The 57186-nt window shown below is 64.1% G+C and carries 53 protein-coding genes, 1 tRNA gene and 3 pseudogenes (2 of these 57 only partly in view); 29 read left to right on the forward strand and 28 right to left on the reverse strand.

Annotated features, from left to right (window positions below):
• The 3 genes in view from IPL75_02545 to IPL75_02555 are tightly spaced (each overlapping or abutting the next) and all read left to right on the forward strand, a layout consistent with a single transcriptional unit that may run on beyond the window.
• Positions 1-703 carry the final stretch of a hypothetical protein gene (locus IPL75_02545; GenBank protein ID MBK9239148.1) on the forward strand. It extends 719 nt beyond the left edge of the window, so only the last 703 of its 1422 coding nucleotides appear in the window; its start codon lies beyond the left edge, outside the window; its stop codon occupies positions 701-703.
• Positions 700-1383 (forward strand): acylneuraminate cytidylyltransferase family protein, encoded by a 684-nt coding sequence (locus tag IPL75_02550; protein ID MBK9239149.1) that lies wholly within the window; start codon positions 700-702, stop codon positions 1381-1383. Before IPL75_02545 ends, IPL75_02550 begins: the two co-directional genes overlap by 4 nt.
• Complete coding sequence (locus tag IPL75_02555) at positions 1380-2324, forward strand: hypothetical protein (protein MBK9239150.1); 945 nt, start codon at positions 1380-1382, stop codon at positions 2322-2324. Before IPL75_02550 ends, IPL75_02555 begins: the two co-directional genes overlap by 4 nt.
• Here the strand turns inward: IPL75_02555 and IPL75_02560 are convergent.
• A complete protein-coding gene (locus tag IPL75_02560) occupies positions 2312-3220 on the reverse strand; it encodes a hypothetical protein (GenBank protein MBK9239151.1) in 909 nt (302 codons plus the stop codon). The two genes, IPL75_02555 and IPL75_02560, sit on opposite strands and share 13 nt — an antisense overlap.
• 182 nt (positions 3221-3402) lie before the next feature.
• On the opposite strand from IPL75_02560, the gene IPL75_02565 reads away from it, so the two are divergent.
• Genes IPL75_02565 through IPL75_02580 form a run of 4 tightly spaced genes read left to right on the forward strand, consistent with a single transcriptional unit; the run spans position 3403 to position 7257 of the window.
• Positions 3403-4308, forward strand: coding sequence for a hypothetical protein (locus tag IPL75_02565; protein ID MBK9239152.1), 906 nt, complete (start codon positions 3403-3405; stop codon positions 4306-4308).
• Positions 4309-4314: 6 nt separating this feature from the next.
• Positions 4315-5142, forward strand: a complete 828-nt coding sequence (locus tag IPL75_02570) for an SDR family oxidoreductase (GenBank protein MBK9239153.1) — start codon at positions 4315-4317, stop codon at positions 5140-5142.
• Positions 5127-6389 (forward strand): acylneuraminate cytidylyltransferase, encoded by a 1263-nt coding sequence (locus IPL75_02575; GenBank protein MBK9239154.1) that lies wholly within the window; start codon positions 5127-5129, stop codon positions 6387-6389. The genes IPL75_02570 and IPL75_02575 overlap by 16 nt, the downstream gene beginning before the upstream one ends.
• The gene (locus IPL75_02580; GenBank protein MBK9239155.1) at positions 6379-7257 is read left to right on the forward strand and encodes an N-acetylneuraminate synthase family protein; all 879 of its coding nucleotides are present in this window, start codon (positions 6379-6381) and stop codon (positions 7255-7257) included. Before IPL75_02575 ends, IPL75_02580 begins: the two co-directional genes overlap by 11 nt.
• Positions 7258-7261: 4 nt before the next feature.
• Here the strand turns inward: IPL75_02580 and IPL75_02585 are convergent, their stop codons facing one another.
• Positions 7262-8302, reverse strand: a complete 1041-nt coding sequence (locus IPL75_02585; protein MBK9239156.1) for a Gfo/Idh/MocA family oxidoreductase — start codon at positions 8300-8302, stop codon at positions 7262-7264.
• On the reverse strand, positions 8299-9282 hold the full coding sequence (locus IPL75_02590; GenBank protein ID MBK9239157.1) for an NAD-dependent epimerase/dehydratase family protein: 984 nt from the start codon (positions 9280-9282) through the stop codon (positions 8299-8301). Before IPL75_02590 ends, IPL75_02585 begins: the two co-directional genes overlap by 4 nt.
• Before the next feature lie 46 nt (positions 9283-9328).
• On the opposite strand from IPL75_02590, the gene IPL75_02595 reads away from it, so the two are divergent.
• On the forward strand, positions 9329-10024 hold the full coding sequence (locus IPL75_02595; protein ID MBK9239158.1) for a hypothetical protein: 696 nt from the start codon (positions 9329-9331) through the stop codon (positions 10022-10024).
• Here the strand turns inward: IPL75_02595 and IPL75_02600 are convergent.
• The 7 genes from IPL75_02600 to IPL75_02630 form a co-directional block, all read right to left on the reverse strand.
• Positions 9987-11183: a glycosyltransferase family 9 protein gene (locus tag IPL75_02600; protein ID MBK9239159.1), complete on the reverse strand. Its 1197-nt coding sequence runs from the start codon at positions 11181-11183 to the stop codon at positions 9987-9989. The genes IPL75_02595 and IPL75_02600 overlap by 38 nt on opposite strands.
• 36 nt (positions 11184-11219) lie before the next feature.
• The gene (locus IPL75_02605) at positions 11220-12905 is read right to left on the reverse strand and encodes a hypothetical protein (protein ID MBK9239160.1); all 1686 of its coding nucleotides are present in this window, start codon (positions 12903-12905) and stop codon (positions 11220-11222) included.
• Between the two features lie 109 nt (positions 12906-13014).
• Positions 13015-14028 (reverse strand): glycosyltransferase family 2 protein, encoded by a 1014-nt coding sequence (locus IPL75_02610; protein ID MBK9239161.1) that lies wholly within the window; start codon positions 14026-14028, stop codon positions 13015-13017.
• Positions 14028-15710: a hypothetical protein gene (locus IPL75_02615; protein ID MBK9239162.1), complete on the reverse strand. Its 1683-nt coding sequence runs from the start codon at positions 15708-15710 to the stop codon at positions 14028-14030. The genes IPL75_02610 and IPL75_02615 overlap by 1 nt, the downstream gene beginning before the upstream one ends.
• 7 nt (positions 15711-15717) lie before the next feature.
• Complete coding sequence (locus tag IPL75_02620) at positions 15718-17544, reverse strand: ABC transporter ATP-binding protein (GenBank protein ID MBK9239163.1); 1827 nt, start codon at positions 17542-17544, stop codon at positions 15718-15720.
• Between the two features lie 175 nt (positions 17545-17719).
• Complete coding sequence (locus IPL75_02625; GenBank protein MBK9239164.1) at positions 17720-18664, reverse strand: hypothetical protein; 945 nt, start codon at positions 18662-18664, stop codon at positions 17720-17722.
• Positions 18652-19398 (reverse strand): hypothetical protein, encoded by a 747-nt coding sequence (locus IPL75_02630; protein MBK9239165.1) that lies wholly within the window; start codon positions 19396-19398, stop codon positions 18652-18654. The genes IPL75_02625 and IPL75_02630 overlap by 13 nt, the downstream gene beginning before the upstream one ends.
• Before the next feature lie 157 nt (positions 19399-19555).
• Here IPL75_02630 and IPL75_02635 point away from each other — a divergent pair, with 157 nt between their 5' ends.
• On the forward strand, positions 19556-20671 hold the full coding sequence (locus tag IPL75_02635) for an SGNH/GDSL hydrolase family protein (GenBank protein ID MBK9239166.1): 1116 nt from the start codon (positions 19556-19558) through the stop codon (positions 20669-20671).
• 12 nt (positions 20672-20683) lie between these two features.
• On the opposite strand, the gene IPL75_02640 is transcribed toward IPL75_02635, so the two are convergent.
• The 5 genes from IPL75_02640 to IPL75_02660 are packed head-to-tail and all read right to left on the reverse strand — an operon-like array spanning position 20684 to position 25324.
• A complete protein-coding gene (locus IPL75_02640; GenBank protein MBK9239167.1) occupies positions 20684-21703 on the reverse strand; it encodes a hypothetical protein in 1020 nt (339 codons plus the stop codon).
• Complete coding sequence (locus IPL75_02645) at positions 21694-22302, reverse strand: class I SAM-dependent methyltransferase (GenBank protein ID MBK9239168.1); 609 nt, start codon at positions 22300-22302, stop codon at positions 21694-21696. Before IPL75_02645 ends, IPL75_02640 begins: the two co-directional genes overlap by 10 nt.
• A complete protein-coding gene (locus tag IPL75_02650) occupies positions 22299-23204 on the reverse strand; it encodes a glycosyltransferase family 2 protein (protein MBK9239169.1) in 906 nt (301 codons plus the stop codon). The genes IPL75_02645 and IPL75_02650 overlap by 4 nt, the downstream gene beginning before the upstream one ends.
• On the reverse strand, positions 23204-24373 hold the full coding sequence (locus tag IPL75_02655; GenBank protein MBK9239170.1) for a DegT/DnrJ/EryC1/StrS family aminotransferase: 1170 nt from the start codon (positions 24371-24373) through the stop codon (positions 23204-23206). Before IPL75_02655 ends, IPL75_02650 begins: the two co-directional genes overlap by 1 nt.
• 15 nt (positions 24374-24388) lie before the next feature.
• A complete protein-coding gene (locus tag IPL75_02660; GenBank protein ID MBK9239171.1) occupies positions 24389-25324 on the reverse strand; it encodes an SDR family NAD(P)-dependent oxidoreductase in 936 nt (311 codons plus the stop codon).
• Positions 25325-25350: 26 nt separating this feature from the next.
• Here IPL75_02660 and IPL75_02665 point away from each other — a divergent pair, with 26 nt between their 5' ends.
• Genes IPL75_02665 through IPL75_02675 form a run of 3 tightly spaced genes read left to right on the forward strand, consistent with a single transcriptional unit; the run spans position 25351 to position 29416 of the window.
• On the forward strand, positions 25351-26790 hold the full coding sequence (locus IPL75_02665; protein MBK9239172.1) for a hypothetical protein: 1440 nt from the start codon (positions 25351-25353) through the stop codon (positions 26788-26790).
• A 5-nt stretch (positions 26791-26795) separates the two neighbouring features.
• A complete protein-coding gene (locus IPL75_02670) occupies positions 26796-28343 on the forward strand; it encodes a hypothetical protein (protein MBK9239173.1) in 1548 nt (515 codons plus the stop codon).
• The gene (locus IPL75_02675; protein ID MBK9239174.1) at positions 28340-29416 is read left to right on the forward strand and encodes an acyltransferase; all 1077 of its coding nucleotides are present in this window, start codon (positions 28340-28342) and stop codon (positions 29414-29416) included. Before IPL75_02670 ends, IPL75_02675 begins: the two co-directional genes overlap by 4 nt.
• On the opposite strand, the gene IPL75_02680 is transcribed toward IPL75_02675, so the two are convergent.
• From IPL75_02680 to IPL75_02705, 6 genes are all read right to left on the reverse strand, one after another.
• Positions 29381-29539: a hypothetical protein gene (locus IPL75_02680; GenBank protein MBK9239175.1), complete on the reverse strand. Its 159-nt coding sequence runs from the start codon at positions 29537-29539 to the stop codon at positions 29381-29383. The genes IPL75_02675 and IPL75_02680 overlap by 36 nt on opposite strands.
• An 11-nt stretch (positions 29540-29550) precedes the next feature.
• The gene (locus tag IPL75_02685) at positions 29551-29967 is read right to left on the reverse strand and encodes a hypothetical protein (protein MBK9239176.1); all 417 of its coding nucleotides are present in this window, start codon (positions 29965-29967) and stop codon (positions 29551-29553) included.
• 169 nt (positions 29968-30136) lie between these two features.
• Positions 30137-31954, reverse strand: coding sequence for a carbamoyltransferase (locus tag IPL75_02690; GenBank protein ID MBK9239177.1), 1818 nt, complete (start codon positions 31952-31954; stop codon positions 30137-30139).
• Positions 31955-32025: 71 nt separating this feature from the next.
• On the reverse strand, positions 32026-32772 hold the full coding sequence (locus IPL75_02695) for a succinate dehydrogenase/fumarate reductase iron-sulfur subunit (GenBank protein MBK9239178.1): 747 nt from the start codon (positions 32770-32772) through the stop codon (positions 32026-32028).
• A complete protein-coding gene (locus tag IPL75_02700; protein MBK9239179.1) occupies positions 32769-34682 on the reverse strand; it encodes a fumarate reductase/succinate dehydrogenase flavoprotein subunit in 1914 nt (637 codons plus the stop codon). Before IPL75_02700 ends, IPL75_02695 begins: the two co-directional genes overlap by 4 nt.
• The gene (locus tag IPL75_02705; protein ID MBK9239180.1) at positions 34679-34873 is read right to left on the reverse strand and encodes a hypothetical protein; all 195 of its coding nucleotides are present in this window, start codon (positions 34871-34873) and stop codon (positions 34679-34681) included. Before IPL75_02705 ends, IPL75_02700 begins: the two co-directional genes overlap by 4 nt.
• 260 nt (positions 34874-35133) lie before the next feature.
• Here IPL75_02705 and IPL75_02710 point away from each other — a divergent pair, with 260 nt between their 5' ends.
• From IPL75_02710 to IPL75_02775, 14 genes and pseudogenes are all read left to right on the forward strand, one after another.
• A complete protein-coding gene (locus IPL75_02710; GenBank protein MBK9239181.1) occupies positions 35134-35322 on the forward strand; it encodes a hypothetical protein in 189 nt (62 codons plus the stop codon).
• 77 nt (positions 35323-35399) lie between these two features.
• Positions 35400-36567, forward strand: a pseudogene (sucC, locus tag IPL75_02715) (ADP-forming succinate--CoA ligase subunit beta).
• Positions 36568-36672: 105 nt separating this feature from the next.
• A pseudogene (gene sucD, locus IPL75_02720) lies at positions 36673-37541 on the forward strand (succinate--CoA ligase subunit alpha).
• A 185-nt stretch (positions 37542-37726) separates the two neighbouring features.
• Positions 37727-39565 carry a 2-oxoacid:acceptor oxidoreductase subunit alpha gene (locus IPL75_02725; GenBank protein MBK9239182.1) on the forward strand — a complete coding sequence of 613 codons (1839 nt, stop codon included), beginning with the start codon at positions 37727-37729 and terminating at the stop codon, positions 39563-39565.
• Positions 39565-40623 carry a 2-oxoacid:ferredoxin oxidoreductase subunit beta gene (locus tag IPL75_02730; GenBank protein ID MBK9239183.1) on the forward strand — a complete coding sequence of 353 codons (1059 nt, stop codon included), beginning with the start codon at positions 39565-39567 and terminating at the stop codon, positions 40621-40623. Before IPL75_02725 ends, IPL75_02730 begins: the two co-directional genes overlap by 1 nt.
• The gene (gene ndk / locus IPL75_02735; protein MBK9239184.1) at positions 40623-41036 is read left to right on the forward strand and encodes a nucleoside-diphosphate kinase; all 414 of its coding nucleotides are present in this window, start codon (positions 40623-40625) and stop codon (positions 41034-41036) included. Before IPL75_02730 ends, ndk begins: the two co-directional genes overlap by 1 nt.
• Position 41037: 1 nt before the next feature.
• Complete coding sequence (locus IPL75_02740) at positions 41038-41664, forward strand: dCTP deaminase (GenBank protein MBK9239185.1); 627 nt, start codon at positions 41038-41040, stop codon at positions 41662-41664.
• A gap of 103 nt (positions 41665-41767) precedes the next feature.
• Complete coding sequence (locus IPL75_02745; GenBank protein MBK9239186.1) at positions 41768-41989, forward strand: DUF3185 domain-containing protein; 222 nt, start codon at positions 41768-41770, stop codon at positions 41987-41989.
• A 160-nt stretch (positions 41990-42149) separates the two neighbouring features.
• Positions 42150-44222, forward strand: coding sequence for a C39 family peptidase (locus IPL75_02750; GenBank protein ID MBK9239187.1), 2073 nt, complete (start codon positions 42150-42152; stop codon positions 44220-44222).
• A 112-nt stretch (positions 44223-44334) separates the two neighbouring features.
• Positions 44335-44715, forward strand: coding sequence for a hypothetical protein (locus tag IPL75_02755; protein ID MBK9239188.1), 381 nt, complete (start codon positions 44335-44337; stop codon positions 44713-44715).
• Between the two features lie 69 nt (positions 44716-44784).
• Positions 44785-44861, forward strand: a tRNA-Met gene (locus IPL75_02760).
• A 105-nt stretch (positions 44862-44966) separates the two neighbouring features.
• A complete protein-coding gene (locus IPL75_02765; protein MBK9239189.1) occupies positions 44967-45197 on the forward strand; it encodes a hypothetical protein in 231 nt (76 codons plus the stop codon).
• Positions 45155-45967: a hypothetical protein gene (locus IPL75_02770; GenBank protein MBK9239190.1), complete on the forward strand. Its 813-nt coding sequence runs from the start codon at positions 45155-45157 to the stop codon at positions 45965-45967. The genes IPL75_02765 and IPL75_02770 overlap by 43 nt, the downstream gene beginning before the upstream one ends.
• Before the next feature lie 27 nt (positions 45968-45994).
• Complete coding sequence (locus IPL75_02775) at positions 45995-46738, forward strand: hypothetical protein (GenBank protein MBK9239191.1); 744 nt, start codon at positions 45995-45997, stop codon at positions 46736-46738.
• 133 nt (positions 46739-46871) lie between these two features.
• Here IPL75_02775 and IPL75_02780 read toward each other — a convergent pair whose 3' ends face one another.
• The 3 genes from IPL75_02780 to IPL75_02790 all read right to left on the reverse strand — a co-directional run bounded on the left by IPL75_02780 (position 46872) and on the right by IPL75_02790 (position 50213).
• Positions 46872-48692: a hypothetical protein gene (locus tag IPL75_02780; protein ID MBK9239192.1), complete on the reverse strand. Its 1821-nt coding sequence runs from the start codon at positions 48690-48692 to the stop codon at positions 46872-46874.
• A gap of 261 nt (positions 48693-48953) precedes the next feature.
• A complete protein-coding gene (locus IPL75_02785) occupies positions 48954-49820 on the reverse strand; it encodes a glycosyltransferase family 2 protein (protein ID MBK9239193.1) in 867 nt (288 codons plus the stop codon).
• A gap of 6 nt (positions 49821-49826) precedes the next feature.
• Positions 49827-50213: a septum formation initiator family protein gene (locus tag IPL75_02790; GenBank protein MBK9239194.1), complete on the reverse strand. Its 387-nt coding sequence runs from the start codon at positions 50211-50213 to the stop codon at positions 49827-49829.
• 56 nt (positions 50214-50269) lie between these two features.
• On the opposite strand from IPL75_02790, the gene IPL75_02795 reads away from it, so the two are divergent.
• Positions 50270-50584 carry a divalent-cation tolerance protein CutA gene (locus IPL75_02795; protein ID MBK9239195.1) on the forward strand — a complete coding sequence of 105 codons (315 nt, stop codon included), beginning with the start codon at positions 50270-50272 and terminating at the stop codon, positions 50582-50584.
• A gap of 109 nt (positions 50585-50693) precedes the next feature.
• On the opposite strand, the pseudogene IPL75_02800 reads toward IPL75_02795, so the two are convergent.
• Positions 50694-51852 (reverse strand): annotated as a pseudogene (locus IPL75_02800) (PLP-dependent transferase).
• Between the two features lie 44 nt (positions 51853-51896).
• On the opposite strand from IPL75_02800, the gene IPL75_02805 reads away from it, so the two are divergent.
• Positions 51897-53984, forward strand: a complete 2088-nt coding sequence (locus tag IPL75_02805) for a SpoIIE family protein phosphatase (protein MBK9239196.1) — start codon at positions 51897-51899, stop codon at positions 53982-53984.
• 245 nt (positions 53985-54229) lie between these two features.
• Complete coding sequence (rnc, locus tag IPL75_02810) at positions 54230-54955, forward strand: ribonuclease III (protein MBK9239197.1); 726 nt, start codon at positions 54230-54232, stop codon at positions 54953-54955.
• A 129-nt stretch (positions 54956-55084) separates the two neighbouring features.
• On the opposite strand, the gene IPL75_02815 is transcribed toward rnc, so the two are convergent.
• The 3 genes from IPL75_02815 to hutU all read right to left on the reverse strand — a co-directional run.
• Complete coding sequence (locus IPL75_02815) at positions 55085-55738, reverse strand: hypothetical protein (protein ID MBK9239198.1); 654 nt, start codon at positions 55736-55738, stop codon at positions 55085-55087.
• The gene (locus IPL75_02820; protein ID MBK9239199.1) at positions 55710-56072 is read right to left on the reverse strand and encodes a hypothetical protein; all 363 of its coding nucleotides are present in this window, start codon (positions 56070-56072) and stop codon (positions 55710-55712) included. The genes IPL75_02815 and IPL75_02820 overlap by 29 nt, the downstream gene beginning before the upstream one ends.
• Positions 56073-56195: 123 nt before the next feature.
• Positions 56196-57186, reverse strand: partial view of a urocanate hydratase gene (hutU, locus tag IPL75_02825; protein MBK9239200.1) — the 3' portion only. It continues 689 nt past the right edge of the window; only the last 991 of its 1680 coding nucleotides appear in the window; the start codon falls outside the window, past its right edge; it ends in the stop codon at positions 56196-56198.

Consider the following 57186-nt stretch of genomic DNA (forward strand, 5'->3'; position numbering starts at 1 on the left):
CGATCGGTTCGTCCACACGATGGCAGGCCTGGGTCTTGACCCCGACAAGCCCTATCTGTTCTTCGGGATGACCACCCCGAATTTTTCAGCGCGTGAGATTGAGATCGTCGAGTGGCTCGCCGGTCGAGTGCGTTCCGGGGCGTTCGGCGCGGACATGCAGTTGGTCGTCCGGCAGCATCCCCAGAATGCGCACCCCAATGCCGACCCGAACCCGCGCCTGCGACGGCTGCAGGGCAACCGCGTCGGTGTGCACTTTCCCGGGCTGGAGGAAAGCCGCCTGCGATGGAATCTGCTCGAGGCAGACCTGCAGCAACTCGCCAGCCTGATTGCCGGTTGCACGGTCAGCTTCAACTCTGGTTCGACCCTGACCATCGACGCCATCGTTCGCGACAAGCCCGTGGTGGTGACGGCGTTTGACGTCGGCGAACAGCCACCCTGGTGGGCATCGGCTGGACGGGTGCTGGGCGAGTTGCACTTCAAAAAGCTGACCGCCCTCGGCGGGGTGCGCGTCGCACACTCCCTTGAGGAACTTGAGGCGACCACACGGGCCTATCTCGCCGACCCGGCACTTGACGCCCGGGGCAGGGCGGCGACGCGCCAGGCAGAGTGTGGCGCATGCGACGGTCAGGCCTCTGAGCGCATCGCCAACGCCCTGGCCGAGATTTGCCGGATGACGTCGGCGGGCGCTGGGGTGCAGGCGTGAAGATCCTTGGCATCATCCCTGCTCGTGGCGGCTCCAAGGCTCTGCCGGGCAAGAACATCAGGCCGTTTGCGGGGAAGCCTCTGATTCAGTACGCGTGCGAGGCTGCCGATGCGTCGGGTGTGGTGGACCGGCTCGTGCTGTCTACCGACAGCGAGACGATCGCGACGCTGGCGGCTCGCCTCGGGCTCGATGTCCCGTGCCTGCGGCCGGCCGAATTCGCTCGCGATGAATCACCCATGATCGATGCGGCCCTGCACATGGTGGCCCATCTCGCCCAGGACGGATACCATGCCGACGCCGTCATGATTCTGCAACCGACGTCGCCCCTGCGCACGGCCGATCATCTGCGCCGCGCCGTGGGACTCCTTCAGGAAAATGACTCCGTCTGTTCAGTGGTGGCCGTATCGAAGGAGGCCAATCCGTTCAGCATGATGAAGGTCAGGACGGACGGCTTTCTGGACTTCATCGTGCCCGAAGCCGCCGCAATTACGCGGCGACAGGACTTGCCAACGGCCTACCGCCGGGACGGTACGGTGTTCCTGACTCGCACATCGGTTCTGGTGAATGAGAAGACGTTTTACGGACAGCGCTGCGTGCCCATGCCGCTCGAGTCCTGGGAGGCCTCCAATATCGATACGCTTGAAGACTGGACTCGAGCCGAGGCTCTGCTGAATCGATGAAGGTGCTGATCGCGGAATCCGGGCGTTTTTGCGCCGAGGCGTTGGCGGTCATCAGTGGACTTGGCGAAGTCGATGCTGCGGACGTGGACAGGGCTGGACTCCTCGCGCGAGTAGGAGACTGCGAGGTGCTGTGGGTGCGTTTACGGCACCGGGTAGATCGCGACCTGCTGAATGCTGCCGGCGCCCTGCGGGTCATCGTCACACCGACCACAGGGCTCGACCACATTGACGAGGCCGAAGTGGCACGGCGGGGGATGACGATCCTCTCCCTGAAGGGCGAGACAGAGTTTCTGAGGGGGATTCACGCGACCGCGGAGCACACGCTCGCCCTCACCCTGGCTCTGCTCCGGCAGGTGGTACCCGCGGCCGCGCACGTCGATGGCGGCGGGTGGAATCGCGACCTGTTCCGAGGCCGCGAAATTCAGGGTAAAACTGTTGGAATCGTCGGCTACGGGCGGCTGGGCCGAATCGTGGCCGGCTATTTTGTCGCCCTTGGCGCCTCAGTGCTGGCCACAGACCCCAACGTGTCACAGGACGCGATGGAAGACCACGTCGCCTGGGTTCCGTTTCGGACCCTGTTGCAGCAATCAGACATTGTCAGCCTTCATGTGAGTCTGGATGAGGCGTCAGACGGGATGTTCGATGAGACGGCGTTTGATGCCATGAAGCCCGGCGCCATTCTTGTCAACACCGCCAGGGGAGCGGTGCTCGATGAGCAGGCCCTGCTGGCGCATCTTGAATCGGGTCGGCTCGGTGGGGCTGCGCTTGACGTGCTGTGTCACGAAGACTCGACGGGCATGCAGGCGCATCCGTTGGTCGCATACGCCCGGGCTCACCGCAACCTTCTGGTCACGCCCCACATCGGCGGCTGCACTGACGAATCCATGGCCAGCACCGAGTTGTTTATGGCGAAGAAGCTGGCGTCGTTCTACGGCCGCTGACTCAGCGCCGCACTCAAGCGTTTTTGATCCAGCCTGCCGTGGTTGTCGGCACGCAGCCACGTGCGCAGCGGTTTGTGATTCGTGGGCACCCCCTGGAACGACTCGTACACGACGACACCCCGCGACAGAAGGGCCGCGACGTAACTGAACGTGCTCTTGGACATTAGCAGCACATCCGCTCGCACCATGTTGTGGAATGTCAGGAACGGAGACTCCCCAAGGTGAAACGTGATGTCCATGTCACGGAGCTCACCAAACTCGGTTTCGTCTCCCTCGGAGTAAAGGTGTACCGACGGCGTCAGGCCAAGGCTTCTGGCCGCTGACCGTGCTTCCTCCACGACAGATGCGACGTGCGCGTTCGGCGTGTATCGGTTGACGTGTTTGTTGTCGGCGCGCACATCTCCGCGCCTGACATGCACAGCGACGTTCAGTCGCGACGGGTCGTAGTACTCCGTCAGCGAGTCTTTTCCGGACGAGTAGTACTTGAGCGAGAAGCGATCCACCAGCCGCAGATACTGGTCCGGAAACGCATTCGCGTACTCGTGTGCCGACCTGACGGCGTACAGCATGTTGGGCCGGCCGAAGGGGAGTTCGGTGAGGCTCAATAGTCGCCGGCGCTCCAGATGCGGCGCCACCTGACTGGCCATAAGCTCACCCTCGCCCAGGTTGAAGAACTTCTCCCAGCTCTCCGCCAACTCTGGCCCACCGCTGACGGGCTCCTGCGACGACGGTTCGGGAGATTGGGCGATGAACTGGAACGGGGTGTGCACATACTGCAGCCCTACCCGCTCTGCGAAGAGCATTGTTGACAGGATGGAGAGCGCCTGGGCGCCGGCGCGATCCTGTTTACCGGAACAGGTGATGAACGAATTGTCCCCGGCCTGGGCCGTGTGCATGCCTCGCTTCGGATGCAGGCGTGCCAGAAAAAGAGCGCGCCTCGCGCGCTCTCGCGGTCGAAGTTTCGCGCCCAAACCAGCCAATCGCATCGGGGCTTTTATTGTTATCTCCTGCACCATGGCGGCTTCACGAAGGTACGCACCAGGGTTTATGCTTACCTCTGGCCGAATCAGATAGCACGATGTCCCAGACCTTTCCACACAACACGGAGATGTTCACCCTGGCCACCAGCGGATATGTGCCGTTTGTGCTGAATCTCCATGAGTCACTCAAGCGGGTCGGCCTGGGCGATCATCTCGTCGCGTACACGCTCGACGACGAGTCCGATCGGGCATTGACTGTGGCCGGTCTGACCTGCCGCAGATTTGCCGGCGGGGTGGAGCGCGCGTGGAGCAACTGGCGGACCACCGGCTTCCAGAAGATCATGGAAGCGAAGTACTCGGTGGCGCTGAACCTGTTGCGGGCCGGCCGCCATGTCCTGCACGTGGATAGCGACATTGTGTTCCTCAAGAATCCGATGTCGTATCTGCAGGACGTCATGGCACGGTCGTCGGCACATCTTGTGCTGCAAAGTGAGTCACCTCAGAACTCGTACAATGCGGGGTTCTGGTTCGCGAGCCCGGCACCTCAGGTCATCGAGGTGTTCTCTGACATCCAGTCCACGCTGCGGCGCGAGGAGCACTGGACGTGTGACCAGAGGCTCCTCAACGAGCGGGTGCGTCAGAGTAACGTCCTGAAAACACATGCTCTGGACCCGGCGCTGTTCGCGTGCGGCAACCAGTTCCTGGAAGAAAAGCGCAAGCGGCATTTCGATCCCGCCGGCCCGCCGTTTGATACGGAGGCCGCCTACCTGCTGCATTTCAATTTCATCATCGGCATGGAAACAAAGGTTCTGGCCATGAAGAAACATGGCGCCTTGATGTTTCCCGGCCTAGAGCAGTACGGGCCAAGTTTTCGACGCACCTGCATTCGCCGCGCCGAGGCGGTGCGAACGGCCCTGTCAGGACAGCCCGTCACCGCCTGGCCCCGATTGCTCTCAAGACTTGTTGGCGATCAGGCTGGCAAGCGCCCGGCCAGGATTGGCTGAGTGCCGATGTCGATTCTTGAATCCTTCAAATTAACGGACCGCGTAGCGGTCGTGACGGGTGGGGCGGGGTTGCTTGGCGCCGAGTTCGCCAGGACGCTGGCTGAGGCCGGTGCGGCTGTGGTCATTGTTGATCTGAACGCCAGCGCTGCCACCGCGGGAGCGGCCGCAATCCTGGAACTCGGCGGCAAAGCGACGGCGATCGCGACCGATATCACGAGCCCCGAGTCTGTGGCGGCCATGGTTCACGTCGTCCTGTCGACGTTTGGCCGGCTCGATATCCTTGTCAACAGTGCGGCCCTGGATCCGAAGTTTGATCCAGCTGCAATCGCGGGTGGGATTGCGCCGGGCGGGTTCGAAGACTATCCGCTCGATTTGTGGAACGCCGCGATGAAGGTCAACCTGACCGGCACCTTTCTGGTCACACAGGCATGTGTCAAACCGATGGTCGCGCGCGGTCAGAAGGGCAGTATCGTCAATATCTGCTCCACGTATGGGCTCGATGGCCCTGACCAGCGCATCTATGTGACCAACGGTGATCGGGTCGCATTCAAGCCGGTGGACTATCCCGTGACCAAGGCTGGCGTGATGGGTTTTACGCGGTATCTCGCCGCGTACTACGCAGGGACGCAGATTCGCGTCAATGCACTCACACCTGGCGGCGTGTTTCACGGGCATGAGGAAGCGTTCGTGAAGAATTACTCGGCAAAGACGATGCTCGGACGTATGGCCCGCAGGCACGAGATGAACGGGGCGCTGCTCTTCCTGGCCTCGGATGCGTCGTCTTACATGACCGGTAGCAACGTCGTCGTCGATGGTGGATGGACGGCGTGGTAGAGCGTCCCAGGCCACACGCGCTGGCTCTCATTCCCGCACGCGGAGGTTCCAAGGGTATTCCCGGCAAGAACATCCGCGAGTTCGCCGGGTATCAGCTGATTGCCTGGAGTATCGCGGCGGCCAGGGAGTCGACGCTGGTGACTCGAGTTGTGGTCTCGACCGATGATCCTGAGATCGCCGCAGTGGCGCGCACCTTTGGGGCCGAGGTGCCTTTCTTGCGCCCATCGGAACTGGCGCAGGACCACACCACGGACTTTCCCGTCGTTGAACATGCCCTGCAAGCGCTGGCAGAGCTCGACGGCTATCGGCCCGACGTCGTCGTGCAGTTGCGGCCCACGTCACCCATTCGTCCGTGCGGCCTGGTGGACGATGCGCTTCGCATCCTGCGTGAACATGAGGACGCGGATTGCGTTCGTGGCGTCGTGCCCGCGGCTCAGAATCCGTTCAAGATGTGGCGTTGTGATGGGGAACACCAACCCTTGCGGCCCCTGTTGGCAGTCGAAGGCATTCCTGAGCCGTACAATGCGCCTCGTCAGATCCTGCCGCCGGTCTACTGGCAAACCGGGCAGATCGATGTGATCCGCGCGACAACCATCACCCGGAAGCGCTCATTGACGGGAGACGTGGTCTATCCGATTGTGATCGCAGCCGGGTATGCGGCGGACATCGATACGCCGGCCGACTGGAAGAGGTGCGAGGCGCTCGTGTATAGCGGGCTTCGGATGACGTCCCCAGGCAAGGCGCGGCGTCCGATGCCCGGCACCATCAAGCTGATCGTCACCGATTTTGACGGTGTCATCACGGACGCACGGGTCTGGACCGACGAAAGCGGTCGGGAGATGGTGGTGGCGTCACGATCGGACTCGATGCGCATCGGCGAATTGAAGCAGCGCGGCATCGATGTTGTGGTCCTCTCATCCGAGGTGAATCCTGTCGTGAAAGCCAGGGCCACAAAGATGGGAATCGAAGCGGTGCATGGGATGGGGCTGGCAGAGAAGGGCGACGCCCTGAAGACGTTCCTCGCCAACAAAGGTGTGGCACCCGAACACGTCGTGTATCTGGGCAATGATTTTAATGACCTGCCATGCTTCGAAATCGCAGGCTGGTCCGTGGCCGTGGCAGACGCCTACCCGGAGGCCCGAAGGGCGGCGGACCTCGTACTCACTACAAACGGGGGCTACGGCGCCCTGCGTGAATTGTGCGATGTGGTGTTGAACGCACAGTCAGGAGCTTCCACTGGCTCGTGAAATCTGGTTCGGGAAGCGGCGGATCGGCGACGGTTGCCCCACCTATGTCATCGCAGAGGTGGGGATCAATCACAACGGTGATCTGGACATTGCCAAGCGGCTCATCGACGCGGCCGCGAAGGCTGGTGCCGATGCGGTCAAGTTCCAGAAGCGAACGCCGGAGGTCTCCACGCCGCTCGAACAACGCGACCAGATGCGCGAGACACCCTGGGGATACATTTCGTATCTTGAGTACCGCCACCGCGTCGAGTTCAGTGCTGAGCAATATGGCGAGATCGACCGCTATTGCCGGGACAGACACATTGATTGGATGGTCTCGGTCTGGGACGAACCGTCGGTGGACTTCATGGAGCGCTTTGATACCCCTGCGTACAAGGTCCCCTCAGCAGCACTGACCGATCATCAATTGCTGAAGCATGTGCGCCAGTCAGGCAAGCCCATCGTCATTTCAACCGGCATGTCCACAATGGAGCAGATCCATCAGGCCGTCGATGTGATTGGTCAAGAGAACCTCCTCATCATGCACTGCAACAGCTCGTATCCCTGCGAACCGGAGGAGCTGAATCTCAGGATGATCGAAACGCTCAGCCGGGAATTTCCGATCAACCCGATCGGATATTCCGGGCACGAGGTGGGCCTCGTGCCCTCGGCGGTGGCCGTGGCACTGGGCGCCGCGGCGATCGAACGACACATCACGCTTGACCGTGCCATGTGGGGGAGCGATCAAGCCGCCTCAGTGGAGCCGAGCGGTTTTGAGCGGCTGGTGAAGTACATCCGCGTCACCGAGGTCTCGCTGGGTGATGGGCTGAAACGCGTGTACGAATCAGAGCTGGGTTCGATGAAGCGGCTGCGCCGAAGCCGCCCGTAGCCTGTCACATCTTCACGTCGACGACCCGTCCGGTTGTCATCGATTCCTTTGCCGCCAGCGCGACGCGGAGACTTCCGGCGGCGTCAGTGACCGTGGATATCGGCACCTCGTCACCACGGACGCAGGCAAGGAAGTGCGCCAACTGGTCGAGGAAGAGCTGATTCCGTTCGAAGGGCGCGATGGGCTCAGTCGGCATCAGTTGTCCGCGGTCATCGAAGAGCTGGAGCGTCGATTGACGCAAATCCACGAGGATTTTTCCCGCGTCCCCAAGAACCTGGCAGGTGCGAGCCGGTGGTCGCTGGAGGTAGTCCTGCTGCACATGCACCGGAACGCCTCGACCGTCCACCGTGCACTCCATCAAGATGCTCGCGGTGTCTTCCACATCAACTACAAGGCGGCTGAGATGTCCGCCGACAGCGAAAACCCGCTTCGGCGGACCAAACAGCCACGTGGCATAGTCCAATTCGTGGATCTGCGTCAGCACCACTCCGCCTCCCAGGTGACGCTTGGCGGCGTACGACTGCCTGTAGTCTTCGTAAGGGTGCCAGTCGGCGAGATGTTCTCCCACCTCGATACGGACGGCCAATACTCGCCCGATGGCGCCGCGCTCCAGCAGGGCACGCACGGCGCGCAGGCAGGGGTGAAAGCGCAACTGGTAACCGACCAGACCCGCCAGGCGATTGTCTTCGATGACGCTGATCAGTTCGTTGATCCCTTCGGTTGAGTCTGAAAGGGGCTTCTCGATGAACAGGTGGCTGCCGGCCCTGGCTGCCGCGAGCGCGACGGGGACATGCAGACTGGTTGGGTTACAGACGAACGTGACATCCGGCCGCTCCGCTAACGCCTCTGTCAGGTCGCCGAACATCCGTACGCCGAACTCCGCGTCGAGCGCCTGGTCCGGAATGACCTTCAGGGTCTCTGAGAGCACGTGCGAGAGTCCGCGCGCACGATACGCGAGGATCGTGGTGTCAGGCCCGGTCAGTGTTCTCAGGTTGCGAAGATGGCGTTGGCCGACAGCCCCCAGTCCCACCACCAGGACCTTCATCGCAGAGGGTTCCCGCCGCGATATTGATCGAAGATCCATCGGTAGGTGTGCTCAAGGCCGGTTCGCAACCGCGTCGTCGGTTCCCAGCCGAGGGCGTTCAAAATCCTGGTGTTGTCCGAGTTCCGCCCGTTGACGCCCTTGGGCGCAGACAGGTTGTATGTCCGCGTGAGCGTGACCCCGGCGATCTCCTCTACGATATCGACGAGGCCGTTGATCGTCGTCAATTCGCTCGAGCCCAGATTGATCGGGTCGATGATGTCGCTGGCAAGGATCGCCTGGGCGCCGTAGACGCAATCGTCAATGAACTGGAACGACCGCGTCTGATGCCCGTCGCCCCAGATCTCGATGGCATTTGTGCCCCGGAACTTCGCGTCGATGACTTTGCGACAGATGGCTGCCGGCGCCTTCTCGCGTCCACCCGCCCACGTCCCGTGGGGGCCGTACACATTGTGCAAACGCGCCACCCTGGTCTCAAGGCCAAAATCCTCACGGAAGTGCCGGCACATTCGCTCTGAAAACAGCTTCTCCCAGCCGTAGCCGTCCTCGGGCATCGCGGGATAGGCGTCCTCTTCCTTGAGAGGGATCACTTGGGCGTCGTGCTGTTTGTCGGCGTTGTAGACGCACGCCGACGAGGCGTAAAAGAACCGCGTCACGCCGGCACCCATGCTGGCCTCGAGCATGTGGGTATTGATCAGCACCGAGAGCATACACAGGGCCTTGTTGTGCTCGATGAAGCCCATGCCGCCCATGTCGGCCGCCAGTTGATAGACGGTCTTTGCATCGGCACACGCGGCCTCGCAACCCGCCTTCAACCGGAGGTCGGCCACAACGTTGTCGGCCTGCGGAAAGACCTGCCACCAGTCCGCCAGGGGCTTGATGTCCACGGCGCGCACCGAGTGGCCCTTTCGCAGCAGGTCGCCAACCAGATGGCCTCCGATGAACCCGCCGCCGCCAGCCACTACGATGATTTCGTCCTGCATGCGCTACTCAGAATACGATAAACGTCCCGTCCCCGGACGGTGAACCATGCCCGCCAAAGTATTCGCCATCGGTTTGCACCGGACAGGTACGACATCGCTTGCGCGGGCACTGTCGATTCTCGGATTAAGAACCAGGGATTTCCCCTGGCGCCTCTTCGACAATGTTGAAGACCCCATCCTCAATGGATTCGACGCGTTTACCGACAACCCCATGCCGCTGGTGTATCCATACCTTGACGGCATGTTCCCCGGCAGCAAGTTCATCCTGACCACTCGGCAGGAAGAGGAATGGCTCAGGAGTGTCGAGTGGCTGTTCCGCAAGGGCAGAATTCGTTTTGACCTGGAGCGAAACGGGTTGGCCGATAGCATCCACTTCGCGCTGTATGGCGCCACGGCGTTCGATCGGCGGCGATGCGCGCAGACCTATAGGGCCTATCACGCTGACGTGGCCGAATACTTCCGCGACAGGCCTCAGGACCTTCTGCGCATTGACCTGTCACTGGGCAATCCGTGGGAGGCCCTGGCGGCGTTTCTGGACGTCGAGATCCCCGCCGCGCCATTTCCCGAGTCGAACAGTCGCCATCAGGAGATTCAGCTGGCGCACTACATCCAGCACTACCGTTCCCTGCTACGGCGACCGCGAAACAGGCTGACGACCTCCATCGCCGATCAGCGGCTCAGGCCGCTGGATTCGAGGGTGCCGCTCAGGCCGTGGATGCATCTCGCAAGGCCGCAGGGCTGAGGAGGGCGGCCGCGTGCGCCACCACGGCCGTAGCGGAAATGCCACGGATGCAATGCGCCACCTCGGCCCGACAGGCCGTGCGGCAAGGTGCCAGGGGAGCCGCCGGCTGGAGGACGACGTGGCGCGTTCCCCATGGGCCAAACCTGAGCGGGGAATTGTTGTGGTCTGGCTCGCCTCCCTGCGGGTGGCAGGAGATCTCCACGACCGGGATACGACTTGCCGCCGCCAGATGCATGGGCCCTGAGTCGTTGCCGACAAACAGCGAGCATGACTTCAGGAGGGCGGCGGTCTGGCGGAGAGTGGCCTGCCCGGCCGCATTGATGACGGACGGACCAAGGGTGTCCCGAAGATGTTCACCGAGCAACCGGTCGCCTTCACCGCCCACCACCACCACATGGCCCCCGTGTGTTCTGAGGCTCCACGCGGCTACTTCTGCAAAACCGGACGTGGGCCAGCGTCTCCGGGCATTCGCGGCTCCCGGCGCGAGACCAAGGAGAAAACCACCCGGTTGAACACCGTGTGAGGCCAGCAGGTCTTGGGCAACGTGCTCATCAGTCGCTCCGAGCCAGAGTTCCAGCTGCTCCGTGTGGACGCCGGCATTCATGAATCGGATCAGGTCGAGGTTTCTCAGGACTTCGTGTTGCTCGGGACCCGCATCGCAGACGTGTGTGAGCAGGGATCGCTCCCGGTATCCCACTCGGTGACGAGCGCCACTCACAAATGCCAGCACGGAGGCGAAACGCGGATCGTCATCCCAGCGTGGAACGATCGCCAGGTCGAAGGGCCCGCTCTGCAGGTGCGCACGGACGAAGCGCCGCGCGCGTGCGGCAGCGGTGAAGGCGGACCTCGATGTCGTATCGAACGTCAGCACGCTGTCGACGTAGGGGCACAGTTCGACCAGATTGTGAATGCTGGGACGGACGACCAGCGTGATGCGTGCATCCGGAAGGGCCGCCCGGAGTTCCCGCAGGAACGGCGAGGTCAGCACCATGTCGCCGACCTCGTCGAGCCTGATGACCAGAACCCGCCGAACGTCCGCCAGTGCGATGGGCTTTGTGATCGCCTTTTCGCGACCCCGGGAGAGGCGATTCCCCAACTGCAATGCTGCGCAACCCAGGCGCGAGTCAATCGATCGGAGTACCCGCCGAAGCCCGTTCATTGGCTCATTGCCTCATTGGCCCATTGGCCCATTGGCTCATTGCTGAGCCCCCATATCCACAAACGGCTTGCCTGTGACGAACGCTTCGCAGATGTTATCGATGGCCTGGTCGCCCCCTGGTGCCAGCTCATCGAAGGTGTTGAGCGCAAATCGCTTGTCGGGCGGGTGCAGCAGCGGCAGGCGGACCTCGTACCTGAAGAACCACAAGTAGGCGAATCGCCGTGCCAATTCAATGTCGTCCTCAGGCATCGGTGTAACTGGGCCGAGGGCGTCCAGCAACCTGCGCATGTGGTCTGCCGAGTCAAGGTCCAGCGTGAACCCTTTGCCACGGTAGGTGACCGCGCCGGCAAGCCAGGGCCGAATACCCCGCAGCGCCAGTTCCAACCCGAACCGCGACGCGTACACGATATTCACCTGCGCCATCGTCGCCAGCGTGTACGAGCTGATGGGATTGTCGCCTTCGATGATTCGGATATTGGCCGGCAGCGGCGTGAAGCGATCACGAACCTCGCGTCCGACCGGCGTTCGCGACTGCAGATCCGGAGGCACCATCTTCTCGGCGGGATGCGCGCGCACCACCAGATCGATCTCGGGGTGACGCTGGGCGTACGCCACCAGCGTGAAGAGCCAATCGAACATGCTCTGGAAGCCGACGTCCCGATCGATGACCGCAATGTCCCAGGAGGTGTTGGTGTAGGCCACGACCAGCGACGCGTCTGGGCGCAATCCCAGTTCGGTGCGAATCGGGTTCTCCCCGCTGATGGGATTGGTGTTGTACGGAAACGGTGTGTTCCTGCTGCGCGCCCACAGGTCCAGATGTTCATCGAGTCTCGCGGCTTCGGCCGACGTCAGGGGGCTCTGTCTCGCGTCCACCCAAAGGTCGTCGAGGGGAATCTCCGTCGCGGGCCGATCATGGCTGAACATCATGCCGTCACGAAACGTGGCGGTGCCATCCCACGTCACGACACGAATGCCGCGTCGGCGCGCGACATCGTAGACGCACGCGGTGTTGAGCGTGCGGCCGCTGCACACACCAAGGATGTCGGGCACGATCGCGGCCAGCCACCGCTCAGCCGCCCAGGTATAAAGGGTGCCACTCACCAGCCATCGACGGTAGGCCGGGTCGCCACTGGGATCAAAGACGAAGCCACGGTGGTATCGCTGCAATTCGCGTCGCGCAAACGCGCCCACCGGCACCTGGTTCACCACCAACCCGGTCAGCGCCTCGTTGGGCATCTCACGCACGAGCGTTTCAGCGCGCTCCAAATCCTGCGGGGTGAGGTACTGGCTGAGCCGCGCGTAGTGAAACCCGAACGCCTCTTCGCGACTGGAGAACGATCCGATGCAGACCGGGCATGGCGGCCGGCTGCTGGGACCCAGGTTCAATTCGCAGAGCGGCAGCAGGCCGTCGCACAGAATGCCGTGCACCTCATGCCCTCGGAGTTCCAGGGCCTTGGCCAGACCGTATTCGACAGGCGAGAAGTGGTGCAGGCTGAAGATGGCGATGCGCTTGCGGCCGTCCAGTGCGGCATTCTGGCGAATCACGGCCGCGATCCGGTCCTGCTCGCGAACGCGAAGCCGACGCACCGGCTCGGCCCACTCGTAGGTGCCCAGCAGCGCCCGTTTCGCGGCCTTCAGACGTAGCTGCACCCCCGTCGGCAGCTGATACAGGACCGATCGCAGCGCCGACATGCCTCGGCTGACGACGGGGCTACCGTTCATAGTGCAGCTCAGGTAGTGGAACGGGCATCAGGGAGCTTCCTCGCAGCCCCGCGAAGACTAGGCCGTGTGGCACCTGCAAATCGTACCTGATCCACGTGGGCTTGTTGGTTCATGGAGATCCAGGTGGTCGATACGTTCGGATGAAGTAGACCCAGTTTCGTAGCCTTCGAGCTAGCCGCACGAGCGCCCTCAGGGGGCGCGCTAGGCCAAGGAAAATACGTGAAGGGGGCGTCCACGCTTGGAGTCCCTGGGCCAGTCCCAACTCGATTAAGGAGTTTCGAAACTCAGGAGTGATCACGTTGCCAATGTGTCGAACGTACCGCCCGAAAGTCGATAAACGAGCGTACCCGAGGGCATCAATCCTTTCGTCCATTTCTTGATCGCCCGTCATCAGCCCCGCCGGCCAATCTGTTCCTAAGCCTTGGATGATGACGGCCTTAGGAGCAAGGAACTGAAAATGGGTCGCTGTGGAATAGGCTCTGAGGCCCTGGTGCTCCAGCACGACTTCGGTGTGTGCCGCCCGTATCCGATTGAGAGTGCTCTCAACTCTAGGAGGCCCAGTCACGCTTGCAAAGAAGTCCCTTTCCCATTCGTCCGGAATGAAGTGTCCGGTCTTCGCGGCAACATTCGGAAAATCCAAGAGATACTGCGCCAAGTATCGATTTCCGTACCGAAATTGGTGCCGAATTGGCACTCCGCTGACCATGCCGACTCTTGGAAATGAGTCCAGGATCGCAAGGTGCGCCTGAAGCCAGCCCGGATAGAAGAGGATGTCGTCGTCACAGTAAGCAACGACCTCGCCCGGCGCAGCGCCGAACATGAGTCTGTAGGCGCCTGCCATGCCCACATTTCCCGAGGAGAGTAGCAGGAACCGTATTACACCCTGGTCCCGCAGGGACCGGAGAAAATCGACCACCTCGTCGCAACTGCCGTTGTCAAGGACCAACAAGTCGTATGGCACATCGGTGTGCTTGACGATGCTGTCAAGGCAGAGCTTCAGGACATCCAGCCGATGAGCGTGGTAGTCCGTCAGCGTAGGGATACACACTAGTACGCAGATGGTGACTCGAGCCGGTAAGTAACTCGATGTCCCTTCCTTGTTTGGGTTCGATCCGACGCGCATTATAGGCCCTTCACGAATGGGTCCCGACCCAGGAAGTCCTCGCCGACTGAATCTCTCAGCCACGCTATTAGTGAGGCGATCTCTGGTCCGCGACTCCGCACATCGGTCCGAGACTCATGCCCCATCGCGAGGCACCGGGCCAGCGCCGGTTCGAGGGCGACGGGCCGGAGTACGAACATGCCGTAGGCAAAGCGCGCGGCCAAGTCTTGTTCGGTAGCCGTCATTGCAGGAATGTCTTCGATTCGCTTGACCCGTTCAAGATACTGGCTGGCCGATTCCGAATCGATCGTGAAGCCTCTGCGGTCGTAACGGCCTGTGCCGCCGGTCAAGACAGGAATCCCACGGCTCGCCGCCTCCAGCCCGACCGTGCCGCGGACTGTCAGGCAATAGTCCATCACCGCAAACAGCGAGAGCGTGCTGATCTCGGTCTCTGGACGGAGCAACACAACATGTGAGGGCAGCGTGCCCAGGTGGTGCCGGATCGCTCCGATCTCGATTGGGTCTGCGCCGTCGCGCATCCTGACGCTCTTGTCCAGGTTGGCCGGGTGGATCTTGACCACCCAATTCACGCGAGGATTGTCGCACGCGGCTCGAAGGGTCTCGAGGAGCCATGTCTGGTAGTCGCCAAACACATCTGCGCCCCAGCAGAACGACGCGTCCCATGGCACGTGCGGGAAGATGAACGCCGTCTTTTTTGATGGGTCAAGGCCCAGCCGCGTTCGGACGTCTGATGGGGACCCGGCATTTCGCTGGTGCGCCGGCGGGACGCCCCACCAATCTCCACTTTCGTAACACTGCCGCACCACGGTCTCAAGTTCCAGACGATGTGCGGCTGTCCAGGGCATGTGCTGAATGGACTGCCAGGATGCGGCGGAAAGCGAGGTCGGGTGGTCGTGACTCGCCGCAGCGGTGTAGCGTTTCAGGAGAAGTGCGTCACGCCTGGGTGCACGACACGTGCTCACGACCATGCCTCCACGGGCCAGGGTCGCGTCAAACAGCTCCCGCTTGGGCGTGTACTCCATCTCATACGAGAGGGTGAGGGCCGGAGCCACACGACCGATCACCTCTCGAGCAGTCCTGGCTGCTGCCAGCGCGGCTGCCATGCCGCGAATCAAGCGAGGGTCATCGGCCGTCACATCGAGTTCCAGCAGGCCGACCTGCGACACCCGCAGCGTGGTGGACAGGGCCGAGCGTCCAACGCGCACCCCTTCTGACTCAAGGTCGAGCACGGCCTGCAGCGAGTGGCAACGCCCCAACAGGGCCCGTGCCTCATTGATGAAGCGGGCCGGCTGCGCCGCGGTGGGCCATTCGAGCGTGTGCACACCGGCGAGGTCGAGGTACCGGCGAAGATATCGGTCGTCCGTGTTCAGAAGCAGGACGGTGGGCGTGTAGCCCGCCCACTGAAGCACTCGTGCGGCCATCACTTGCGCTTCCGGCGTGCGGCCGATTCGGCCGACAATCAGCGCCGTCTTGGAGTGGGCCGGGGCAGAGAGGCCGGAGCGGGTCAGCGCGGCACCGTATCGATCGGCGAACTTCAGGAATTGGCGGCGCTCGGCGAGGAGGCGTCGGATTGACACACGCCGCGTCAGCCTCGCGATCGCCGCCCTGGCGCGTCGCGTCGATTCCAACGCACCCGCTGATCGGAGTGCGAGCCGGAGCTGTGAGCGCAGCGAGGTGGACATCACACACTCACGACCGGGCCCGGAACTGATTGAATGAATCGGATGACGCTGAGAGCTCCGCATGGGATCCCACGGCCACGACGTGCCCCGCATCCAGCAGCACGAGCCGGTCGCAAGCCTCCAGCGTGCGGAGGCGATGGGCAATGAGCACCACCGTCCGGTCGCCGCTGAGGTGTCGAATGGCGTCCATCACCGCTTCTTCGGTCAACCCATCAAGCGCGCTGGTCGCTTCATCGAAGACCAACACCGAAGGCTTCCGGTAAAGAGCGCGGGCGATTCCGATGCGCTGGCGCTCACCGCCGCTCAAGCGCACCCCACGTTCACCGACAATCGTCGCGTAGCCATCGGGCAGGCTCTGGATGAACGTGTCCACTTGCGCCAGCGCGGCGGCTTCTTTGACGGCCGCCTCATCAATCTCGTCGGCCCGCAATCCGAAGGCAATGTTCTGAGAGACGCTGGCATTGGCCAGGAAGATGTGTTGCGCCACGTAGCCGACGTGGCGGCGCCACGCCATGATCGACGTCTGGGTCAGCGGCGCTCCGTCAACGGTCAGCGTACCGGCGCCCGGTTCAAAGAGCCCGAGCAGCAGGTCTGCCAGCGTCGTCTTGCCGGCCCCGGTGCGGCCGATCAGCCCGATGCTCTCACCGTGGCGGATATCCAGGGAGACGTCAGTCAACGCCGCCTTGCCCGCCCCGGGGTACCGAAAGGTCACGCCCTGCAGTGAGATGCTCTCTCGAAAGCCAAGCCGCGACGTGTCGGCCGCCTCGGCAGGGCGCACGGCGCCGGCACCGGTCTCCAGCCAATCCGCGTACACGGCCTTGAGTGCCGGCAGACCGTACCGCAGAGAGACGGCGCTGCTGTAGAGCTGCTGAAGGCCCGGCATGAGCCGGTAGCCCACAAAGGCGTACAGCGTCAGCGTCGGGATGGCCGCGGCTGTGGCGCTGTCGCTGGTGCTGACCATGGCGACGGTGACAGCCAGGATGCAGCCGAAGGTGAGGGTTTCGAGCAGGTGCCGCGGCGCCGCTTCTCCGATTCTGCGACTGACGGACACCTCAGCCAGGCGCCGGTCGGCGTCGGCAAAGCGTTCGCTGACCGCATCCCGGCGGTCCATCACCATCAGTTCCTTGACTCCGCCAAACGCTTCGAGCGTGGTGGAGTTCCACTCATACGCGGCCTGACCGGCCTGCTCCCCCAGTTGCGACTGTCGAACCCGCATCACCCGAAAAATAATCAGATACGCCCCGCCCAGCGCGGCGAAGGCGATGACCGCGATGGTGGGACTCTGCACGGCGACCAGGCCCAGCAGCGCGAGCACCACAAAGGCACGCGAGACGCCGTTGAACATGGGGATCAGGATGCTGCCGGTGACCCCACCCACGTCGTGGCTGATGACTTTCATCAGCGACGCCGGGTCGCGCGTCACGTGCAGCGAATAGGGGGCGTGCAGGTAGGCCCGCAGCAGATCAGCAGCCAGACGATGTCGAATACGCGTCTCGTAGCGCCACTGCAGCCAGCTGCTCCATAACCTTGCGGCGTTCCCCAGTGCGACCATGGCGCCGGTGACCGCCGCCGCCCAGATGACGGTGGCCTTCCACGTGTCTGCGCCTAAGGTACGAGCCAGTGCGGCAAGCAGCGGCTGGCTAGTCAGTGCGTTGGGGTCTACCACGATCGCCATGAACGGAAGGATTGACGCCACGCCGAGCGTCTCGATGCCGGCGGTGAGCAAGGCCGCGACGACGACCAGAACGAGTTGCCGTTGCTCGCGAGGTTGGAGCAGGTCGCGCAGCGCCCGAAAGGTCTCCGTGAGCGTCCATTTCTGCGGAAGTCTGGTCACCCTTAACTTCGCCGTTCCTTCCAACGGGTCACCAGAACGCGGGGCCACGCACCGACAGGATGGCCCTGGATCAGCTGCCAGGCATGACGCAACCGTTGGACCTGCCGTCGCGCGGACAGGCCCACGTGGTCGAAAGCCGTCGCAGGGAAAATGCGGAGCATCATCACCGCAAAACTCAGAACAGCGACACCGGCACTACGGGCGTCAACCGGGCCGTGACCGGCCCGCGCGCGTCGGACTTCGACTTGAGCGTCGCGCAAACCCCATCCGTCGCCATTGGGATTGAGCGCGTCAGGCGTGGCAAACTCCTGGTGGCTGTTGACCTTCCGGGGCACACGCGCGACAACCTCGGGACCCACGGATGGTAGTGCTCGAGGTGGTAAAAATCGTAGTCGCACAGTTCTCCCAGATTGGTCATCGCATACTTGGGCAACAACCGTCTGGTCATGTTTGTCTCCATGGAGTTCATGTAGATCATGCGCTCATCGTAGCCGCCGCATTCCTCCCACAGCGTCCGGTGCAGCAGCCAGATGCCAACGGCCGCGTGGTAGAAGGGCGAGCGCGAATGCCAGTTCTCTCGCTTCAGCGAGCGGCCAAAGAGGCGCACATAGGCCTCGACGCTCGCGAATGAGGGACATCGAACGGCAAATCGATAGTTGATCATCTTGACGTTAGAGAATCCCATCGCGAGGGGCATGTCGGGAGTGGCCGCTTGGCCAAATGTCTCAAAAAACGTAGCCAGGAACCGCGCGCCGACGAGCGTGTCCTGATCGATTCGCCCGATGTAGCGACCTGAGGCCCGCCTCGCCGCGGCGTTGAGGGCGATCACCTCCGCAAACGGGCTGTCGCGTTGCAGTGCCTTCGCCATCACCGGGGGGACGACCACGAACGATGTCATGGCCACGGCCTCGGCGCTCAGTTCCAGCACGTCATGAAGGGGGACGTCGCTTCCCCAGTCGGTCACGAGGATTTCAACGTCAGCCGCCCGGCCAAGCGCATGGACATTCCTGGCGACATAGTTCAGCGCCGTCTGCAAGCGCCAGCGCGCATTCCCCATGTAGCTGTCGTTACGCGAACAGAGAATCAGCGACAGGTCAGGGGCAGTCATCAGCGGGTCCACCGGCGCCTACGATTCTTCCACAGCTCTCTGAATTGCGGCACCCACCGGGTGGGGGGGTGCTTCAAGACCACTGAGAGGGCCGTTCGGCTTCGGTGCCGGATGATGGCGCCACGCTCGAAGAACGCGGTGCGCGTCCGGACTCTGATCAGGTCCAACCGAGAGAGATTCGTGAAGGCGATGATCCGATTGTCCTGCTCGCGCCAGAACAGCCGTCCACGGCCGGAGAGCGCCTGCCGGATCGTGGCAGTAGAGAGATGTGACCAGTCGAACTCCATCGGTGGATATCTCGGATGCCCGGGCCTGCCTGAGACGCCCTTGTGTCCGATCAGGCGCAGGTCGTCGATGATGATGATGTCCTTCCAGGTGCGGGTGCTGAGGGCACTGAGCTCCCGCATGAGCGGGACCTCTTCCGATCCGAATGCCGTGTCTCCGCCCGCGAAATGGGCATCGAGATAGAACACCGCGGGTTCCTCAAGCGTTGCGCCAAGTTCCGCAAGGACTTCTGCGCTGTCGCCCAGATGGCACGTGATGTGTTGGTACGCCTTCAACCGCTCTGAGGCATGCGCATGCCACTTGGGACTCAACTCAATCGTGTGAATCCGGGCAAACCGATCGCAGATGTCGAAGGCGAGATCTCCCTGGAACGTTCCGGTCTCGACGAACACGCGCGGAAGATGACGCGCTCCGTAGTCGCGAAAGACTCCATCAAGGAACCGCTTTCGGAGCCCAGCCATTGTGTCAGTCCCTCGGTCACGAATCCTGCATGGCGAACCTGGCCGCCAGCCAAACGCAGTCTATCCCAGCCGCCCTTCACCCAACTTGTGATACCAAACTACTGTGCGTCGAGCTGCATCGTTAATCGGGAGGGCATTCATTGTTGGTGCCTGGGCAATGTGCGCGGCGGTTGTCGGCCTTGCCGTGGGGGAGTTCGCGCTCACGGTGCGTGCGGGCATCCTGCACAAGACTCACAGCAATTGGCCAACGGACCCGATCGGTCGGCTCGAGATGTTGTACGCGCCATTCACCCGCCAACATCTGCATCCGCAATATTTGTTCTTCTTTCCGCTCGATCCAGCGGAACGAGTTGGGTTGTCAAATGAGGTGGTTCATCTCGACAGGGATGGCTTTCGGGGGCCGGGGCCGACGTTTGCGGGCTCGCGCGAGCTCGCGTTTCTTGTGGGCGGGTCTTCAGCATTCGGGCTCTTCGCGAGCTCCGACGAGACCACAATTACCGGCTACCTCAACCGGATTCAGGACGCGTACTGGTTCGTGAATGCCGGGGTGCCGTCGTGGAGTTCCACTCAAGAAATGTTTCGGGTGGCGTTCCAACTGGCGGCCTATCGCCCAAGCCTCGTCATTGCGTACAACGGCGCCAACGACGGAGCCCTTGTGCGCCGTCTTGGGAGCACGCACCCACCTGGCACTCCGGAAAGCTTCGACACTCTGGCGGACGCCCTTGCCGATCTCCTCGGCGAACCTGGGAGACCGGCACGAACTCCTGCCTACTGGTTCGACCGGCTGTTCCCGGAGGTAAGTGGCAGAATCACCAGGCGGGTGCTGCCGGCGCTCTTTGGTCCGCCGACTCCCGAACAAGAGCCTCCGGTGACACCAGAGGTCCTTGAGGCGGGCACGGCCAGATACATAGAGAATCAGCGCCGGATGCATGATCTTGTTGACGCCGTCGGCGGGCGGTTTATGTGGGTCTACCAGCCAGTGGTCAATTTGCACGCCAACGTGGACCGCGAATCAGTTGGCGAAAGGCCGTTCCATCACATTTTTCACAAGGCCGTGCTGGGCCGGGATCGCAGCGGCCTTGAGTTTCACGACTTTTCGTCGCTCTTCGATCGCTTCTACGCTCGTGTCCCGATCCTCGATCGTGACCCGATTGAAGACTCGGTCTTTATCGACGAGGTCCATCTGTACGACCCGGGTAACGCCATCGTCGCCCGCGAGTTGTGGCGCGTGGTCTGCGCAGGCACTCCCAAACCAAAGTCCGGTTGCTCGTAGGCGAAAGGCTTACTACCGGTCGTCCCGCACCAATCGCACCCTGTCGTCCTCAATCGCCACGCGCCCCACGCGTGTCGCCGGTGTGCCGGCGATGAAGCTGTACGAAGGAAACTCGCCCTCAACCAGACTGCCGGCCGCCACCACGCAGTGATCACCCAGCACCGTGCCCGCGGCCACAATGGCCTGCGGCGCGATGTAGCAGCAGCGCCCAATCGTCGTGGCAGCCGCAACCATCTTCGCGCGGCCGCCCGTCAGGCACAGCGCGAGGGAATTGTGCGTGTAGATCTGTGCGCCAGATGAAATCTGCGTGTGGTCGCCGATGCGCAGGGGGGCGCGGGAGCCGTCGAGCACAGTGAACGGGCCGATCCAGCAATGCGCGCCTACCTCCACGTCGCCAAGGATGAGGCACTCGTCGTACACCGACGTCCCCTCGCCGAAGCCGCGCTCGGCCGCCAGCTTCCACCGATCGTTCAACAGCGTCCCGAGCGGCACATGCCGCTTGAACTCGGCATTAAGCGTGCGCCGCAGGTCCTGCAATTGCCCGCGGAACTCGCTGATTCCGGGTGGTGCCGCGTCCGGATGCAGACGGGCGGGCACGCCCGCCACCACCGCCCCGGCCGGCACGTCGCGCGTGACCACCGCGCCGGCTCCCACGAGCGCGCCCTCGCCAATGGTCACGCCCTGCAGCACCACGGCGCCACTGCCAATGGACGCGCCCCGTGCCACACGCGTGGGGATCACCTCCCAGTCGGCATCGGTCTGTAACCGTCCATCCACCGTCGCGCGCGGGTGGCGATCGTTGATGAACACCACGCCGTGCCCGACAAACACTTCGTCTTCAATGGTGACGCCGCTGCAGATGAACGCATGCGACGAGATCTTGCAGGCCCGCCCAATCGTGACGCCGCGCTGGACCTCCACAAACGGGCCGATGCGCGTCTGGTCCCCAATCGTGCACCCGTACAGATTCACCTGCTCCGGGTTCACGATGACCACGCCCGTGCCGAGCGTGACGTCGGCGGCTACGGGCATACACCGGCTCCACCGCGCGTGGCCAGCACGCCTTCCAGCCCAGTCGCCGCATACGTCATTCGTTTCATCGACCAGCCTTCGTCTGCGGGCAGCAGCCGCTCCAGCGCCGCCTGCCTCCGCATCCATCGTCCCCGATCGAGCGCGCGGATGGCCGACGCCGCGGGACGCCGCCACTTCCGCTCGGGTAGCACGGCATCAAACACGATCACGCGCCCCTCGCCGTGGGTCACACGCACCAGTTCCTTGAGACCCGCTGCTGCCGCACGATCGGGTAAATGGTGGAGCAAGCCGACACAGGCGGACACGCCAAAGTAGCGATCGGGGAAGGGAAGCGCCTCGATTGACGCCACCACTGCCAACGCCCCGTCGGCATGTGCCGCCCGGGCCTGCGCAGGCGAGATGTCCACCACGACAGGCCGACGGCCAAGTGCGTTGAGCCGCGACTGCGACCCGGCGCCCACATCGAGCCACGGGCCAGCACCAGCGGCGGACGGCCCCATGGCCTCGCGCAGGGTGGCTTCGAGTTGTTGAGTGCTCCCGGGCGCCAGAATGTCCTGCAGCAGACGATGGGCAGGGCCGGAGAACGTTGGCCACATCATTGGCGCCTGTCCTCTGGCACCGAGGTGGTGGCTTCGATCAGGAACCGTGGACGCCGCCGCGCTTCTTCGAGCGTGCGCCACAGATACTCGCCAAGCACGCCGAGCATGATCATCTGCAGACCGCCGATGAGCAGCACGGCCACCATCAACGAAGACGAGCCGGCTACGGCGTACCCGAGTCCTGCGAACGCCGTGCCGGCGCCGGCGTACAACATCAGCCGCACCGGCAGGTAACTGAAGCCGACAATGGACCCCACCATCAGCTCCACCTTGCGTCGCATCGTCCAGCCCGATCGGCCCCGCACACGAGGGTGCCGTGCAGACGGCACCCGCACCTGCCGGAAACCCATCCAGGTGATGAGCGCCAGCAGGTTCACGTGTTGCTCGCCAAACTGCTGCAGGGCCTGCACCACCACCCGGTCGAGCAGGACGCAGTCGGCGCCCTCAGGCGCCATGTCAGCCAACCCGTCCATGCGGCGCATCAGCCCGTAGTAGGTGCGCGACGTCAGCGTGGGCGCGGCATCTGTGCGGGCCGCCCACACCACCTGCGCGCCCGACGACCAGGCTTCCATGAGCGCGGGCAGGATCTCCGGTGGGTCCTGTCCATCCGCCACCAGGATGATGACGACGTCGCCGTGGGCGGCCGCGAGGCCACAGGCGATGGCCGCGTGTGAGCCTGAGTTGCGGGCGAGCCGGCAACCGCGCACGCGCGGGTCGGCTGATGCCAGGCGCTGGAGCGCACCGAACGTATCGTCGGTGGAGTGGTCGTCCACCACCGTCCAGTCCCAGGCCACGCCGGCGGTATCAAGGACGGTCTTGAGGCGTTCGTAGAGTGGCGAGAGGTTGGCGGCCTCGTTGTACGCGGGAGTGACCACCGAAACCAGACGAGGCGACGTGTCCATTACTGAAGCACCGCAGCGGCCCGCGCCTCGTCTATGACGTGGGCAAGGGCCTCCGCCACGTGGTCTTGCTCTGCATCAGTGAGTCCGGGAAACAGCGGCAACTGAATGGCGCGGTCGCGAGCCCGCTCGCTCGTCAGCAGTGGCGCATTGCAGCGCCAGGTGCCGGGCGGATACGCCGGTTCGCGATGCGCGTTCATGACCGCCGCACGCGTGGCCACGCCGCGGTCACGCAGGCCGGCCATCACTGCGGCCTGTTCCACCCCATCGGGCAGCCAGACACAATACGTTTGCCAGTTGCTGCGCGCCCACGCTGGTTCAACGGGCGTGACCACGCCGGAGTTGCCAAGCAGATCGGCATAACGCGCGGCCAACCGGCGGCGTTCAGCAACGATGGTGGGGAGGCGCTCCACCTGCACCTGGCCGATGGCGGCCTGAATGTCGGTGAGCCGGTAGTTGAACCCGAGTTCGTCATACGACTCTCGCACCACGGTGCGGGTAGTGTGGCGCACATGGGCGGGCACGTTCATGCCGTGCTGACGGAGTTGCCGCACCCGATGGTCCATGGCGGCGTCACGGGTGGTGACCATGCCGCCGTCTCCGGTGGTGAGCACCTTTCGCGGATGGAACGAGAAACACGCGATGTCGCCGTGTGGCCGGCCGATGCGTTCCCAACGCCTGTCGACCAGGATTTCGCTGCCGGCCGCACAGGCGGCGTCTTCGATGACCCTCAGGCCGTGCCGGGCCGCGATGGCGACGATGGCCCCCACGTCGCAGGGCATCCCCAGTTGATGCACGCACAGGATGGCGCGTGTGCGCGGGGTGATGACGGCCTCGATCAGGGTGACGTCGATATTGAATGTGGCGGCGTCGATATCCACGAACACCGGCAGGGCGCCGCAGTAGCGGATGGAATTGGCCGTGGCGATAAACGAATGACTGACGGTGATGACCTCGTCGCCCGGCCCGACCCCGGCCGCAATCAGGGCCAGGTGCAGCGCCGCGGTCCCTGACGCGCAGGCGCAGGCGTGTGGGGCACCGACGGCTTCAGCAAACATCTGCTCGAAGCGTTCCACCTCCGGGCCCTGGGTCACCCAGCCGGATCGAATGGCACGCGCCGCCGCATCAACCTCGCGCTCATCCATCGTCGTGCGTGAGAGGGGAATAAACATCGGGCCCACTTGATATCACGATTCGATCGACAGACGCAGGTCGCGCAAGCCATCGGCAAACGTCACGCCCGGCTCGAAGCCCAGCACCTCTCGCGCCATCGAAATGTCTGCGCGCTGCCTGATGATGTCGCCGGCCCGCGGCGGGGCATGCTCGAGGACCACCCGCTTGCGGTCGCAGGCGGCGGCGATGGCGTCGGCCAGTTCCAGGAGCGTGCGCTCGCAGCCGCTGGCGATGTTGATGGTGCGGCCGATGGTCTGGTCGCTTGCGGCGGCCAGCCGGATGCCGCGCGCGGTGTCCGAGACGTGCGTGAAGTCGCGCGTCTGCAGGCCGTCTCCAGTGACGACGAGCGGTTGACCAGCGAGCGCGCGACGCATCCAGCGCGGTATCACCTCGCCGCTGGTGCCCTCGTGGTGTGACCGGCGGCCATAACTGTTGAACGGGCGCACGACCGTGACGGGGTAGCCGTACGTGCCGAAGTGCGCGCGCGCCAGCGCCTCGCCGGCCAGCTTCGACGCGCCATACACCGTGGTCGGCATCGTCGGATGTTCTTCGCTGATGGCGGGGCGGACGGCGGTGCCGTAGACCTCGGAACTCGAGATGTGCACGAAGCGGGGAACGCCCGCCTCTCGCGCTGCCTCAAGCACATTGAGCGTCCCTGTGGCGTTTACGTCGTGCGCCTCGCGAGGGTGGAGCAGTGCGTGCCGCAGGTTGACCACGGCGAGGTGGAAGACCGTTGAGACGTCGCGGATGGCAGCCGTCACCGCCGCGCGATCACGCACATCACCGGCAACCAGCGTGAGCCTGTCGGACGGCAGCCCGTCGATGTTGGCCCAGCGGCCTGTGGAGAGGTTGTCGAGCACCACCACTTCGTGCCCGGCCTCCACCAACTGCGTCGTCAGTTCCGAGCCGATGAAGCCGGCGCCGCCGGTGACAAGTACGCGTCCGATCATTGCCCGCTGATATTATCCCCGCACCGATGACCCCTCTGAGCCGTGGCGCGATGCTGAAGCTTTGGGTGGGCCTGGTCGTGGCCACTGTCGCCATGCATGCGACGACGCTGGTGTGGTCGCCGGTGTTCTGGATTGACGAAGTACAGATTCTGGACTTTGGCCGCAGCCTCGTATTTGAACCTGACACAACGTGGTCGATCAGCTGGCTGCCAGACGAGCGCCCCGCGGCGACGTACGGCTATCTCGGGCCGGCGCTGCAGGAGGGTGTCTACCGGATGTCGGGGTTCCAGGCCTGGGCGCCGAGGCTGGCGTCGGTGTTTGGTGGCGCGGCGGCGGCCACAGCGCTGCTGCTGTGGCTGTGGGCCCGAGGGGTTGGGGCCTATGCGAGCCTGCTGGGTGGCGCGCTCCTGCTTGTTGAGCCCGTGCTGGTGCAGTCCAGCCGGGGTGGTCGTGTGGACGGCTGGGCGATTGCGGCTGCGCTGGGGGCGGCGTGGGCATTTCGACGGGCCAGCGAAGGGGGTGGACGCTCTCTCGTGCTTGCGGCCGTCAGCGGCGTGATGGCCGCCACCGCGCCGTTCCTCTGGCCAACGGCCGTGGCTACGCTGGTGGCCGTCGGCGTGGAGTTGGTGCAGGCGAGGCGCGCTCGGGGATTTGCCGCGATCGCTGCGGCCTTCACCTCGGGCGCGGCGGTGACGGGGGCCGCGCTCGTGGGCGCGTACGTGATGCTGCAGGGGAACCCACTGGCGCAGGCTGACGTGGCGCTTGGGGCGCAGTTCGTGGTGGGCCACTGGCGGGGGCCTGCCGAGATGATCCCGATCGTCCTCGACGCGCTGGTTCGCAGCCTGGTGCTGTGGCTGATCGCGGTTCTGGCGGTTCTCACGCCGTCGGCGCGACCGCTGGCCGTGGCTACCGGGGTGGCTTTGCTGATTCTGGCGCCCTCGCGCCTGTACGCGTACCGATTCTTGTATGCGTTGCCGCTCGCTGCCGCCGCCGGCGCGGCGCTCTTTGCGAGCCGCCAGCAGTTGGTGGAGCGTGGGCACCGCCGGCTGGCCTCACTGGTTGGTCCAATACTGCTGGCATCGGTCGCCCTCGGTGCGGCCATCAGTCTTGGCGCACGCCAGGCCGTGGCCTGGTCCGAACGTGTTGAGCGCGATCCGGGCCCGGTGTACGAAGCGGCGCAGCGCATCGGCGCCGGCGACGTGTCGGTATATATCGGGGAAGTGGAGTTCTACCATCCAGGCCGGCAGCTTGGTTGGCGCATGTTCCGGCCCTATGGCGAGCAGGGGGATCACCGGCCGCCCGACTTGCTCGCCCGGATGGACTTTGCGATCACTGGTGAAGAGGAACACGACGTGATGGCCGCCGCAGGTCTGGTGCCTGTTGCGTCGATCGCTCCGGCCACGCCAATGGCCCGTTACGGGCCTTATTGGATCTACAAACGACCGACGGTCCAGTCGCTGAAATGAAAGAGGTGTCACTTTCCGTCCGGGCGCTGCTTATTGCAGCGTTGTTCCTGTATCCGCTGATCTACTTCGGCATGTTTGCAGGGGATGCCGAAATTCACCTGGTGTACGGCGCCAACGCGGCGGCCGGGGCGTTCTTTGAATTTAATCGCGGCGAGACGTCGCCGGGCGTGACCAGCCCCGGCTTCATGCTGCTCGTGGGCGCGCTGTTTCGCGTATTGCCGGCGGCCGTTGTTCCGCTCGCGATCAAGGTGCTCTGCCTCGTGGCGTGGTACGGCCTGTGTTTCGTCGTCTTCCTGCTGGCGCGCCGGTTTGGTTTGCGGGGCGGCTGGGCCTGGGTGGCGTGTTGTGTCGCGGGGCTCATCCCCGGGTCGGCCTACAACGCCACCATCGGCATGGAGAGCGGGGTCTTCGCGCTGGCGGCGTGCGCGTGGCTGTACGCGGCTCTGGTGAGCGGGTGGTTCGAGACCGGCGCAGAGAAGCTGAGCGGTCGCACGTGGTGGAACGAGGCACTGCTCGGTGGTGCGATTGGCGCGGCCACCTGGGTGCGTCCCGAGGGTGTGGTGATTGGCGCGTTGGCGTCGGCGTACCGCGCGTTTTACTTCATCCGGTCGGGAACCCCTCTGCCTCAGAACGCGGCACGGACGCTCGCATTCCTGATCCCCTTCTGTGCGGTGACTGGGATTGCGGTGGCGTTCCACTTCGCGTACACCGGATACCTCATCCCGTCGTCTGGCCGGGCGCGGGTGCTCATGGGGTCGCTCGATGCTTTCTGGATGGGGCCCGTCCCGTTCAACACCAACGTGTTGATTCGGCTGTTCGCGTATTTCCCGCTGACGCTCACGTGGATGATGGGCGTTCGGCTTGTCATAAATCGCAGCGCGGTGCCGGCGACCGCGCAAGCCGCAGCCGAATTCTCGGTGCTGCTCGCGGGAACCGTTGTTGTGCTCTACAGCACGGTGCTGGGCAGCCACCATCTGGCCCGGTACCTGGTGTTTGTGCTTCCCCTTGTCGCGCTGGTGGCCACAATCGGGGCGCGGTGGCTATGGGAACAACCTTCGGGCCGCACAGCGGTCATCATGCTTGCGCTGGCCCTGGGCGGAGTGTTCACGGTGGAGACGCGCGCGCGCCTTCAGCTAGGCGGTAGCGACGAACTGGCTCGAGCGATGGCCGCGCCCTCCCAACGCAACGAGTCCAGCAGTGAACTCTTCGCGGCACTCGGCTCGCCCCAAGAGCTGCCGATCGTGGTGGCGTGGGCGGACGTGCAGTGGCGCTACTGGCTCGATGATCGGTTCGTGGTTCGCTCTCTGGATGGGCGCACCGATCCGTTGATGCTGGAGTTTGTCAGACCGGGGCACTTCGATCACGTGGCGTACATCAAGGCGCGCGGCATCCGGTTCCTCATGGAATTGCCGAATTACAACCGCGACTCGACGGCGTGGTCTCTCCAGGAGCTGGAGAAGCTGGCACCGTTCGAGCGGCTTGTGCACGACGGCCTTGTGTTCAGCCGCGTTGGGGGCGACTCAGACATCATCCGGGTGGAGCCGGTGCGATGAAGGAGCCGTGGCCCGACACGTATGAGCTGATCGACGGCCTTCGTGGCCTGGCTGCGATGGCCGTTGTGGCGTCCCATCTCGGAATCCTCGACATCGGCCATTCGCCAGTCATGATGTTTTTTGTCCTCAGCGGCTATTGCATCACGGCCTCGGCAGAGTCGTGCCGGCGCGGAGGCCTTTCCGTGTGGCAGTTCCTGTGGCGACGACTTCGGCGGATCTATCCGCCGTACGTGTTTGCCATCGCGTTCTTTGCGTGTACGCGCCTGCTCAAGGTGGCGATGGGCGGACCGAACGACTTGTCGCACCGCGTCATCGATTGGGTGCAGAACCTGACGATGACGCAAGGGGTGTCGATGTTGTTTGTGCCTGGCCTTGGGCCGGCCGACAACCCCACGCTGTTCGTCGCGGCATTCTGGACGCTTGGTTACGAGCTGCAGTTTTATTTTGTGATCGGCCTCTGCCTGCTTCTGGTGTCCCGCGTCAGGATGCCTCTAGCCTGGCCCATGCTGGGTCTGGCGGCCATCGGGCTTGCGTGGAATCTGCGCTGGCCCGGCGGGTGGGTGATAGGCGTGTTCCTCGAGTACTGGGTGCATTTCGCCCTCGGCGCATGCGTGTACTTTGTGTTGTGCCAGTATCCCGGTCGAATTGTGCGAATCGTGTTTGTGGCGTTCCTGATGGGGTTCGGGGCCATGGGCGCCTGGCGGCTGGACCTTCAGGCCGAAATCGAGACGCGCGTGTACTTCGAGTTGGCCGTGTCGTGCGCGTTTGTGCTGGCACTGTTGGTGCTCAGGCCATTCAGCGCGGCGGTGAGCCGCGCATGGTGGTGGCAGCCCGTGGCGGCGTTGGGCGCGATCTCCTACAGCCTCTACCTGATTCACCAGTTCAACATCACGCTGGCGACCACCATCGCGAACCTGGTTCCAGCGCCGTACGCGGTGCGCGCGGTCGTGATGCTGGGGGTACCAGTGGCGCTGGCGACAGTGTTCTGGTACTTCTGCGAGCGCCCGTTCCTGAACCGCCGCCTATCGCTAGGCGCGTCAGAAAATCGTGTAGACGAACGGCGCCAGCACTGACCCCTGCGACGCCAGCATCAGTCCGCCAATCACAACCATGACGATGATGATGGGGAGGAGCCAGAACTTCTTGCGCACGCGCATGAATTCCCAGAGTTCCTTGAATAGTCCCGTGTGGCTCATAACCGTCAGTCTCAGAATTGGCGGCCAAGGTCACTGCGACGTGCAGCGCCCGGCGGCCGGGTGATCCAAAAGGATTCGCCGCGCGGGCGAACCAGCGAGTTGTGCCCAAACGCCCGCCGGACAAGGCCGATCGGCGTCAGCACCACAAAATATATGACACCCATGAAGATCGGCGTCGTGATCTTCGACATCTTCACGGCCAGGCCCATCCACGCGCGGTAGACAGGGCCCATATGGCCGGGAATCAAGGCGCCGCCGACCATCAGCAGGCCGCCCAGCGTCCAGAGCACCATGGGCGCGTAGGTGTGCCCGCGCCACCAGGAGAAGGCGCCAATCAGCACAAACACGCCGCCCACGAGCAGCCCGAACTTGCGCCCTTCGGCCGGGCTCAGTCGAGCTGGAATAGCGGGGTGATGTCTGGTGTCCACGGCCCTGCGATTCTACGGCATTTCGGCGGCCTTGAGGTTCAGGCCGCCCTACGAGGACGGGAGGCGGCGTGTGGCGTGGCACGCATTTCGTAGCGCGGCGTGGGTTTCAACGCCGCGGCTCTTCGGCGGCCTTGAAGTTCAGGCCGCCCTACGAGGAAGGAAGGCTCGCTCAGTCGAGCTGGAATTCGGTCTTCCAGTCCGCAGTTTCCTTCCATGCCGGCTGCGAAGCCTTGTCGAGATAATACGGGCCCAGCACCAGCGTGTCGATGTGCGTGCGCATGAAACACCGATACGCGTCTTCGGGGGAGCAGACGATGGGCTCGCCGCGGACGTTGAAGGAGGTGTTGACCAGGACCGCGCAGCCGGTGAGGGCTTCGAACTCCGCGATGAGGTCGTAGTAGTCGGGGTTCACGTCACGAGACACGGTCTGGACGCGCGCCGAATAGTCGATGTGCGTGACGGCCGGAATGTCGGACCGCAACACATTCAACTGCTCGATGCCCCAGAGCTGTTGCTGCTCGCTGGTCATGGGGATCTGCCGCGACTTCTTCACCGGTGCCACCAGCAGCATGTAGGGGGAGTCGCCGTCGAGCTCGAAGTAGTCCGCCACGCGCTCACGCAGCACGCTGGGCGCAAACGGACGGAAGCCCTCGCGAAACTTGATCTTGATGTTCATGTCGGCCTGCATGCGCGGGCTGCGCGGGTCGCCCAGAATGCTGCGGCAGCCAAGCGACCGCGGGCCGAACTCCATCCGCCCGTTGAACCAGCCGACGATCTTCTCGCTGGCCAGATCCTGCGCGACCTTCTTCCGAAGTTCCGCCGGCTCAAGCTTGGTGAAGACGGCGCCGGCAGACCGCAGGTACGTTTCGATCTCGGCGTCCGAGTACTCAGGCCCGAGGTAGCTGCCATGCATCGAGTCTTTGCCGGGCGTGACGACGCGCGGTTTCTGGCAGTGGCGATTCCACACCAGTGTGGCGGCGCCGAGCGCACCGCCGGCATCGCCGGACGCCGGCTGAATCCAAATGTTCTTGAACGGGCCTTCGCGCAGCAGCTTGCCGTTGCCAACGCAGTTGAGCGCGACACCACCCGAGAGGCACAGGTTCTCGGCGCCCGTCTCGCGATGCGCGGTGCGCGCCATCCGCATCATCACTTCCTCTGTGACGTGCTGCACCGACCGGGCCAGATCCATTTCTTTCTGCGTCAGCTTGCTCTCGGCCTGCCGCGGCGGACCACCAAACACCTCATCAAACGCGCCGCTCGTCATCGTCAACCCAGAGAGGTAATTGAAGTACTTCTGGTCGAGGGTGAACGAACCGTCTTCGCGCAGATCCATCAAGTGCTTGAGGATGAGGTCCACGTATTTCGGCTGGCCGTAGGGCGCCAGGCCCATCACCTTGTATTCGCCGGAGTTGACCTTGAAGCCGGTGTAGTAGGTGAACGCGGAGTAGAGCAGGCCGAGTGAATCCGGCCAGTGCAGTTCCTTGATGATCTCGAAGTCGTTGCCACGGCCCATGCCGATGGTAGTGGTGGCCCATTCACCGACACCGTCCATTGTCAGAATGGCGGCTTCATCGAACGGCGACGGGAAAAAGGCGCTGGCCGCGTGCGACTCGTGATGCTCGGCGTACAGGATCTTGCCGTCCCAGCCGAGCGAGTCGTGGAGTTCGCGGTCGATGTAGAGCTTGTCCTTGATCCACAGCGGCCCGGCGGCCAGGAACGACCCGAACCCGCGCGGGGCCACGCCGATGTAGGTTTCGAGGATGCGCTCGAACTTCAGCAGCGGCTTGTCATAAAACGCGACATGGTCCAGGTCTTTGGCCTGAATGCCCGCCGTCTTCAGACAGAACTCCACAGCTCGGGCAGGAAACGCCGCGTCACCCTTCTTTCGCGTGAACCGTTCTTCCGACGCGGCGGCCAGGATCTCGCCATCGCGAACGAGACATGCGGCGCTATCGTGGTAGAAAGCTGAGATCCCCAGGATATTCACGGGAACTGGGGACTTAGGAACTGGGGAACTGGGTTCTTTAGGACCTGGGGCGATGGGGAACTGCCGCGGCGTCACCGATTGGAGAACATCGCTTTGCGATATTCGCGGTTCATCGTGGCGATGTGTTTGAGCGAGATGCCCTTCGGGCACACGGCTTCGCACTCGCCCTCGTTGGAGCAGCCGCCGAAACCGGCGGTGTCCATCGCGTGCACCATATTGACCACGCGCGTGGGCGCCTCGGCCTGGCCCTGCGGCAACAGTGCGAGCTGGGTGATCTTGGCTGACGTGAAGAGGGCGGCCGACGCATTTTTGCAGGCCGCCACACACGCGCCGCAGCCGATGCAGACGGCCGCATCCATTGCCTCGTCGGCCACCGTCTTCGGGATGAGAATCGCGTTGCCGTCGGGCGCGCCGCCGGTGTTGACCGACGTGTAGCCGCCGGCCTGGATGATGGTGTCAAACGCCGCGCGGTCCACCACCAGATCCTTGATGAGCGGAAACGCCAGCGCCTGCCACGGCTCGATGACGATGGTGTCGCCGTCTTTGTAGCGGCGCATGTGGAGCTGGCAGACCGTGGTGCAGGGGTCGGGGCCGTGCGGACGGCCGTCCACCATCACACCGCAGGTACCGCAAATGCCTTCGCGGCAGTCCGAGTCGAACGCGATCGGGTCTTCGCCACGGGCGATCAGGGTCTCGTTGACCGAGTCCAGCATTTCGAGGAACGACATGTCGGGCGCCACGTTCTCGGCCGTGTAGTCCACAAGCCGGCCCTTGGCGGTGGGCCCCGTCTGGCGCCAGATCTTAAGGTGTACTTTCACTTGTAACTCCGCTGCGACGGCTTCACATTTTCAAAGACGAGCTGTTCTTTGTGCAGCTCATGCGCGGTGCCCACGCCGCGGAACTCCCACGCCGCCGCATAGGCAAAATTCTCGTCGTCACGCTTCGCTTCGCCGTCGGGTGTCTGGCTTTCTTCGCGGAAGTGCCCGCCGCAGGATTCGGTGCGGTGCAGCGCATCACGCGCCAGGAGTTCGCCAAACTCGAGGTAGTCGGCCACGCGGCCGGCATACTCCAGGTTCTTGTTGAGGTTGTTCTTGTCGCCGGGCACCGAGACGTTTTGCCAGAATTCGTCGCGCAGTTGCGGAATGCGCGCCAGAGCGCGCTTGAGGCCGGCGTCGGTGCGCGACATGCCCACTTCGTCCCACAGCAGCTTGCCCAGTTCGCGGTGGAGCTGCCGGGGCGTCTTTGAGCCCTTCACCGTGAGCAGTGCGCTGATGCGCGTCTGCACGGCGTGCTCGGCTTCCTTGAATGCGTCGTGGTCGGTGGTGACCTTCTCCACGGGCGTGGACGCGATGTAGTGCGCCAGCGTGTACGGGATGACGAAGTAGCCGTCGGCCAGCCCCTGCATCAACGCGCTTGCGCCCAGGCGGTTGGCGCCATGGTCCGAGAAGTTCGCTTCACCCAGCACGTGCAGGCCCGGCACGGTGCTCATCAGGTTGTAGTCCACCCAGAGGCCGCCCATCGTGTAGTGGATGGCCGGATACATGCGCATCGGCTCTTTGTACGGGTCTTCGTCGGTGATCTTGCGATACATGTCGAAGAGGTTGCCGTAACGGCCGGCCACGGTGCCGTGACCGAGGCGGTCGATGGCGTTCTTGAAGTCGAGGTAGACGGCCAGGCCGCTGTCGCCCACGCCGCGGCCTTCGTCGCACGCAGCTTTGGCGTTGCGCGAGGCCACGTCGCGAGGCACGAGGTTGCCGAAGCTCGGGTATTTGCGCTCGAGGTAATAGTCGCGCTCGGATTCGGGGATGTCGTTGGGATGCCGGGTGTCGTGCTGCTTCTTCGGCACCCACACGCGGCCGTCGTTGCGGAGCGACTCGGACATCAGCGTGAGCTTCGACTGGTCGCTGCCCGTAACGGGAATACAGGTCGGATGAATCTGTGTGAAGCAGGGGTTGGCGAAGTAGGCCCCACGCTTGTGCGCGCGCCACGCTGCCGTGACGTTGGAGTTCACGGCGTTGGTGGAGAGGTAATACGCCGTCCCGTAGCCACCGGTGGCCAGGCACACCGCGTCGGCCACATACCGCTCGAGTTCGCCGGTGACGAGATTGCGGCAGATGATGCCGCGGGCCTTGCCGTCGATGATGACCACGTCAAGCATTTCGCGCTGCGTGAACATGCTGACGGAGCCCTTGGCCACCTGTCGCATCATCGACTGGTAGGCGCCGAGCAGCAGTTGCTGGCCGGTCTGGCCGCGGGCATAGAAGGTACGCGAGACCTGGGCGCCACCAAATGATCGGTTGTCGAGCTGGCCGCCGTATTCACGCGCGAACGGCACACCCTGCGCCACGCACTGGTCGATGATGTTGACGCTCATCTGCGCCAGCCGGTACACGTTCGCTTCGCGGGCGCGGTAGTCGCCGCCCTTGATGGTGTCGTAGAAGAGGCGCCAGATGCTGTCGCCGTCATTCTGGTAGTTCTTCGCGGCGTTGATCCCGCCCTGTGCCGCAATGCTGTGCGCGCGTCGTGCGCTGTCGTGGATGCAGAAGCTCAGGACGTTGTAGCCCAACTCACCAAGCGACGCCGCTGCCGAGGCGCCCGCCAGTCCGGTGCCGACGACGATGACGGTGTGTTTGCGGCGGTTGGCGGGATTGACCAGTTTGCTGTCGAAGCGATGGCGGTCCCACTTGTCGGCAAGCGGTCCGGAAGGGATTTTGGGGTCGAGGGTCATAGGTAGAAATACACCCACACGGGGAGGACAGCGAAACCGGCCGAGAGGAGGATGGCCAGCCACAGGCCCCCCGAAAGAATGGCCGGCGTCCATCCGGGCGTCATCAGGCCGAGCGACTGGAATGCGCTCGAGATGCCGTGACGCAGGTGCATGCCGATGACCGCCATCGACACCACGTAGAAGAGCACCATGCCCGGTGATTGGAAGACCTCCACGACCAGGCGGTAGATGTCGCGTTCGCCGGGTTCAGGCCCGGCCGCGCCGCGTAGTAGGCGCCGTACTTCAACGTGGCGATATGGCTGATCAGGAAGAAGAGCAGGATGATGCCCGACACCGCCATGGTGGTGGACCCCCACGACTTGCGGCTGGGGCCGCCGGCCCAGGTCTTTCTTGCGTATGGCTGCGGGCGAGCGGTGCGGCCCTTCATCACGTGCCACAGCGCCCTGAAGATGTGAAGCAGCAGCAGGCCAATGAGGCCCAACTCAGCTGGAATCACCAGGGGATTGCTGATGAGGGCGTGGCTGTAACCATTGAACTTCTCAGGTCCGGCCAGGATGAGCAGATTGCCGGCGAGGTGCGCGACGAGGAATCCAACGAGCGACAGTCCCGTGAGCGCAACCAGAAATTTCGAACCGACTGACGAGCCAAGTGCCTTCAGGGCTTTCAAATCACGTTCTCCGCTCCACATTCTATCTTTTGATAGACTTTCTGTCCCGTATGACGATTCATGAGTACCAAGGCAAATCCATTCTCGCTCGACACGGTGTGGCCGTGCCGCGCGGCTTCGTAGCGTTCACGGCCGATGAGGCGCGTGCCCATGCCGAGACGCTTGGCGGCGGCACCGTGGTCGTCAAAGCCCAAATCCATGCAGGTGGCCGAGGCAAAGGCGGTGGCGTCAAGGTGGTCAAGAACCCCGACGCGGCCCACGCGGCCGCATCGGCCATCCTCGGGATGACGCTGGTCACGTATCAGACCAGCCCGGCCGGGCAGGTGGTGTCTCGCGTGCTGGTGGAAGAAGGCCTCCAGATGACCCGCGAGATGTACCTGGGCCTGGTCATCGATCGGTCCACGCAGAAAAGCGTGCTGATGGTGAGCCAGGAAGGCGGAGTGGAGATTGAAAAGGTCGCACATGAGACGCCCGGAGAAGATCTTCAAGGCGTTTATCGACCCCGCACTGGGGCTGCAGCCGTTCCAGGCGCGCCAGTTGGCGTTCAAGCTGGGGCTGTCGGGCGACGAAATCAAGAAGGCCGTCAAACTGATGATGGCCGTCTACGAGGCCTTTGTGGCCAGCGACGCCGCCCTCCTCGAAATCAACCCGCTCGTCGTCACCGCCGCCGGCGACCTGATCGCGCTCGACGCCAAGGTCAACTTCGACGACAACGCGCTGTACCGGCACGCGGACATCAAGGAGTTCCGCGACCTGGCTGAGGAAGACCCGCTCGAGATCGAGGCGTCGAAGTTCTCGCTCAACTACATCAAGCTGGACGGCACGATCGGGTGCATGGTGAATGGCGCCGGCCTGGCGATGGCCACCATGGACATCATCAAGCTGGCGGGCGGGGAGCCGGCCAACTTCCTGGATGTGGGCGGCGGCGCGAACGCCGAGCAGATCAAGAACGCGTTCCGCATCCTGATGTCGGATACCAACGTCAAAGCCGTGCTCATCAACATCTTCGGCGGCATCCTGCGGTGCGACGTGCTGGCGCAGGGCGTGATTGCCGCGGTGAAAGACCTGGGCGTGCGCGTGCCGATTGTCATCCGCATGGAAGGCACCAACGTGGAGCTGGGCAAGCAGATGCTCAAAGACAGCGGCCTGAATTTCACGACGGCCGACGCCATGGATGTGGCGGCAGCCAAGGTAGTGCAGTTGGCCTCTGCTAATTAGGAACTGACGGAAGTGACGGAACTGACGGAAGTGGCAGAAGTGGGGAACAGTTCCGCCAGTTCTGCCAGTTCAGACAGTTCCCAATTGACGTAGATGGGTAACTAGATGTCTGTATTGATTGATAGAACGACGCGTTTAGTAGTGCAGGGCCTCACTGGCCGCGAGGGGACGTTTCACGCCAAGCAGGCGCAGGCGTATGGCACCAACGTGGTCGGGGAGTCACGCCTGGCAAGGGCGGCACCACGCACGAAGGCTGGCCGGTGTTTAACACCGTGGCCGATGCCGTGGAGGCGACGGGCGCGAATGCGTCGGTGATTTTTGTGCCGCCTCCGGGCGGTGCGGACGCCGTGATGGAAGCGGCCGATGCGGGACTGGCGCTGGCCGTGTGCATCACCGAGGGCATCCCGACGCTGGACATGATGAAGGCGCTGGCCTTCATGAAGGGCAAGGGGATGCGGCTCATCGGGCCCAACTGCCCGGGCCTGATTTCGGCTGGTCGGGCCAAGGCCGGCATCATCCCGGGTCACATCTGCAAGGAAGGCCGGGTGGGTATCGTGTCCAAGTCGGGCACGCTGACTTACGAGGCCATCCACCAGCTCACCGGCAACGGACTGGGGCAGACCACCTGTATCGGCATCGGCGGCGACCCGCTCATCGGCACCTCGTTCATCGACGCGCTCACGCTGTTTGCGGCCGACCCGGAAACCGAGGCCGTGGTGATGATTGGCGAAATCGGCGGATCGGCCGAAGAAGAGGCCGCCGCCTACATCAAGGCCTCCTTCAAGAAGCCCGTGGTCGGCTTCATTGCCGGCCAGACGGCGCCCCCGGGCCGCCGGATGGGCCATGCCGGCGCCATCATCGCCGGCGGCAAGGGCACGGCGGCCGAAAAGATGGCCGCCCTGACCGACGCCGGCGTGCGCGTGGTCAACAGCCCCGCCGACATCGGGCGGGCGATGAAAGAACTTCTCAGATAAGGCGACCTGTGAGGTCGGGGGGTAGGGTTCCCCCCTGTGGAAAACTCGATCTGCATCCGGCGAGTTTTCCACAGGGGCATTGCAGGGGGACGGGTGTGGATCTGTGGGAAACTCCCGGAACTCCGATCACGATGTTCCCGGAGTTTTCCACAGATCCACACCCGTCCCCTTATACTTGATTGATTATGTCCTCGCCGTCCCCCGCGGCCGCACCGGCCGAGTCTCCTTCCTCCCAACTCGTCGTTAATAACTTCAGCATTTCGGTCGCCACCGTCAACGGATCTGGCAGTCAGACGGCCAACCAGGTGCTGCTGCGCGCCATCTTCCAGATGGGCGTGCCCATCTCGGGCAAGAACATGTTCCCGTCGAACATCGCGGGACTTCCCACGTGGTACACCATTCGCGCAAATGCGAAGGGGTACATCGCGCGCAAGAAGGAAATCGACTTCCTTGTCGCGATGAACGCCGAGACCGCGCGCGAAGATGTGCTGTCGCTGGACCCGGGCCGCGCCGTGGTGTACGACGCGCCGCTGAAGCTGAATGAGCTGCGCGACGACCTGATTTTTTATCCCGTGCCGTTCGACAAGATCGTGGCCGAGGTGTGCCCCGACGCCAAGCTGCGCCGCCTCGTCAAGAACATGATTTACGACGGCGTGTTGTCGCATCTGCTCGGTGTGGAGCTGAGCGAAATGGTGAAGGCCCTGTCGTCACAGCTGGGCAAGAAGCCCAAGGCGATGGCGCTCAACCAGGGCGCGCTCGAAGCCGGCGCCAAGTACGCGCAGGAGCACTTTCCTGAGATCGCGCATCCCTACCGCATCGAACGGATGAACAAGACGGCCGGACAGATTCTGGTGGAAGGCAACTCGGCCGCGGCCATGGGTTGCATGTTCGCCGGCTGCACGGTGGTCGCCTGGTATCCCATCACCCCGTCGTCATCCCTGCCCGAGGCGTTTATCTCGTACATGCGGAAGTACCGCATGGACAAGGAGACCGGCAAGGCGACGTTTGCCATTGTGCAGGCCGAAGACGAAATTGCGGCGCTGGGCATGGTCATCGGCGCAGGCTGGGCCGGTGCGAGGGCGATGACGTCCACATCGGGCCCGGGTGTGTCGCTCATGTCCGAGTTCGCAGGACTCGCGTATTACGCCGAAATCCCCGCGGTGGTGTTCGACATCCAGCGCGTGGGGCCGTCCACAGGTCTGCCCACGCGCACGGCGCAGGGCGACATTCTCTCGACCGCGGTCAACTCGCACGGCGACACGAAACACGTGCTGCTGCTGCCGGCGTCCATGGGCGAGTGTTTTGACATGGCCGGTGACGCGTTCGACATCGCCGAGCGCCTGCAGTCCATCGTGTATGTGATGAGCGACCTCGACCTGGGCATGAACACCTGGATGTCTGAGCCGTTCACGTATCCCACCAAACCGCTGGACCGCGGCAAGGTGCTGGATGAGGCGAAGGTGCGCGAGCTTGGCGCCACGTGGGGCCGCTACAAGGACGTGGATGGCGACGGCATTCCGTGGCGTTCGATCCCCGACACCAACACGCCGCCGTTTTTCACGCGAGGCTCCGGCCACAACGCGATGGCGCAGTACTCGGAGCGCGCTGAAGACTACGTGAACAACCTGGACCGGCTGGCCAAGAAGTTTGAGACGGTCAAGGCGATTGTGCCGCAGCCGATTGATGAAACGGTGGCCGGCGCCAAGGTGGGCATCATTGCCTACGGGTCCAGCCACTGGGCGGTGGAAGAGACGCGCGATCAGTTGCGCGAGGAAGCGTCACTGCCGGTGTCGTACATGCGGCTGCGCGCGTATCCATTCCCCGACTCGGTGGAAGATTTTGTGCGCCGCCACGACCGTGTGTATGTGGTGGAGCAGAACCGCGACGGGCAGATGATGAGCCTGCTGCGGATGGACCTTGACCCGGCCCTGCAGACGCGGTTGCGAAGCGTGCTGCACTACAGCGGTTTACCCATCGACGCCCGCAGCGTCACAGAAGGCATCCTCGCGCAGGAGAAGTTGTAATGTCGACCGAAACGCCCAGCCCCACGCCAACCCCGGCCGCGAAGAAGACCAATCGCCTCGGCCTTGAGCTGTCCCAGTACCGCGGCAGCAAGACCACGCTGTGTGCCGGGTGCGGCCACAACGCCATCACCGAGCGCATCATCGACGCGTTTTACGAGATGGGTGTGGACGCGAAGAAAGTCTTCAAGCTCTCGGGCATCGGCTGCTCGAGCAAGAGCCCGGCCTACTTCCTGAATCAGTCGCATGGGTTCAACTCCGTGCACGGCCGCATGCCGTCGGTGGCCACCGGCGCGATGCTCGCGAACAAGACCATGATGGCGATCGGCGTCAGCGGCGACGGAGACACCGGCGCCATCGGCATCGGCCAGTTCGTCCACCTGATGCGGCGCAACATCCCCATCATCTACATCATCGAAGACAACGGCTGCTACGGCCTGACCAAGGGCCAGTTTTCGCCCACGGCCGACATGGGCACCAAGGCGAAGAACGGCGTGGTCAACGACCTGCCGCCGATCGACACCTGCGCACTCGCCATTGAACTGGGCGCGACGTTTGTGGCGCGGTCGTTCTCGGGCGACAAGAAGCAGCTGCTCAGCATCCTGAAGGCGGCCATCGCGCACCGCGGCACCTGCATGATCGACGTCATCTCGCCGTGTGTGACCTTCAACGATCACGAAGGCTCCACCAAGAGCTACGCGTACGCGAAGGACCACGACGAGGCCCTGGGCGAAGTCACCTTCGTGCCGTTCTTCGAAGACATCACGGTGGAATACGAGCCCGGCTCCACCACCGCGGTGACGATGCATGACGGGTCGCACTTGTATTTGAAGAAGATTGCGGAAGACTACGACCCGCAGGACAAACTCTCCGCCCATCGCCTGCTGCACGAAACCTCGCGCCGCGGCGAGTTCGCGACGGGGATTATCTATGTGGAGCCCGACAAGGACGACTTCCTGGTGACGCTGAACACGGTGGACGAGCCCCTGGCGTTTCTGCCGGTTGAAAAAACGCGACCCGCGAAGGGCGTGCTCGACGAACTTATGAAGGGACTAATGTAGTGACCGAACGAACTTTCGCCATCATCAAACCCGACGCCGTCAAGGCCGGGTATACCGGCCGCATCCTGGCGCGTATCGAGGAGCAGGGCTTTTCCATTCGCGGCATGCGTCGCATTCACCTGAGCAAGCGCGAGGCGGAAGGGTTTTATGCCGTCCACAGTGCGCGGCCGTTTTTCGGCAGCCTGACGGACTTCATGTCGTCTGGCCCCTGCGTGGTGTTGTGCCTTGAGGCGCCCGACGCCATCAAGAAGTGGCGCGCGGCCATGGGCGCCACCGACCCGGCCAAGGCCGAGGCCGGCACGCTGCGCAAGGAATTCGGCGCGTCGATTGAAAACAACGCGACGCACGGATCCGACGCCCCGGAGACTGCCGCCTTCGAACTCGGGTACTTCTTCCGCGGGATGGAGCTCTAGCTTGTCGATCAAGTCGGATCGCTGGATTCGGCAGATGTCCCAGGACCACGGCATGATCGAGCCGTTCGTGGACGGGCAGGTGAGCGCCGGGATCGTCTCCTACGGGTTGTCGTCGTACGGCTACGACATCCGGGTGGCCGACGAGTTCAAGGTGTTCACCAACATCAACAACACGGTGATCGACCCGAAGTCGTTTGACCCGCGGTCGTTTGTGGATATCCAGTCCGATGTCTGCATCGTGCCGCCGAACTCGTTTGCGCTCGCGCGCACCATCGAGTACTTCCGCATCCCGCGCGACATCCTGACCATCTGCCTCGGCAAGTCCACCTACGCGCGCTGCGGCATCATCGTGAATGTGACGCCGTTTGAGCCCGAGTGGGAAGGTTTCGTCACGCTCGAGATTTCGAACACGACCCCGCTCCCGGCGAAGATCTACGCCAACGAAGGCATCGCCCAGGTGCTGTTCTTCCAGAGCGACGAAGTGTGCGAGCGTTCGTACGCCGACAAAAAGGGCAAGTACCTCAAGCAAACCGGCGTCACCTTGCCGAAGATCAGACAACTGGGGCCCTGGGGAACTGCCCTCGTAGCGCGGCCTGGGTCTCAAGGCCGCGGAGTCCGGCGCGCTTGAGACCCAGCGCGCCCTACGAAACACAGGTCTGGAAAATGGGCCGCCGGTTCCCTGTCCTTTTGTGGACAGCGATAGTGGCAGAGCGGAAGCCACAATCAACTTCATGAAAACTGGAACCCTCGTCGGCGTGGTGTTGATTGTCCTCGGGATTGCTGCGTTCGCGTATTCGGGCTTCACGTACACGAGCCGTGAGAAGGTCCTTGATATCGGGCCGCTGGAGGCTCACGCGGACACGGAAAAGACCGTGGCCATTCCTCCCCTCGCCGCCGGCGCTGCCGTGCTCGTCGGCCTCGTGCTGGTGGTGGCCGGACGCAAGTCGGGCTAGGGCGACTGGGGAACTGTCCTCGTAGCGCGGCCTGGTTCTCAAGGCCGCGGAGTTCGGCGCGCTTGAGACCCAGCGCGCCCTACGAAGACGCGTCCGGTCCTCGTAGCGCGGCCTGGTTCTCAAGGCCGCGGCCCTGCCCGTGAGACACTGCCTGTTTGTGATGAGTCCTCGATGCTGGCGCGGCGTGTTTCTGGCTGCGGCCCTCGTGCTCGGAGCTGGCGCGGCTGTCGCGTCGGCCGCGCAGGGGCCGCCGACGAGGCACGCACTGCTCGACGTGCCCTACGTCACCCAGACGCCGGAACTGTGCGGCGGAGCCGCGGTGGCGATGGTGATGCGGTACTGGGGTGAGCGGCAGATCTTCGCCGAGGATTTCGCCGCGCTGGTGGTACCGAGCGAGCGCGGGATTCCGACCGGCACGCTGGCGGCCGCCGTGCGCGACCGTGCGTGGCGCGCCGTCGTACTGCCAGCCGTCGAGGACACGGGCCGCACCCGCATTCGCGCCGAAGTGGACCAGGGCCGGCCGCTCATCGCCCTGATCGAAGTCTCGCCCCGCACGTACCACTTCATTGTCATTGTCGGCGCCACCGCGGATCAGGTGGTGCTGCACGATCCCGCGCGCGCACCGTTTCGCGTGATGCCGTGGGCCGAGTTTGATCGTGCGTGGGCGGCGGCGAACCGGTGGCTGATGTTGGTCCTGCCGCCCGAGAGTGGCCGGCCTGCTTCGGCAGTGCCGGCGCCACGGTCCGAGGCACCTGGTTCCGCGCCGCCTCTGACCCCCTGTGACGCGCTCGTCGCGCGGGGAGTGGAACTGGCGCGCAGTGGTGAGCCGGCCGCGTCTGAGCAGGCGCTGGAGGCCGCCACTGCGATGTGTCCCACCAATGCGGACGCATGGCAGGAGCTGGCGGGATTGCGATTTTCCCAGTCACGGTGGGCCGACAGTGCCCGTCTTGCAGGCGTGGCCGTCCGCCTGGCGCCGGCGGCTGAATACCCTCGTCGGCTTCTTGGCACCACGCTGTTTTTGAGCGGGGACGCAGCAGGCGCACTTGCTGCGTGGACGCCGCTTGGTGAGCCGCGTATTGATGCGATCACGGTGCAGGGCGCCGAGCGCACGCGCCACCCGGTGGTGGTCAGAGCGACAGGGCTGCAGCCCCGTCAGTTGCTCACCGCCGAGGTGTTTCGACGTGCGCGTCGGAGGTTGGACGCGCTGCCGGTGGCGTCGCGCACACGGCTGCAGTACGAGCCGCTTGACGCCGGCCTGGCCAAGGTCGGTGCGGTGATTGCAGAGCGGTCCGTGTTGCCGCGCGGGTGGGTGCCGCTCGCCACCATCGGCGTGCGTGCGGCGGTCAGTCAGGAAGTGCGGCTCGATGTGGCCGGCGCGCTTGGAGCCGGCGAGGTGGCGTCCGTCGCGTGGCGGTGGAAATCTGCGCGGCCGCGTGTGGCGTTCACGCTGGCGGTGCCATCGCCGCACTGGACGCCGGGCATCGTGTCGGTGACAGGCCTGTGGGAGCGCCAGTCCTATCAGGTGTCGTCGGCGCCTGACACCGCGCCCCAGGTGGAGTCGCGGCGGCGTGCCGGTGTGTCGCTGGCCGACTGGGCCACGAGTCACATCCGGTGGAATGGCGGCATCGCAATGGATCGATTCGATTCGCGCGGGCACGTGGCACTGGACGGCGGCATTGATGTTCGGCTGGCATCCGATCACATCGCTGTCGGTTTCACCGGCGGCAGTTGGACCCCACTCTCTGACGGGGATCACTTCGCGTCGGGCCGGGTGCGGGGCGCATGGCGATCGACGATGGAGGCGAATGCGCGGGTGTGGACGGGCATTGTGGCGCTCTCGAGCGCCGGCCGTGCGGCGCCGCTCGCCTTGTGGGAAGGTGCGGGGCCGGGACATTCGCGCTCCGGCCTGCTACGCGCCCATCGTCTGCTCGAAGCCGATGTGGTGACGGGGGAGGCGTTTGGGCGCACGTTTGCGTATGGCACCACAGAGGTGACGCAGCCGATCGGCCGCGTCATGGGTGGAGCCATTGCGGCGGCGGGTTTTGTGGATGTGGCCCGCGCCTGGCATCGCCTTGATGGCGCTCACCAGTCGCCGCTGTTTGTGGACGCGGGCGCCGGGCTGCGCATCAGTGCGCTGGGGCGGTCCGAAGTGCTGCGTATTGATGTGGCGCACGGGCTTCGCGGTGGTGGCACCCGTCTATCATTCACGTGGGGCCGCGCGTGGCCGTGGTGATTGGACGTACGAGCGGTGTGCCATTTGAGACAGCGGCTGTAAAAGCGGTTCGATAACGTAGCGTCTGTCCTTCTGGCGCGCCTGCCAGGCGTGACTGTCTCAAGGAGTGAGTATGCGTATTCGAAACGTCTCTGCAGCATTGGCCCTCTCGTTGTTCGTGTGGAGTTCGCCTGCATTGGCGCAGCAGCGTCACGTGGTGTCGCCGGCAGAAATGCGGCAGGCGGTGTCTGGTCAGGCGAAGGCCGACCAGCTGAACCGTGAAGCGGTGGTCAGCGTGCTCAAGCGGTCGCAGGTGAGTGAAGTGGCGAGCCGGCTTGGTCTGAACGTGGCGAACGCCGACACGGCCGTGGCCACGCTCAACAGCGTCGATCTCGCGCAGGCGGCCGATGCCGCGCGTCAGGCCGAGGCACAGCTTTCGGGCGGCAACACGGTGGTGATTTCAGTGACCACGTTGCTGTTGATCCTGATCATCGTGCTCCTGGTTGCGGACTAACGGGCCTGCCCTGAGCGAGTGCTCGGGTTGCGGATTCCGCCTCGGCGAGTTATCATAGGGATTCCTTGTCGCGGGGTGGAGCAGTCCGGTAGCTCGTTGGGCTCATAACCCAAAGGTCGCAGGTTCAAATCCTGCCCCCGCAACCAATTCTCTCGAAGGGCCTGCAGGTCTCACCTGCAGGTCCTTTTTGTCTGGCGAGCTGTCAGTCCACGGAGTCGCCGGCTTGCCGGGCCTCCTGCTAGACTTCCTCCATGGCGGCTTTCCCGGGATCAGGTAACGCGGCGCTCAGAGCGTTTGTGGATGAATACCGGGTGCGCTGTCTCTGGTTTCTCAGGCAAGACTACTACCCAGCCACCGCGGCTGAAATTGAGCACGTGCTCCACCTGATCCAGCAGCACGGCGATCGTCAGGCCTTCGTGCGCGCAGCTGAGTTCCGCCAATGGCTGTCACTCCCTTCCAGCGAACACTCTGTCGTCTCCTAGCGCACGATCGCCGCATCCGTGGCGAGAGCTACGTTGCCGGCGGCGTCGCACTGGGTGCGGCGTTGGATACAGCTCGTCTCTCGCGCGACCTCGACCTGTTTCATGACACGACCGAGGCCGTCGCGGCCTCCTGGGACCGCGATCGCCAGACGATGGAGTCGAGCGGTTATCGCGTGGTGCCCCAACGTGAGCGTCCGGGTTTCGTTCAGGCCACTGTCTCGCTCGGTGATGTCTCGCTGCTGGTCGAGTGGGTGCACGACAGCGCATTTCGGTTTTTTCCTCTGCTGGAAGACGATGACCTCGGATTGACCCTTCATCCGTTTGATTTGGCGACCAACAAAGTTCTGGCCCTTGTTGGCCGCGTTGAAGTGCGTGACTGGGTGGACGTATTGGCCTGCGACCGGCTGCTTCAGCCGTTTGGGTACTTCGCGTGGGCCGCGTGCGGCAAAGACCCAGGATTCTCGCCCCAGGCCTTGCTTGGCCATGCGAGGAGGACGACCCACTACGCCGCTGATGAAATTGCGAGCCTGGCGTTCGAGGGCGAACCGCCTGACATCGTGGCGCTCGGTGCACAGTGGCGGCGCGCCCTGGAAAATGCTGCGGGAATTGTCGCGGCTCTCCCAGTTGAGCACATCGGAACGGTTGTCATGACCGCCGCTGGGGCACTCGCGCGCTTGGAGCCGATGAGGCTGCGTGAAGCCGCTGCGCGGGGCGACCTGAGGTTTCACGCCGGCCGCGTGAGTGGAGCATGGCCGACGGTTCGAACGTAGTGTCCAGGCCTGGTTGGTGATGAACACGTGAGCCCAGCCATCAATCCAACGTGGATGCACCGGAGCTTTGCACACCTGAAGAAGTGGCTCCCCGGTTGGATGACGAATCCAATCAGGCGTGTCGCGACGGCGGTGCTCACGCCGATGCTCTTCAGTTCACGCACCGGGCATTTCCGCAGCAGTCTGCGGGCGAAAGCCGTGGGGAGGGATGGTGACCCCCTCCCCTGGTATTCGTACCCGAGCATCGACTTCCTCAAGAGCCGATCATTCGTGGATAAGACCGTGCTGGAGTTCGGGGCAGGTCAGTCCACGTTGTGGTGGGCAAAGCGGGCCAGGCGTGTGGTGACCTTCGAAGACAACCAGCACTGGTTCGACAGGGTCGCCCAGTCCATGCCAGGAAACGTGGAGTTGTATCTGGTGTCAGGCATGACGGGCGCGGCAAGGGCCGTCGAGGTCGCCAGGATTCTCGGCGACACAGACGGCCTCTTTGACGTGATCATTGTCGACGGGTTATCCAGGGCCAGGATGATCGGCATCGCCACGAAGTACCTGAGCGACGACGGCATGATTGTTTGCGACGATGCCGAAATCTACGGCATGCATGACGCATTCACGAATAGTCAGCTCAGCCGGGTGGACTTCTGCGGCTTTGCCCCAGGCGTCGTCTTGCCGCGTGTGACCTCGATATTCTTCAGGCCTGGGTCTTCCTTCTTCGGCGCAGAACAGCCGATCGCGGGGTGTCATGGCGCAAGCGTGACGCGCATTTCGTAGCGCGGCGTGCACCTCAACGCCGCGGAACGTTGGCGGTCTTGAGACCCAGGCCGCCCTACGAGGACCGGGAACGTCGGCGGCCTTGAGACCCAGGCCGCCCTACGAGGAAATTGCCAGCGCCCGCGGGCGAAGGTCACGATCCGAACAAGTGGTCGTAGCGGCCGGTCGCGAGCGCGGCGTCGAAGCGTGCGGCGATGGTCGCGACCAGTTGTGAGTCTGTGCCGCGATCCATCCACACGCCCACGTGGCGCTCGCGCTCGGCGTAGCTGATGTGGACGGTGGCGCCCTTGATCAGCACCTCGTGTGAAAACGCGTCGGGTTCGGCGGGCACACGCTCGGCCTGAAACTCCGAAACAAGAAAGTCGATCAGGGCCGGTCGTAGCGCAGCGGTGGCGGGCGCCACGCGATACTCGCGATATCCCGTGTAGTCGTCCGTCAGAGTGCCGCGCCAGGCGATGGGTGTGAACGTGGGGCGTTCCACGAGGCGGTCGCTGCCCGTGGATCCACGCTCCCACGCGAAGTGATGCAGCACCCACGCCGGGTCGATCTGATCGATCGTCGCGTAGCGCATGCGCGCTTTGTCGATGGGCAATCGATACCGATCCCCAGTGCCCAGCATCGTCACGGCCAGCACATATTGCTCGTTCGAGTCCGCGGACTCGAGACGGATAAAGCTCGCCTCATCGGGTGAAATCCCCAGGGGCGGGATTCTCGCGATGAGGTTCGACTGGCCGTCGGTCGAAAACGTGCGCGAGGTGCGCGTGCCTGTATCAACGACCCGGCCGTCAAACAGGTACAGGCCGGGCGTGGCGAATGACACCCGGTCGATGCGTCCGGCGGGCGCGTTCCGATCGCGAGCCCGCGTGAACGCCGAATGATCCGACGTCAGCGGTCGCGCCTGAAGGGAGCCTTCACACGTCCCGATCGGCGCCACCTGCACGGCGTCCTTGTTTATCGAGACGAAGTAACACGCACCAGGCGCGTCGTCTCCACTCGCCTGCACCAGCAGCGCGGGCGCCTCGCCGCCGAGTGAGGCCACCGCACTGAATTCAGTGTGCGATTCGACCGTGATCGCTTGACCGCGATGAGTGATCCGGAACGTCGCGTTGGCGGACCAGACTTTTGCCGGCCCGCCCGACGTGATCTCGTTGAAGCCGGACGCCACGGTCGCAATCTCGAACGGGCCCACCGTCTCGGTACGCACGGGGGCGTTGCGTGGAACCACGCGGAAGCGATACCGGAATCCATCGGGAAGGGCTGGTTCACCGTCGCGTGCGTGGGGCAACCACTCGCTCCACTCGCGGAATTCGGCGCCCGGCCGTGCCGGGAGGGGGACGATGAAGCCGTTCGTGATGGTGTTGTCGGGAAGGACGTCGAGTATCCGCTCGCCGCGGCTGGTGAAGAGTTCCACCGCGCCCGGTACAACCCAGCGCCCGTCTTCGAGCCGCGCATCTTCCCGCCAGAGAGGCCCCGTCACGCTGGCGCGCATGGTGCGGCCCGACGAGGACCCCAGGCGCAGGGACCATTCATCCGGCTCGTTCAGGGCTGGTGGTGTCTGCCCCTCGGGCCAGCGGATTTCCGCCGCCAGCAGCAGTTCCTGGCCATCAAGCGTTGGCGGTACGTCGGCCAGCTGGCGCGCGATCACGCCGATGATCGCGACTATCGTGAGCGAAGTGGCAAGGGCGACGCCCACGGCCTTGAGGGCCACTCGGCCAGTCCCGATTGCCTCAGTGGACCTTTTCTGTCGGGCGGCCACGATGCGACTTGCGACGGTGCCGATGACGAAACCGCCGAATAGCCCCATGGCGGCCATTGCGATGACGAGATACCCCGAACCGCCTTCGAACGACGACACGTTGTGCCACCGCACAGCCATGTCGGCCGTGGCGAAGGCCGCCACCATCGTGATGAGTCCGGTGATGACACCGATGAAAAGCGAGACAAGCCAGCCCATGGGGCTACAGCATAACGTCTCAATGCGTTTTCACCATGAAGCTCCATGAAGGTCCATGAAGGATTCACGGAAGGGTTCAAGGGCTGTCAGAAGCCGCGGGGTTGGGTGCCGCCTTCGGCGGCACGCGCGGACGAAGGGAAGTCAGGAACGAACGCACCCATGTAGACGCAAGGTGTGTTCGTTCCTGACTTCCCTTCGTCCGTGCGGCCCGGGCAAAGCCCGGCTCCCAACCCCGCGCCCTTCATGGAGCCTCATGGATCTTCATGGTGAGCCATCCGTCTTGGATCCCTTCCACTGCATCTCGAGATACTTGACGTCGATGAGCAGCGGGAACCACAGCGCCTGGAGGAAATGGAACGTGAACGCCGCGCGCCCGTCGAGGAAGCCGCCCTTGAGCACGTACCGGTACCCGAAATAGAAAAACGGCCGGATGAGCAAGGGCATCCGGCTCCACACGCGGTGCCGCAGCCAGCGTTTGCGCTGCGCCTGTGTGCCGAAGAAGCGCGCGTCGATCTCCCGATAGTCCGGCTCCACCGGCGCGTGAAACAGCGCCTGCGCCTCAAGCGTGGCGTACCGGTTGTGTTTCGTGATCCACTCGGTCACGCCCTTCCGGTCCTCATGCATGAAGTCCTGTGTGAGTTGGGCGGTCTCGCCTTCCACAATCAGGTGCTCGTTGACTTCCCGGTCCTCACACCGGCCTTTGCCTCGTCGAAAGAGGCGGAGGATGTGGGAAGGGTAGTAGCCGCGCCGGATCCAGCGGCCCATCCAGAACAGGCGCCTGTTGAGCGTGAATCCGTTGGCGGTGGGCGCCGTGGCGAGGACGGCCGAAATTTCCTGCTTCAGTGGTTCGGGCAGCCACTCATCGGCATCGAGGAACAGCACCCACTCGCTTTGGATGGGCAAATGGTCGAGCGCGTGGTTGCGCTGTTTCGAGTAGTTCTCAAAGTGGTGCTGCTCGATCCGGCAACTGAACTGGCGCGCTATCTCGACGGTCCGGTCGGTGCTGAACGAGTCGAGGACGAAGGTCTCTTGCGCCCAGCCGGCCACCGACTTCAGGGCTTGCGCGATGTTGACCTCTTCGTTGTAGGTGAGCAGGATTACAGCCACGCCGCCCATTGGATGGGGCATGGCCGCTTAATTCCGGTCTGTGGGGCGGTCGCGAAGGATGATCAGGGTCTCGTCAGGTTTGACGAGTCCCAATTTCTCGCGCGCGAAGTCTTCAAGCGCCTGGGGGTCCTGGCGCAGTCGCTTGATTTTGGCCTCAAGGGCGGCGTTCTCGGCTTCGATCTGCACCAGCGCGTTGCTGGCGGCCTTGAACTCGCGTTGGGCCTGCAGATTGGCCAGGTAGCCCTTTTCGCCAATCAGGGCGTTGACCATCAACACGGCCGACACGGTGAGCAGGCCATAGGTCCAGAATCTTGTGGCGATCCCGCACATTCGTGCTTTTCCGGACGCGCCGCCCATGCGCGCGACCGCGCCGCCTGCACCGATGGAGTTTCTTCGTATTACGCCCGAGTTCATACGTCCGTTGGGTTTGTATCAGGTTTTCGTCCCCAGTACAAGCGCAAAATAGGACTATGGACGAAATAGTGCTGATTTTGACCACGGTTCCCGAAGGGTTCGACGCCGAAGCGCTGGCCAGGGACCTGGTGGAGGCGGGGCTGGCGGCCTGCGTCAGCGTCCACGCCCCACAGGTGTCCACCTACCGCTGGCAGGGGGCCGTGGAGACGGCAAGGGAGCGCCAACTGGTGGTCAAGACCACGTCCGGCAGGGTGCCGGCCGTGCGCCAGGCGCTGGTGGGGAGGCATCCGTATGAGGTGCCCGAGTTTCTCGTCGTGCCTGTCGCCGCCGATGAGGCCTACGGTCGGTGGATTCGATCTGGCATTTCGTAGCGCGGCGTGAACTTCAACGCCGCGGCACTTGGCGGCCTTGAGACCCAGGCCGCCCTACGAAGGCAACCCAGGCCGCCCTACGAAGACGACCCAGGCCGCGCTACGAAATTCAACCGACGAGCGCCTGCGCGAGGTCGTCTTTGAGGTCGTCGATGTCTTCGATCCCGGCCGAGATGCGGATGAGGCTGTCGCTGAGACCGATGGCGGCGCGGCGGTCGGGTGGCACCGAGGCGTGGGTCATGGACGCCGGGTGGCAGACGAGTGTTTCCACACCGCCGAGGCTTTCGGCCAGCGCCATCAACTGAAAGCGGTTGAGCACCTGGCGCGCCTCTTCGAGCGATCCCATTTCAAACGACAACATGCCGCCGCAGCCGTGCGGCATCTGGCGCTGCGCCAGCGCGTACTGCGGGTGGCTCGGAAGCCCGGGGTAGATCACCTTTTTCACGCGCGGGTGTTCCGACAGGAACTCGGCCAGCGCCATGCCGTTGGCCGTGTGCTGCACCATGCGCAGCGCCAGCGTCTTGGTGCCGCGCAGCACGAGTGATGAATCCATCGGGCTCAGAATCGCGCCGGCTGAATTCTGGATGAACCGGAGCCATTCGATGTGTTCGTCCTTGACGGCAATCACCACGCCGCCAATGGAGTCGCTGTGGCCATTGAGATACTTGGTGGTGCTGTGCACCACAAGGTCGGCGCCCAGTTCGATGGGGCGCTGCAGGCACGGGCTCGCAAACGTGTTGTCCACCACCAGAAACGCACCGTGCCGATGGGCAATGTCAGCCGAGGCCGCAATGTCGGTCAGCCGCCAGCACCGGGTTGGTTGGTGTCTCGATGAACACCATCTTCGTGGCCGGAGTCATCGCCGCCTGAATTTCCGCCGGGTCCGACGTGTCCACGAAACTGAACGTCAGTCCCAGCCGCGACATCACCTTGTCAAACAGACGGAACGTGCCGCCATAGGTGTTGTCGGTGACGATCGTGTGGTCGCCGGCAGACAACTTGGTGACGATGGCGTGAATGGCGGACATGCCCGAGGCAAACGCAAACGCCGCCTTCCCGCCTTCGATGGCCGCCAGGTTCGCTTCGAGCGCAGACCGTGTCGGGTTCTGCGTGCGGGCGTACTCATAGCCCTTGTGCTGGCCCAAGGCCTCCTGCACGTAAGTAGATGTCTGGTAGATCGGGGTGATGATGGCGCCGGTCGTGGGGTCGGGCGTCTGGCCCGCGTGCAGACAGACCGTGGCGAATCGCGCGTGCTTGGGCAGCTTCATGACCCCTCACGATAGTCTGTTATCATCCAAGATTCAATTTCTGGATGGCTTCAGACGCTGCTCCGCGAGTGATGCCGGCACCACCTCCGGCGCCGTTTCATCCGTTCCGCATCCTCCCCGGACGCCTTCTCATCTTGTCGGGCGTGTCAGTGGTGCTGGTATGGCTGCTGGGGCAGGTCACCACCGTCCCGCCGCTCGTCGAGGCGTTCCGCAAAGTGGCCTCGCTGGCCCTGCGTGTGTCCGTCGTCTGGCTGGCTGTCGTGGTACTCGTGCGGTTCCGACGCCAGTTCCTGTGGCGCGTGCGCCGCAAGCTGATCCTGTCGTATGTCTTTCTCGGCCTCGTCCCCGTCGCGCTCGTGATCGTGTTTGCGTCGGTGGCGGCTGTCATTGTGCACGGGAACACAGCGTCGCATCTGTTTAGCGACGGCCTTCAGGACATCACGCAGGAAGCGCTTCAGATGGCGACCACGGCCGCCACCGACATTGGCGCCGACCTCGTGAAGTCGCAGGTGGTGATCCTCGGTCAATACAAGAGCCATCTGGAAACCGACTCGCTGCTGCGGGCTTTGTCGCTGGCGGTGGTTCCCGTTGCCGGCGGCACGGGCCCGATTGCCACAGCCGGCGATTGGGCACATCTGGCGGCGCCGCCTTCCGGCGTGCCGGTATGGGCGCGAGAGAAGGCGTCAGTCAAGCTGCTGGCCATGGTGTCCAACGGGACGGGTGCCTCTCAAGATCGCCTGCTGCTGGTGCGCGCGACGGCGCCACTCCCAGGGGGACGGCATGTGGTGGTCGTGGACCTGCCACTCGATAGTGACGCCGCCGCCCGGGTGGATGAAATCACCGGCGTCCGCCTGCGAGGGATCGAGATTAACGAACAAGCCACCGGCCAGGAAGTGACGGCCCAGCCGCTCATCGGCATGGCGCGGGCCATGACTGATGATGACGATGATGGCGTGGGGGAGACGGGATTCACCATGCTCCGGCGCACCGTGATGTTCACGGATTTCACGGATTGGAATTCCGGCCTCAACGGCCGTGTGTCGCTGAGCCTGGACGCGCCAATTGGACGCCTGATGAAGCGGCTGTCGGAAGCCCAGGGGATGCAGCTTCAGGGACAACTGTTGTTCCTGGTGCTGGTCGCGCTTGGTGTGTTGCTGCTCATCGTGCAGGGCGTGGCGCTGTTCTTCGGCGCGGGCCTGGGACGGCAGATCACGTCGGCCGTGCACGAGCTCTTCGTGGGCACCGAGCGCGTCCGGCAGGGCGACTTCGCGCATCGCATCCGCATCGAATCCAAGGATCAGTTGGGTGATCTGGGCGAGTCGTTCAATCTGATGAGCGGCAGCATGGAGCACCTGTTGCACGTGCAGCGCGAGAAGCAGCGGCTGGACGATGAACTCCGGATTGCACGCGACATCCAGCAGTCGCTGCTGCCCGAAACGCCTCCGCCGTTCCGCGGTCTTTCGATCGCCGACTTGTGTGTCCCGGCGCGCGAAGTCGGCGGCGACTATTACGACTTCTTCGAACTCGGGCCGCGACAACTGGGTGTGCTCGTGGCTGACGTCTCGGGTAAGGGCACCTCGGCCGCGCTCTACATGGCCGAGCTCAAGGGCCTGATGCTCGCGCTCAGCCACCTGGAACGTTCGCCCAAAGCGCTGCTGACCCGCGTGAACCGCCTCCTCGCGGATCACCTGGACAACCGCAGCTTCATCACGATGACGTATGCCGTGATCGATCTCGAGGCGCGCACCCTCACGCACGCGCGCGCCGGTCACACCCCGCTCATCGTCGCCTCACAAGAGGGCGTGGATGTGATCGTCCCGGACGGCATGGTGCTGGGATTGCGGTTGCCGGGCGCGGCCGATCGCTTCGAGTCCATCCTGGAAGAGCACACGCGACCGCTCAATGCCGGTGACGTGATCGTGCTCTACACCGACGGCATCACCGAGGCCATGGATGTGACCGGCGAATTATTCACGGACGCGGCCCTGAGCCGCGTGGTCAGCACGCACCACGCGCTCGACGCCGGCGGCATTCGCGAACGGGTGCTGCGCGAAGTGACCGCGTTTGTCGGCGACGCCGAACCGCACGATGATATGACCATGGTGGTGGTGAAAGTTGAAGGGTTCGAGTGAGCGTCGAAGTCTTCCGGAGTCATCTGTCGATTGAGGCCGAGATCGTGCGCGCCTTGTTTGAGGCGCACGGGCTGGATGCCATTGTGTCGTCACGGCTGGCGCCCGGATTGTTTCCTCTGCGGTTTGGCGGGCAGGCGGCGTTTGGCGTGAGCGTGCGTGAAGAGCACGCCGCACGCGCGGAAGCGTTGATTGCGGGCCACCTCGATGAAGCCGCCGCAGCTGAAGTGCGGCGGCTGAGCGAAAACGTGGGGCCGCTCGAAGAGCGTATCGGGTATCACTTCAGGGACCTTGGATTGCTCGAGCATGCCCTGACGCATCGGTCTCGCGCCCACGAGGACGCGTCTGGCGGCGTCGTCGACAACGAGTCGCTCGAGTTTCTGGGCGATGCGGTGCTCGGGTTTGTCATCGCGGACATGTTGTTCCAGCGATTTCCCACGCACACCGAAGGTTACAAGTCGAAGATCAAGGCGTCCATCGTGTCCACCGTGTCCCTGGCGAAACTTGCGGCCAACATCGACCTCGGTCGCTACGTGTTGCTCGGCCGGGGTGAGGAGAAGACCGGCGGTCGTGGCAAGAACGCGATCCTCGCCGACAGTTTCGAGGCACTCCTGGCAGCGATCTACCTCGACGGTGGTGTGGATGCCGCGCGCGCGTTCATCATGTCGTGTTTTGGTCCGCTCATTGATTCAGGCGGCGACAAGGTCGCCGAAGCGTCGTTTACCGACGACTGGAAGTCGGAGCTGCAGGAGTGGCTGCAGGCGGCCGGTCGCGGACTGCCGGAGTATCAACTCACGGCCACCGAAGGCCCCGACCATCGACGCCGCTTCAACGTGGACGTGATGGTGGGCGGCGTCTCGGCTGGCAACGCGCAAGGACGATCGAAGAAAGAAGCCGAGCAGCAGGCCGCGAAAGCCGCCCTCACGAAATTCCGCGCGCCAGTTGATCCACACGAGGCCCGTCCGAAAACGTAGGGCGGCCCGTCCGAAAACGTAGGGCGGCCTGAACCTCAAGGCCGCCAATCGTCGGCGCGCTTGAGACCCAGCGCGCCCTACGAAATGCGCGTCCGGATGGAGGCCGGGTCTTTAGACCCGGCTACACGATCAGTCGATCTCGATAATGCCCGACTGTTCGGACTGCGATCCTGCAAGCACGGGCTCGGGTGCGGGCACGTCCTTCGGGATGCAGCGGTCCGCCCAGGCGGCGGCTTCTGCGGCGATTTGCGCAGGCGTGGGTGGCGTGACTCCGCCGTAGAGGCGGATGTGCAGCCGCAGGAGTGGGTCGTCGAAGACGTAACGCTTGCGCTGCATCGTGACCAGGTCCACATCCTCGAGCCACGAGAGATAGTCCTTGGTGGAACCCGGCGTGCGGTGCAACCGCTGGGCGATCTCGGTCAGCGTGATGGCTTCCTGTTCGGCCAGCACACCGAGGATGGCTTTGAGCGCACCGTACCCGCGTGCGCGATGCAGGCGGAACTCGTAACTCTCACGGCAGCGTGACGAGAGCGGTCCGCCCGGACTCATCGCTGATGCCAGCGCATCGATCGGACGCCGGCGCGCGGCCGGCTGCGCGAGCAGGGCAGCAAGAAGAATGTCGGCGGGCGCCGCACGGTTGCCGCTGAGCGCAGCCACGGCGGTCGCCTGCGCCGCCGTAATCGCGTCTGACGCCTGCCGCTGCCGCGCCAGCCCGCGCACATCGTCGCCCACGAATTCCGGGATGTGGATAACTTCAAAGCGCGCATCGGCGTCGCGCAGCAATCGGTGCGCGCGCGGTGAAACGTGACGCGAGCACGAAGCCGTTTGGACTGGTCGCAAGGCGGTCGATCAGTTCGCGCTGGACGTGGCGCAACCCGGGGAAACTTTCGAACGTGCGGATGTCGAGAATTTCATCGAAGAGAAACGTGACGGGGCCATTGCCTGGCGCGCTCGCGGTGTCGAGATAGCTGAGCAACGCATCGAACGCCGCCCGCGCGTGTGCGGGTATCGGTGGCGGCGGGCCTTCCGTCGATGACGCGGCCAGCACCGAGTGCAGGCAACGCTCGGGCGTGGTGGCCGCAGCGGCGAAGTCGATGCTGCGCGCGCCCCGCGCCAATCAACGACGCGAGCCGCAGCAGTGCCGATGAGCGGCCCGTGCCACATCCGCCGAGCAGCACAGGAATGCGCCCGGCGTCGAGCGCCTGAAGCACGCGTTGTTCAAGCGCGGGCCGCTCAACGATCATGAGTGGCCTCCCGCCGCACGCCGCAGCATCGGCATGTCCACGCCGCGGGTGATGGCCGTCTCAACGGCCGTGGGGTATCCCGCATCCGCGTGACGCACCACACCCATGCCGGGGTCGGAGGTGAGCACGCGCGAGAGCCGCTCGTCGGCTTCCGCGGTGCCGTCGGCCACCACCACCATGCCGGCATGGAGGGAGTATCCGATACCAACACCTCCGCCGTGATGCACCGACACCCAGGTGGCGCCCGACGCGACGTTGAGCAGGGCGTTGAGCACGGGCCAGTCGGCGATGGCGTCGCTTCCGTCGCGCATGCTCTCGGTCTCGCGATTAGGGGATGCGACCGAGCCGGCGTCCAGATGGTCGCGGCCGATGACAATCGGGGCCGAGATGCGGCCACGGCGGACGAGATCATTGATGGCGAGGCCGAATCGCGCGCGGTCGCCGCACCTGAGCCAGAAGATGCGCGCCGGGAGGCCCTGGAACGCCACGCGTTCGCGCGCCAGCCGAATCCAGCGGCAGAGCGCGGCGTCATGCGCAAACATCTCGAGCGCGAGGTCGTCGGTGGCCGCAATGTCGGCCGGGTCGCCTGAAAGCGCCGCCCACCTGAACGGTCCCTTGCCTTCGCAGAACAGGGGACGCACGTATTCGGGCACGAAGCCGTGGATGTCGAACGCGTTTGTGACGCCGGCCTCCATTGCCCGTGCGCGGATGTTGTTGCCGTAGTCAAACGTCACCGCGCCGCGCGACTGCATCGTCAGCATGGCCTGTACGTGTACGCCCATCGCCGCCGTGGATCGCCGGACGTATTCAGCCGGGTCGGCGGCGCGCAACTGTGCGGCGTCGGCCAGTGAGAGGCCGTTGGGGACGTACCCGACGAGCGCGTCGTGCGCGGAGGTTTGATCCGTCAGGACGTCGGGCGTGAGGCCGCGCGCGACCAGCTCGGGCAACACGTCGGCCGCGTTGCCTTCGAGGCCGATTGATCGCGCC

The sequence above is a fragment of the Acidobacteriota bacterium genome, assembly GCA_016716905.1.
Taxonomy (GTDB): Bacteria; Acidobacteriota; Vicinamibacteria; order Vicinamibacterales; family SCN-69-37; genus SYFT01.

Coding starts and splice junctions, on each gene's coding strand:
- IPL75_02555 (MBK9239150.1), top strand. CDS start 1,380: ATGAAGGTGCTGATCGCGGAATCCGGGCGTTTTTGCGCCGAGGCGTTG.
- IPL75_02560 (MBK9239151.1), bottom strand. CDS start 3,220: ATGCACACGGCCCAGGCCGGGGACAATTCGTTCATCACCTGTTCCGGT.
- IPL75_02565 (MBK9239152.1), top strand. CDS start 3,403: ATGTCCCAGACCTTTCCACACAACACGGAGATGTTCACCCTGGCCACC.
- IPL75_02570 (MBK9239153.1), top strand. CDS start 4,315: ATGTCGATTCTTGAATCCTTCAAATTAACGGACCGCGTAGCGGTCGTG.
- IPL75_02575 (MBK9239154.1), top strand. CDS start 5,127: ATGGACGGCGTGGTAGAGCGTCCCAGGCCACACGCGCTGGCTCTCATT.
- IPL75_02585 (MBK9239156.1), bottom strand. CDS start 8,302: ATGAAGGTCCTGGTGGTGGGACTGGGGGCTGTCGGCCAACGCCATCTT.
- IPL75_02590 (MBK9239157.1), bottom strand. CDS start 9,282: ATGCAGGACGAAATCATCGTAGTGGCTGGCGGCGGCGGGTTCATCGGA.
- IPL75_02595 (MBK9239158.1), top strand. CDS start 9,329: ATGCCCGCCAAAGTATTCGCCATCGGTTTGCACCGGACAGGTACGACA.
- IPL75_02600 (MBK9239159.1), bottom strand. CDS start 11,183: ATGAACGGGCTTCGGCGGGTACTCCGATCGATTGACTCGCGCCTGGGT.
- IPL75_02605 (MBK9239160.1), bottom strand. CDS start 12,905: ATGAACGGTAGCCCCGTCGTCAGCCGAGGCATGTCGGCGCTGCGATCG.
- IPL75_02610 (MBK9239161.1), bottom strand. CDS start 14,028: ATGCGCGTCGGATCGAACCCAAACAAGGAAGGGACATCGAGTTACTTA.
- IPL75_02615 (MBK9239162.1), bottom strand. CDS start 15,710: ATGTCCACCTCGCTGCGCTCACAGCTCCGGCTCGCACTCCGATCAGCG.
- IPL75_02630 (MBK9239165.1), bottom strand. CDS start 19,398: ATGGCTGGGCTCCGAAAGCGGTTCCTTGATGGAGTCTTTCGCGACTAC.
- IPL75_02635 (MBK9239166.1), top strand. CDS start 19,556: ATGTGCGCGGCGGTTGTCGGCCTTGCCGTGGGGGAGTTCGCGCTCACG.
- IPL75_02640 (MBK9239167.1), bottom strand. CDS start 21,703: ATGCCCGTAGCCGCCGACGTCACGCTCGGCACGGGCGTGGTCATCGTG.
- IPL75_02645 (MBK9239168.1), bottom strand. CDS start 22,302: ATGATGTGGCCAACGTTCTCCGGCCCTGCCCATCGTCTGCTGCAGGAC.
- IPL75_02650 (MBK9239169.1), bottom strand. CDS start 23,204: ATGGACACGTCGCCTCGTCTGGTTTCGGTGGTCACTCCCGCGTACAAC.
- IPL75_02655 (MBK9239170.1), bottom strand. CDS start 24,373: ATGTTTATTCCCCTCTCACGCACGACGATGGATGAGCGCGAGGTTGAT.
- IPL75_02660 (MBK9239171.1), bottom strand. CDS start 25,324: ATGATCGGACGCGTACTTGTCACCGGCGGCGCCGGCTTCATCGGCTCG.
- IPL75_02665 (MBK9239172.1), top strand. CDS start 25,351: ATGACCCCTCTGAGCCGTGGCGCGATGCTGAAGCTTTGGGTGGGCCTG.
- IPL75_02675 (MBK9239174.1), top strand. CDS start 28,340: ATGAAGGAGCCGTGGCCCGACACGTATGAGCTGATCGACGGCCTTCGT.
- IPL75_02680 (MBK9239175.1), bottom strand. CDS start 29,539: ATGAGCCACACGGGACTATTCAAGGAACTCTGGGAATTCATGCGCGTG.
- IPL75_02700 (MBK9239179.1), bottom strand. CDS start 34,682: ATGACCCTCGACCCCAAAATCCCTTCCGGACCGCTTGCCGACAAGTGG.
- IPL75_02705 (MBK9239180.1), bottom strand. CDS start 34,873: ATGGTGCTCTTCTACGTGGTGTCGATGGCGGTCATCGGCATGCACCTG.
- IPL75_02725 (MBK9239182.1), top strand. CDS start 37,727: ATGTCCTCGCCGTCCCCCGCGGCCGCACCGGCCGAGTCTCCTTCCTCC.
- IPL75_02730 (MBK9239183.1), top strand. CDS start 39,565: ATGTCGACCGAAACGCCCAGCCCCACGCCAACCCCGGCCGCGAAGAAG.
- IPL75_02745 (MBK9239186.1), top strand. CDS start 41,768: ATGAAAACTGGAACCCTCGTCGGCGTGGTGTTGATTGTCCTCGGGATT.
- IPL75_02750 (MBK9239187.1), top strand. CDS start 42,150: ATGAGTCCTCGATGCTGGCGCGGCGTGTTTCTGGCTGCGGCCCTCGTG.
- IPL75_02755 (MBK9239188.1), top strand. CDS start 44,335: ATGCGTATTCGAAACGTCTCTGCAGCATTGGCCCTCTCGTTGTTCGTG.
- IPL75_02765 (MBK9239189.1), top strand. CDS start 44,967: ATGGCGGCTTTCCCGGGATCAGGTAACGCGGCGCTCAGAGCGTTTGTG.
- IPL75_02770 (MBK9239190.1), top strand. CDS start 45,155: ATGGCTGTCACTCCCTTCCAGCGAACACTCTGTCGTCTCCTAGCGCAC.
- IPL75_02780 (MBK9239192.1), bottom strand. CDS start 48,692: ATGGGCTGGCTTGTCTCGCTTTTCATCGGTGTCATCACCGGACTCATC.
- IPL75_02785 (MBK9239193.1), bottom strand. CDS start 49,820: ATGCCCCATCCAATGGGCGGCGTGGCTGTAATCCTGCTCACCTACAAC.
- IPL75_02790 (MBK9239194.1), bottom strand. CDS start 50,213: ATGAACTCGGGCGTAATACGAAGAAACTCCATCGGTGCAGGCGGCGCG.
- IPL75_02795 (MBK9239195.1), top strand. CDS start 50,270: ATGGACGAAATAGTGCTGATTTTGACCACGGTTCCCGAAGGGTTCGAC.
- IPL75_02805 (MBK9239196.1), top strand. CDS start 51,897: ATGGCTTCAGACGCTGCTCCGCGAGTGATGCCGGCACCACCTCCGGCG.